Genomic DNA, 57671 nt, shown 5'->3' with positions numbered 1-57671 from the left:
TTAAGAGATGAAATAAAAGTTGTTGAATTGTTGTAGTTGATCTGGACAAGATCTTGTTTATTTAAACAGAGATACTTATGATTTTGGTGGAAAACCAACGAGTTTGGACGGAAATATCATTAAGAATAATGTATATTATGTCACATTAATGCATAGAAAAATTTTGGAGAAAAAATGAGCATTATTAAAGAGTTTAAAGAATTTGCCGTGAAAGGCAATGTAATGGATCTGGCGGTCGGTGTGATCATTGGTGGGGCGTTTGGTAAAATCATTGATTCAATGGTGAAAGATGTCATCATGCCAATTATCAGTTGGATCTTAGGCGGTGATGTAGATTATTCAAACTGGTTTGTTGTATTGGGCGATAATCCAAATAACCTTACAACGCTTGCTGCCGCTCAAGAAGCGGGTTTAAATGTTTTGGCTTACGGTAATTTCTTGACGATTCTCATCAACTTTATCCTGCTTGCATGGGTGGTATTCTGGTTAGTGAAATTGATGAATAAAATGCGTCGTAAGCAAGAGGAGGAAGCTCCAGCACCTGAAGCTACTCCAGAAGATATCGAATTACTTCGTGAAATTCGTGACGAATTAAAACGTAAAGGTTAATGCTTTTACAATGAAAACGGCGCTAAATGCGCCGTTTTTTATATCTCATCATTTTTTTTAAATCCCCCTTTGTCAAAGGGAGGCTGGGAGGTATTGATTCTTAGCTCTCCCTTGCGAAGCGATGGTTCTCATCTCCTAAAAGGAGAGGAAAATCCAAGAAGTTTAAAAATCCATACGAAATTTAATTTCGAGTAAATGCCAGCCGAATTGACTCTTAATTGGTCCATGTAATTCACGTTCAGCCAAACTAAAAACTGCCTTATCGATAGGACCAACCAATTGTCCTTTCTTAACCTCACCTAATTCCCCTCCTTTTTTTCCTGAGGGACAAGTTGAGTGTTGCTTAGCAATTTTAGCAAAATCAGCACCGTCTTTAAGCTTTTGTTTAAGTTGGATACACAGGTCTTTATCTTTGACTAAAATATGCCGAACAATTGCTGATTTCATTTGGATTTTACCTTTGATACAGGATTCTTTGAGGCTTGAGGTCGCTTAAGCGGTTGACACTCAGGGCAAAAGACAGAAGCACGTTGCCCGAGTTTAATATTTTCTAAAGTTGTTTCACAGTTGATGCACATTTCACCAGCGCGCCCATAAGCCAATAGCGTTTGTTGAAAGTAGCCATTTTCGCCCATGGCATTGGTGTAATCACGTAAAGTAGATCCGCCTAAATCAATTGCTTGTTTAAGGATTCGTTTTATTTCAATGACAAATTTTTCAATTTGTGGCCGTGTAAGACTAGAAGCGGGTTGTGCAGGATGAATGCCCAAATTAAACAGACTTTCAGTTGCGTAAATATTTCCAACACCCACAACAATGTGGTTATCCATAATTGCAACTTTGACTGCAACACTCTTATTTTTAAATTTCTGCTCTAGATAGTCAGTATTAAAAGATTCACTTAAAGGTTCAGGTCCAAGCGTATCTAAAAGTTTGGATTGAGCATGATCATCTAGCCATAAAATGCAACCAAAACGACGAGGATCGTGGTAGCGTAATTGGATATCATCGAATTGTATGATGAAATGATCATGCTTTCTCAATGCATCACGTGAATCACTCAAACGAAAGCTGCCTGACATTCCCAAGTGCCATAACATGGTCGCATTTTCAAATTGTGCCAAAATATATTTGGATCGACGTGTTAGCCCTATCAGTCGTTGACCGACCAATTGATTTACATCATTTGGTATAGGCCATCTCAGACTTGAATTATTGACTTGAACAGAAAGTACTTTTTGATTCAGCAAAGGGAGCAAGCTGGTTTTCGTGGTTTCAACTTCAGGTAATTCAGGCATGGAAACTCTGTTAAATGGGCGAGTAGAAAAATATTGGGTTAAATGAGGATATTGCAAGCAGCATCGAGTGAACTACAAGATATTACGCTTGAACAGAATATGATACACAATCCATCTAGTGCCTTCATGGTTAAGTTTTAAAATGTTTTTTAAAGCATTCAATGATGAAATGAACTTAGATGATTTATCGCGTAAATGCGTTGTACACTGCTACAAATAAATCAATTTAAAATCAGGGAGATTCAGTGTGGCAAAATTATTTGAGCCAATTCAATTCGGAAATTTATCACTCAAAAATAGAATTATTATTGCTCCCATGTGTCAGTATTCTGCGAATGAAGCAGGGGAGCATAGTTTTTGGCATGAACAACAATGGGCGAGTTATGCATTGTCGGGTGCTGGATTATATATTATTGAAGCAACTGCGGTACAAGCTGTAGGTCGTATCAGTTTTGCAGATTTAGGGTTGTGGAATGATTTACAACGTGCACAATTAAAAGCATTGATTGATAAGGTAAAATCGATTGCTCCAACGCCAATCGCCATTCAGTTAGCGCACGCGGGACGTAAAGCTTCAACTGATAAACCATGGTTGGGACGTGGTCAATTCTCATCGAATCATGAACATGGCTGGCAAACGGTATCTGCAAGTGATTTACCATTTAATCCAGATGATCAGGCTCCTCATGAATTAAGTATCGAGGAAATCAAAAAAATTATCGATGACTTTGCAACTGCAGCAGTCAGATCTGTAGATGCAGGTTTTGATCTCATCGAAGTCCACGCGGCTCATGGTTATCTATTACATCAATTTATGTCCCCTTTATCTAATCGAAGAACAGATGAATATGGTGGAAGTTTTGAGAATCGCATTCGTCTAACTTTAGAGGTTTTTCAGGCGATCAAAAATGCTGTTCCAGACAACTATCCAATCGGTGTTCGTTTGTCTGCAACAGACTGGATGGAGCAAGAAAAGGCATGGAATATTGATGACTCAATTGGGTTATCAAAGGCATTAGAAAAACTTGGTGCAGTTTATATCCATGCATCATCAGGGGGATTACATATCGATCAAAATATTCAGATTGGTCCTAATTACCAAGTTCCATTTGCGGAAGCAATCAAGAAACACGTAGACATTCCAGTGATTGCTGTTGGGCTGATCACTGAACCTCAACAGGCGGAAGATGTCTTACAACAAGGCAAAGCTGATGCAATCGGGCTCGCAAGGGCAATACTATTTAATCCAAGATGGCCATGGCATGCTGCTGCTCAATTAAAAGCAGAGGTTGAAATTAGTCCGCAATATTTACGATGCCAACCGCATGATGTGAAATCATTATTTAAGCCATATGCTGATAGATAAAATAGGCATAAAGGTATACTTAAAAAGTCATCCTGGGTAATTACGGCTGTTGTATGATAATTTGACTAACTCATACAATAGCTAGGGATGCTAAGTCATGGTTTTATCGGTCATTATTCCGATTTTTTTACTGCTTTTTTCGGGATATGCCTCGGTTAAACTGAATTTACTTAGCAAGGAACAAGTCTCTATTGTTGGTACATTCGTCATTCGAGTCGCTTTACCTGCTCTATTTTTACAAGCGCTTTCATCAAAAGATCTTGATGCGATATGGCAACCTGAACTTTTCTACAGTTATATTGTGGTGACTGCCTTTGTATTTGCAATCGCTTTATGGATTTTGGTAAAGCATTTTAAAAACAATTTAAGTGATGCTGCCATTCTCTCAATTGGAGCGTCAATGTCTAATACTGGACTACTTGGTACGGCCATTTTAAGTCTATTGATTGGTCATATCGCGCTTGCCTTTACTTCTTTAATCGTAATTATCGAAAGTGTTTTTCTTGTTCCAGCAGCTTTATTTATTGCGGGATTGCAAGCTCAAAATCAGCAAGCACTACTCAATACATTAAAAAATAACTTTATAATCCTATGTAAAAATCCATTGTTTATTGGTGTGGTAATCGGAATTGTGTGCGCGGTTTTTCAGGTTAAACTGCCGCATTATATAGATCAAGTTTTCTTAATGATTGGTCAGACGGCATCTCCTTTGGCGTTATTTGTGATTGGCGGAAGCATCGCAGGTTTAACCCTAAAATATGTCAATCAGCAGAGTCTTTATATTGTTCTATCGTCCAACTTTATTTTTCCAATACTCATGTATTTGACTCTACGATTTATTGCTCAAGCACCAATGGATATCGTGTATGTAGGGACATTGATTGCAGCTTTACCTACACCTGCATTATTTGGAATGTTGGGACAAGCATATGGGCTCAATGATCGTGCAATTACACCTTTATTGATGAGTACAGTCATTGGATTTATTGTGACTGCTGGATTAATTATTTTATGGTGGTAATTGAGTAAAACCTAAAATGTAATCATAAATATCCTTTTCATATAAGAAAACCCTATCTCGTGATAGGGTTTTTGTATTTGAGCAGCGGTTTAAAATTTAAATTAATGCTTATGATTTAGCTTTCGTATTTGCTGCAGGTTTTTTTGCATTCTCAGCAATCAGTTTGTTCACGATCGCTAGATTTTCTTTGGCTTGAGGAATATTTTCATCTGCTAAAGCACTAAATATTTTTTTTGCCTCAGGTAGGTTTTGCGGAACGATATTTCCGTTTACGAACATGTTACCAATGGCCATAAGCGCAGGGATGTATCCTTTTTTACCTAAATCTTGAATGCTCGCTAAACCTTTTTTCACAGGCGCTTCAGTTTTGGTTTTGAAGCCTAATGAAATATCGTATAAAGCACGAGCATGAATGGCTGGATAACTTCCTTTCTTAATTAAAGGATCAAGTTTTTGCAAAGCGAGCTTATCAGATTGTTCTTTACCTTCAGAGAACAGTAGAACAGCAGATTCAACAATCGCATCTTCAAAACCTTGAGCTGCAGCTTTATCTAAGTATTCACGAGATTTTTTTTCATTTTTGGTCAGCCCCAAGCCGCCAGTGGCATAGTTTTGCGCCAATACATAATTGGCTAAAGGATAGCCTGCAGTGCCAGCTTGTTCATAAAGTTGTACTGCTTTTTTGTTGTCTTGTTTGGTTCCTTGACCAGCTTGAGTGAGATATGCCAAGTTATAAGTCGCTTGAGGATTCCCTGCTTTTGATAAGCGTTCAAGTTCTTGGTAGGCCGCATTGTAATTCTTTGCTTGAATCAGTTCCTGTACTTTGCTGAATGCAGGATCGACTGGTGCGGCAGCGAAGCTAAATGAGGTGGCAACAGCGAGTAAAGCACCACATAATATTTTTTTCATAATTGTTTTATACCTATCTTAAAAGCAACCCTATTTATTTGATGTTAATAGAGTTTTACACCATTTCATCATAGTCCGAATTATGTGAATGTAAATATAGAATATGTATACATCCTTCAAATTTAGCTTCGCTTTGTGAATAAAGTGTGTGTATTGCAGTATAAGCATATAAACGACACTGGATTTATGTTGTTCAGCCTTGAATATATGGATTTAACCAAAATTTTAATCCACTAGTAGTTCTTCGATGGTTTTGCTTAAATACGCATTGTGCAATGAGGTGTTCAACGATGTTTATAAAAGGCATTAAACGTAATTACGATAAAGTTTTTCAAGATGATTCAATCCCAGATGAACAAAAGATAGATGCGCTCTTATTGAAACTTGGCGAGCAGTATTTGGTGAGTCAGGAGAATCGAGTGTATGTATTCCAAAAAGGTGATTTAACCGTAAAGTTTGATGCTAAACACGCGAGAGCATTTCATTTTAAAGATTATGTGGTGAAGGATATGAATAAATTATTTCATGGCTTTTAGAAAAAAACCTCCTAGCGATATAGGAGGTTTTTTATGAGTCATCTCTCAATCGATTGACAGTTAAAATCTATTCCATCTAACGCCTTGGTCTTATTTTCATATCTTTATCAATAAAAAAACTCTATTATAAAACGATACGAAACGTATCGTTTTATTTGTGAGGATTTCATGACAGTCGATGACAAAAGTGCACGACGCCGATCATGTATTTTAGCTTCAGTCAAACAGGCTTTGAATGAAGTGGAATATCTCCAACTGACAGTAGAAGACATAGCTTCACGTGCTGGGGTGGGAAAGTCGACTATTTATCGATGGTGGTCACATAAATCTGAATTGGTTCTAGACACGTTTAAGGAGCTCACACTCTCAATTTTTGAGTTTGAGCCAGAACTCGACCTTGAACAAAATCTTAATCAACAATTGCTTCGTTTGGCTAAGGCTTTAGATCATCCAGTGGGACGTGCGATGTTGGTGGTTATGGCGAATCATCGTGAATTGGCTGCAACATTCTTCAAGCAATATTTGTTACCTAAACGAGTTCAACTGCATCAACTGATCCAACAGGCGATTGAGGTGGGGGAGCTGATAGAACATGATCACTATGATTTGGTACTTGATCGACTGTATGGTCCTATTCATTACCAAATTATTTTCTTTAATCATTTGCCTGATGAGCACTATATCCGTCAATTGGTCAAACTGAGTTTAGATCCATTACGCCCTCAAGCCCAAACATTAATGCGACAAGAGTAGATTTTCATGAGTGTAACCACCGAGCGACTTTGGAATCGTTCATTTATCTTGTGTGTATTAAATAATTTATTTGTTTTTATTTACTACTTTGCCATGTTGGCTGTCCTTCCGATTTACATTGTGAAGGACTTAGCGGGATCAGTTGAAGAAGCAGGATTAGCGTTAACGCTTTTTCTCGCCTCATCAATAGCAGTACGACCATTTTCAGGTATGATCATTCAAAAAATGGGTAAGCGACTCACTATGCGTGGATCGAGCACGTTTTTTGCGGTCTTTGCATTTGCTTATTTATTCATTGATAACATGTGGTCATTGTTGCTTATACGATTTTTACATGGGATATGGTTTAGTGTGTTGACCACTGTGGCTGTTCCAGTCGCGAATGACTTCATTCCTGAGCATCGTAAAGGTGAAGGCATGGGTTATTATGTGATGTCCACTAACCTAGGTGTGGTATTTGGACCGTTAATTGCGCTTACCATGATTCAATTTTATAGCTTCCAAATTTTATTCGGTGCTCTCGCGGTGCTCATCAGTTTAGGTCTAATTTTTAGCTGGCTATTAAATATTCCAGCGAATCAGATACCTCAGCAACATAAAATGAATAAAAAAGGTTTTAAGCTAGACGATTTTCTTGAGCCTAAAGTTTTTGCTGTAAGTGGTGTTGCTTTACTTACAGCTTTTGCTTACTCGAGTATTACCAGTTTTATTACGGTTTATAGTGAGAGCAAACAACTGCTGGCGTACACCAGTGTATTTTTTATATTGTTTGCGGCGTCGATGTTAATTGTAAGACCTTGGGTCGGTAAAATTTATGACCGTCAAGGTCCGAGTGCTGTTATTGTTCCTTCTTTTATATTTTTTGCGATTGGGCTTATGGTCGTAACATTGGTCAATGATCAATGGATGTTGTGGTTATCTGCAATTTTTATTGGAATTGGATATGGTTCAGTATTTCCTTGTTTGCAAACGCTCACCATTCAAACCGTAGATAAGCATCGGATGGGGCATGCAATATCAACATTCTTTATTTGTTTTGATATTGGTCTAGCGATTGGTTCAGTTGTGATGGGATTAGTTATCGCACAATGGAGCTTTGAATTTATGTACTGGTGTTGTGCGGTATTGGTAATATTAAACCTGATTATTTACCGGAAATATGTTCCAAATCCTCAGCCTAATAGTTAATAAAAAACCTCCTAAATGGAGGTTTTTTTGAATAAATGTAAATTTACCATGAGCCAGAAGCACCACCACCGCCTGAGCTACCGCCTGAATCTCGTGATGAAGATGAGTTGGTACTAGATGAAGAACTATGGCTTGAAGAAGAGCTTGATGAATCCGATGAGTTATTGGTATTAGTCGTGGATTCCTCACTCTTAAACCAGTCAGCATAGAACCTTGGATAGAGGGATTTATTTTGTCTCACAATCAAAATTGTTAGAAGCCACAAGAAGAACAATGGCACACTTAAGTAAAAAAATACAACAAAGACAGATCCGATTGATAACTTATCCACCTTTTTTGCAAAAGTCGCAGCGAAAGCAAAACAAATAGCCAATAATAGAATTTTTTCTTTAATTGAAATAATTTTCCACTTACTGTGTAGGTCATATTTATGGTGAATATACGATAATGTCACCAACAGTAAGAGCGTACTGAAGAAAAGAACGAGAATATTTAATGCAGTTAAAAACCAACAAATTAATAAATGGATGGGCAAAATACCGATCAAAAGTTTTTTATAACCCTTAAAATATTCTTTACCTCTTAATAGATAGTCATAAATAGGTGATAAATAAATGATTAACATAGCACACACTAAAAAATTCCATAGCGCAAAAATCCAGTAATTAGTCACGAATTTAGAAGGTTTACCCACATTGATTATATTGTTTTCTGTTTTCGAATCGACTAAGGGCTCAAATTCAATTTTATTTGATGATGAATTTTCTAAGGATAAATTGGCTATAAGTTTTCTTTGAAGATGTGAAAATCCACTAAAATAATTATGATTTTTAAAGTTAGGTGCTAACGTATTTCTAATTAGGTGTGCTGCCTCTATATCAGTGAAGTCACCCTCTAAACCATAACCAACTTCGAAGCGCATTTTACGATCGTCTTTTGCAACTAAGAGTAATAAACCATTATCGAGTTTTTCGTTGCCAATTTTAAGTGTATTAAAAACATCCAGTGCATATTGCTCAATAGATTCACCATTAGTGTTTGGAATCATTAGAATTTTAAAATCTACATTACTTTCTTGATAAAGCTGTTCATTTTGCTCTATAAGTTCAATGATTTCAGATGTAATCAGCGTATTTGTTGTATCTTCCACATTTTCTTTTTTAAGCTGCTCTAATAATCGAGCATCAATTCCAGCATAGTTTAGTGTTGGGGCAATTAGACTAAGCACACAAATAAAAAAATAAAAATGTTAAAGCGTAAAGGAAAAGAGTAATACATTATTTGTTATGTCTATTTTTACTTTGCTGACATTTTAAGGGAGTGCATAAAAAAGCCAGAATGATTGATATTCTGGCTTGTAATTTGAGAATGAACTTTACTGTGGTCTAGCCACATCACCATTTAAATACTCAGGCAAATCTAAAACAGTCACGTCTAACTCTGCTAATGCTTCAGGACGTGCTACCACCAAAGCGATATAACCGTTTTGGAAAGGCGCACTATTGACGACTTGTACACTTTTATCGAGTTGTTCAGCTTCTGCAGGTACAGCACCTGTACCCTGAATTAAATGTAACCACGCTTTCGGTTTAGCTTTAAACCATAAACGTGCAATCACTTCCTGACCCAAGTAACAACCCTTGTCATAGTGAACGCCTTCACGTTGATGTAAACGGAGTTCTTGGGGTTGGAACACGTGTTCTATGGCTTGATCAATGTAAGCTTGACCCTGTTGAATGGCCTGAACTTGCCAAGCGGCAATATCTGTTACTTCTGCTGAGAACGTTGTGGTGTCACCTTGAAGCGTAGGATAGACCTGACTAGCTTCTTCAAGTTTCATTTTGGAAAAAGCACCGAATTTTTTAATGTGTTTGGAAAATTCTTCAGCTTGATCTTGAGTGGTTACAATGACAAAGCTTTCAGGATTCAGCTTTGTTAACCATAAACCAAAGTGAATTCGACCTTTTAAATCACAAATTGCTGTGTAGCGCGTGATATTTTCCTCAAGGCGTTCAACATGCAACGTCACTTGACCTTGTAAAAATTTTTGAGCATCCACGCCATTAAGCGTAAATGAGGAGAAAGATAAATTGTTCATTTTCTATGCTCGAATCTGAATCTAATACTAAAGAATTATCCCAATTTTCCACTATTTTTCAAAAAAAAGCACATAACTGCTAATTTAACTGCATTATTTGAAACAAAATATTTCAAAAACCCTATTTTTTGTACCTAAGTACATGAAATATATAAGATTTGGGAAATGGACTTTCAGCAGTGTACTATGCCATCACAAATGATGAAGTCTCATCAACAACAAAATGTTTAGAAAGTTTAGAAAAAAGATGCTCAAGGCAAGGCAGGAACGCGATGAATAACAACTACCGTAAACCACTGCAAGGTACCCAGCTCGAATATTATGATGTGCGTCAAGCCGTTGAGGATATTCAGCCAGGCGCATACGCAAAACTCCCATATACTTCTAAAGTGCTTGCAGAGCAATTGGTACGCCGTTGCGACCCTGCAATTTTAGAGCAGTCTCTTAAAGAGTTAATCTTTAACAAACAAGACCATGATTTCCCTTGGTATCCAGCACGTGTGGTCTGCCACGATATTTTGGGTCAAACAGCATTGGTGGACCTTGCAGGTTTGCGTGATGCGATTGCCGATCAAGGTGGAGACCCATCTAAAGTCAATCCCGTTGTACCAACTCAGCTGATTGTCGATCACTCACTCGCAGTCGAGTACGGTGGTTTTGATCCTGATGCATTTGAGAAAAACCGTGCAGTAGAAGATCGCCGTAATGAAGACCGTTTCCATTTTATTGAATGGACCAAAACTGCCTTTGAAAATGTAGATGTAATCCCTGCGGGTAATGGCATCATGCATCAAATCAACTTGGAGAAAATGTCTCCAGTGATTCAAAACCGTGGTGGCGTGGCTTTCCCTGACACGTGTGTGGGCACAGATTCACATACACCGCATACGGATGCTTTAGGTGTCATTTCAATTGGTGTCGGTGGCTTAGAAGCTGAAAACGTGATGCTCGGCCGTGCATCGTGGATGCGTCTGCCAGACATTATTGGCGTAGAGCTCGTTGGTCAGCGTAAGCCGGGCATTACGGCAACTGATATCGTATTGGCTTTAACAGAGTTCTTGCGTAAAGAGCGTGTGGTTGGCGCATATTTAGAGTTCTTTGGTGAAGGTGCAGACACAATGTCGATTGGTGACCGTGCAACCATCTCCAATATGACCCCTGAATACGGTGCAACGGCTGCGATGTTCTATATCGACCAAAACACCATTGATTATCTAACACTGACAGGTCGTGAGCCTGAGCAAGTGAAGCTTGTAGAAACCTATGCCAAAGAAATTGGTCTGTGGGCAAGTGATATGACTAAAGCCGAGTACCCACGTGTACTCCGTTTTGATTTATCAACCGTAACTCGTAATATTGCAGGTCCATCAAACCCACATGCGCGTGTATCAACAAGCGATTTAAAAGCCAAAGGTATTGCAGGTAATTTAGAAGCAGCTCGTGCGCAAGAAGCAGAAGGCTTAATGCCTGATGGTGCAATCATCATCGCAGCGATTACATCATGTACCAATACATCAAACCCACGTAATACGGTTGCAGCTGGCTTGCTTGCTCGTAAAGCGAATGAACTCGGCTTAGTGCGTAAGCCGTGGGTGAAATCATCTTTTGCACCGGGTTCTAAAGCCGCAGCATTGTATTTAGAAGAAGCAGGTGTACTCGGTGATTTAGAAAAACTCGGTTTTGGTATCGTGGCGTATGCATGTACCACATGTAACGGGATGTCAGGTGCGTTAGATCCAAAAATTCAGCAAGAAATTATTGACCGTGACCTCTACGCAACGGCTGTTTTATCAGGTAACCGTAACTTTGATGGTCGTATCCATCCTTATGCAAAACAAGCATTCTTGGCATCTCCACCTTTAGTTGTGGCGTATGCGATTGCAGGGACGATTCGTTTTGATATCGAAATGGATGCTTTAGGACATGACAAAGACGGCAACCCGATTTATTTAAAAGACATTTGGCCATCGGATGAAGAAATTGATGCACTGGTGAAAGTTGCAGTAAAACCTGAGCAATTTAAGAAAGTGTATATCCCAATGTTTGATTTGGGTGAGAAGGTTCAAGCTGCAAGCCCATTATATGACTGGCGTCCGCAAAGTACCTATATCCGTCGTCCGCCATATTGGGAAGGCGCACTTGCAGCACCACGTACTTTAGCCAATATGCGTCCGCTTGCGATTTTAGGCGATAACATCACCACGGATCATTTATCACCATCGAATGCGATTATGATGGATTCGGCAGCAGGTGAATATCTACATAAAATGGGCGTGCCAGAAGAAGACTTTAACTCATATGCAACGCACCGTGGTGACCATTTAACCGCGCAACGTGCGACCTTTGCCAATCCGAAATTGTATAACGAAATGGTGGTACGTTCGGACGGTACGATTAAGCAAGGGTCTAAAGCACGTGTAGAGCCTGAAGGCGAAGTGATGCGTATGTGGGAAGCGATTGAAACCTACATGAACCGTAAACAGCCTTTAATTATTATTGCAGGTAAAGACTACGGTCAAGGCTCGAGTCGTGACTGGGCTGCGAAAGGTGTTCGCCTTGCAGGGGTTGAAGCGATTGTGGCAGAAGGTTTCGAGCGTATTCACCGTACCAACTTGGTCGGTATGGGTGTGTTACCGCTTGAGTTTAAGGCAGGAACTGACCGTAAAACTTTAGGTTTGGATGGTACTGAGCTGTATAGCGTGATTGGTAATATTTCACCACGTTCGACTTTGACTTTAGTTATTGAGCGCTCAACGGCGGATGGTAAAAATCAAACGATTGAAGTGCCTGTAACGTGTCGTTTGGATACCGAAGAAGAAGTATCTGTATATGAAGCGGGTGGGGTGTTACAACGCTTTGCACAGGATTTCTTGGAAGGGAATGTGGCTTAATTTTAGGCTGAAAGTTGTTGATATTGTTTAAAAAAGACCTTACTGTGAAGTAGGGTCTTTTAAATAAATTATTATGAAAAAATCAAATCGTGTTTTACAAGATCATAAGAAAGTAGGAACTAAACTAATTCCACCTCTTAAACAATTACAAAATATGAAGGAAGTTAGCTTTGCTGATAATGGGTTGCCAAATTTGATATGGATTTCTGCGCTTTTTCAGAATCTGAAAAGCAAAGATGCTATAAATTTAGGATGTGAATTTATCAAAAAAATTCATGAAATTGAAAATCTTCCTAATCATAACTTTGTCAATTTAAGTAATTTTCTTCTTCTTGATGATGAGTGCAAACATAGAATTAATATTACTTTAGATAAAAGGCTTAAGGCTGACCTTTTTGAAGGAGTTAAGCATATCAACTTTCTATTTGAAAATTTTCCATTGAGTTTTCTCTTTAAAGATTTTGAAAACACGATGGATAGAGTAATAGCTATTGAAAAATTAAAATTGGATGTTAGAGAGCTACTGGATAGACGAACATATCATGCTACCAAAGTGCAAGTTACAGCTATATTTTTAATGATGGTAGCTAGAAAGTTAGATGTTCCTGAAAGTATCATTAGTAATGAAGATTTCGATTCGATTTTTTTAAATCCTACTGGCGAAAAGGCTAGGAGAGTGGCATCTTTTGCTCGAGCATCGTTAAATGGCAATATTGGTGTAGACCATAATGTAAACAGTATTTGGAGCAAAAATTTTTGGTATAAATCTTTCTTTTTGGATGGGTGTAAAAAAATTGGATAATGAAAATTTCTCAAAATTCTTAGAAAATCTAGAATCATATCTAATAGAGTCATGTAATTACTTACTAGATAAATTACCTGAAAATCCTAATAATCATGAAGTTAAGAGCGTTGTAGGTGGTTTGGTATCTAGACAAGTTACATTATCTATTCAAATGGTAAATTCTCCGAATATGTTAAATGGTCACGCGGCTCCATTATTTCTCAGGGCAATGACTGATTTACAAATATCATTGGCTTGGATATTAATAGATTTAGAAGATAGAGTAAAAAAATATGTCATCTACGGCTTAGGTGAAGAAAAGCTAATCCTAGAACACTACAAAAAAGAATTAGAAGACAATACTTTAGATTTAAACTACAAAGATGAAGTCCAGAAAATAATACAATTTAAAGAAGAATGGATAAGAGCTCAAAAACCAGAATATTTAGTGGAAGTAAATTTAGGTAATTGGGCTCAGCTAGATTATAGAAGAATGGCTCAAGAAGCAGGAAAAGAATCTCTTTATAAGTTTCCTTATAAAATATTTAGTCAAAATGCTCATAATATGTGGAATTTTATTTCGCTATATAATTGTACCAGTTGTGAAAATCCATTACATCGTTACCATTTAGTTCCGAGCTTAAAAGAGGCACAAATAGATATAGATTTTCTTTACAGAGCATTTAAATATACTGATCAAGTATACGAATTGATCATTCAGAGTTTCAATATATATTCACCTTATAACAACCCTTTAAATTTTTTTGAGCAAAAAATTTTAGAAAATTAATGAAAATCACTTCTTCGCCCAATCGCCATCATCATTTGTCGAAATGGACAATAAAAAGTCATTCACACTCCGTTATAGTGATCTCACCATTTCTAAAAATATACGGAGAACAAAAATGGTTACAGCTGGCTCTAAACCGGGAACAGGTTTCTATTTTTGCGTTCAATGTGGGCATCGTGCTTACTTAGAAATTGGTACTGATCGTTTACCACCGTGTACCAAATGCTTAAGCAATCAATTTAAAAAATAATTCGCTCAAGCAAACACACTAAAACAGACACCACTGTTTTAAACAAAAGCCCTATTACACCATAGGGCTTTTTTGTTACCTTAAGAAAATTAAAAACATATAAATAAAAAGGTTTGCTATGGAAACAATACTCGGTTTATGTCTTGGTATAGGATTGAGTGCTGCATGTGGCTTCCGCGTATTTGTTCCCTTATTGGTGATGAGTATTGCCTCCCTCATGGGATGGTTTGAACCGATGAAAGGCTTTGAATGGCTTGCGATGCCATCGGTTTGTATTGCATTGGGTGTTGCCACCATTTTTGAAATCGGGGCGTATTACATTCCTTGGATTGATAACTTACTGGATACTATTGCGACGCCTGCGGCATTGGTGGCGGGTACACTGACCACGATGGCGGTCAGCTCTGGCGAAATGTCGCAATTTGCAAGTTGGGCTGCTGCAATCATCGTCGGTGGTGGAACAGCAGGAGCAGTGCAACTTGGGACAGTTGCAGCACGGGGTGTCTCGACCGCAACCACGGGTGGCGTGGCAAATCCTGTGGTTTCTACAGGTGAGTGGGTCAGCGCATTGGTGATTTCCGTATTGTCATTCTTTATACCAGTATTGGTAGTAATCGTTTTACTAATTGGTGTGGTTTGGACAGTACGTTGGTTCAAAAAGAAAAAGCAGCGTCAAGCTGATGCTCAGTAAATTTATAAAAGAAGTATTAAAAATCTCGGATAAAGAATGAAAAATATATTGGCATTATTTCAAGTTTTAATTGGGCTTTACTTTTTGGGTGATCTGATTAGACAGAATCCAAAGATTGATGGTTTTTTACAAAATACTGAAAAAAATTTTTCAAATTGGAATCACAAGCTCAAAGATTCAAATGCAAAATCAGGCTTATTTTTGTTGAAGAAGATTCATGGTTACTTATCTATAATTTTTATCATTATATTTCTCGTTATCCAAAAATTATGGCCTTCACAAATTTATTTGCTTCATCTTCTGTCCGCTGCATTTGTTGCTTGTATATTTGTTTGGTTGTCTTTGACCTGGACAATTGATCATAAAAACATGATCCTTTCGATGGCAAAGCAAGTTGCTTTTTTAAGTGTAACGCCTTTTATTGCAGGAATAATGGACTATCTTTTTTCATTAAATTTTACAGCAATATTTGTTCAGATATACAACACGCTCGCACAGACACTGCATTTGGAACCGAGCGGGATGCATCATCCAATTATTATGGGGCTTGTAGGTAGTCTTATTTTGACAAGCTTATTTGTCATCTATTACATAATAATGTGGGTGATTTCGCTACCAACACTACTGATTTTTCTATTATTTATGCTGAGTGCTCAGAGAATTGCCAGATTAATTAACAGTATTGCGCCTAAACAGCCTTTAATGGGTTTAGCTGTAATATTGTTTATCATTCTGACGTTTGTTCAAGCAAATATCTAAATTATTCAGTGGATGAATTGAATTTACAGACTTCTGAATAAACTATATCTTTGATTTTTAAGTGAGATTGTTTAAATATTTAAAAACCACGATCAATTTTACAGCTATTTTAGCTCAGCATTGGTCTAAAGCTTGCTTTAGATTTATAGCACTTAAGCTCATTGAAGACTGAAATAAACTTATAGGATCACCCTGTGAATACAGTACAAGAAAAATCCCGCGCAAAACTTCCTTTTAAAGTCCACATGATGGCAGGCTGGCCGTTGTTACTACTGATTATTGGTGGTGCTGTGGGTGGTTCACTCGGTGCAATTGCTTATACAATTAACCTCAAAATTTATAAATCTGAATTATCTCAACTACAAAAAGTAATAGCTAATCTTATGTGTGGCATGTTTGCCATGATGTTGTGGTGGAGCATTGCATCTTGGATTCAAGCCAGTCTCTAAAATGGAAGGTCAACTTGAATTTTAATTGCAATATTTAGCTAAAAATCGCTAAAAAAAGTGTATCAATGAACCTATTTGGGAAAAAATATTATATTTATAAGGTGATATGAAATATTTTTTTATTCGATGCTAAAATTCGTTAATCTTAGGAAATTAATCCCGACGCAGTCTCGCTATTATATATCTCAAGGGTGTGACGGGATCGAAAAGAGTAGATTGCTACCAGTTGCGTACGGCGTGCGTGTAGTACTTACCCAAAAGGTCTTGATTCGGCTTAGGACGCTATAAATCAGAAGTTTATAGGCAATAGGGTTATAACTTACAAAGTTATAATAGTTGAAGTAAACAACATGTTTTCCCTGACACCCTCAAAATTCTCTTAAAAAATTATAATTCTCAATTCTCAATTCTCAATTCTCAATTCTCAATTCTCAATTCTCAAATCGCTCATCTTATAAATTGACACTGTGTTGATCAGTTGCTATTTTTCCGCATCCCAAAGAAATGCTTTGTTCACATGCCTTTAGACGATAATTTTGTATATATGCCACCTCAAGGTCCACTTAACATCGTCTATGAAGATGATGATTTGGTGGTCATTGATAAACCAGCAGGATTATTGTCTGTGCCAGGACGCTTGCCTGAACATCATGACAGTGCCTATTTAAGAGTGATAGCTCAATATCCAAATGCAAAAATTACCCATCGTTTAGATATGGCAACCTCTGGAATTTTGATGTTTGCAAAACATCGTGATGCTGAAGTGGCTGTGAGCAAAATGTTCCAAGCGCGCACCGTGAAAAAAAATTATGTGGCACTGGTGCAAGGTAAAATTCCACAACAGGGACAAGTAGACTTGCCTTTAATTACGGACTGGGAAAACAGACCGAGACAAATCGTTCATTTTGAACTTGGAAAATCAGCCTTAACACTGTTTGAATTGGTCGCTTATGATGCGCATTTAGATGCTAGTCGTGTCTTGTTGACGCCAATTACGGGGCGTTCACATCAATTACGCGTACATATGCAAGCCATAGGTCATCCGATCACAGGTGATAAACTCTATCATCCAAACCCTAAACTCAGTGATTTAGGGCGTATGGCTTTGCATGCGAGTTATTTAGAGTTTCAACAACCGTTGAGTGGTATTGAAATTAAAATTGTGAGTGAAGTTCCATTTTGAATGAAACGCTTCAAGCAAAATACGTATTGTGAGTGCCTAACTAAAATTTAACAATTACGATCATATAAAGTTAAGAACAATTTCTAATGAATTCTTCTCCAAAATGAAATAAATATAGGCTACTCTAGGATATTGTATACGCAATAACCACAATAAGGATGAACGTATGAGCCGTGATTTAGAACAATTTCCAAATGATGATAATGGCGATGTACTGTGGCAAATGTTCCAGGATGGAGATGATTTAAGCGAGCCGCATGAGATTGAGTACTCAATTGCTTTTAGCTCTAAAGACAAAGCTGAAAAATGTGCCTTGTTCTTGCTTCAGGAAGAACAAAAGATCAGTTTATTTATTGATGAAGAGTCTGAATCCGCAGAATGGATTATCACGATTTATGTGTATATGGAGCCAGAGTACTCAGATATTGTGGATTTAGAAGAGTGGTTTACCAAAATAGCCAATGACTATGACGGTGAGTATGATGGATGGGGATGTATGGCATATGTATATGATGATGAAGATATAGAAGATGAGTTTCAAAGCTAAAAAAGGCTAGAGCCAATAAAAGAACCTAAGTGATTGAACTTAGGTTTTTTTTATTTAAACCTTATAAAATTTAAGGTTTTTTTCTATTCGCTAGATGAAAGTGGTATATTGAGCAAAATTTTTTTAATTTTTTGGATTTTTTTATGTCTTTGCCAAATTGCCCAAAATGTTCCTCTGAATATACTTATGAAGATGGGGACCTCTTGATCTGCCCAGAATGTTCACATGAATGGAAAGAAGGAGAGACACTCGAAGAAGTGGTTCAGATCAAAGATGCAAATGGCAATCTTCTTGCAGATGGTGATACCGTAACGGTTATCAAAGATTTAAAAATTAAAGGTTCATCATCCGTAATCAAAGTCGGTACTAAAGCAAAAAGTATTCGTTTATTGCCAGATGCAACGGATGGTCATGATATTGATTGTAAAGTAGATGGTTTTGGCGCAATGAAACTTAAGTCCGAATATGTAAAGAAAGCATAAGCTTTTATAATGGCTTCAGTGAAACTGGGGCCAATTTTTTATGCGAAAATAACTCGTCATTGGTTTTCTGATCATAATGATAAGTTTTAATAAATAATGGTTGTTTTTTATCAATTTAAATTGAATTTTAGATACAAATTAGAATAAAAATTTCTTTGCTTGGCACAAAATAACATTACACTTTTTCTTTAAAAGTGTTAACTTCATCACACTAATAACAATAAGGTCACATCATGTCTATTCAGATTGAGGGTAATGTTGTTGCTGCTCATGAAGTATTAGCGCAATTAAAAGAATGGGATTCAGCATTAGTGGGTAATAATGTTGATGCGTTAATCGAAAAATGTGCACAAAATGTAAGTATGTTTGATGTCAGCACTCAACTTGAAGGGGCTGAAGCTTATCGAAAAGAATGGCAAAAATTTAGCCCATATTTCTTTGATGGGATGCAAATCACTCGCCGTGATGTAAAAGTGCATGCGAGTGATCATTTGGTTGTATTACACTGTCACTCTAAAGTGGAACATAAAGCCTTAAAAGGTCAGCTGCAAATGCCTTGGTGTCGTACAACATTATGTCTACAAAAAACCAATGAACAATGGGTGATGGTACACCAACATATTTCTATGCCTGTAGACTTAGCAACGGGAAAGGCTATCATCTTGAAGGATAAATCAAAATTAAGGCTTGTGGTTTAGCTTATCTTGAGCATTTAGATGGGCTTAAACAGTGTTATCTTTCATGAATGAGTTAAATTCTGGAGACGTGTCATGGGATTTTATGATTTTTATCGTTTGAGTTCTCATGCGGTGATCACCAACCCAGAGGGACAAGTCTTATTACTGAAAGCAAACTATTCCAATTACAGTTGGGGGTTGCCAGGTGGTGGTTTAGATCAAGGTGAAACCATACATCAAGCTTTGCTCAGAGAGTGTAAAGAAGAAATAGGTTGTGATGTAAGCATCCAATATTTATCCGGGGTCTACTATCACGCACAGGTAAACTCACATACCTTTATCTTTAGATGCGTGATTGAAAATAATGCCCAAATTCAACTCTCTGAGGAACATACGGAATATGCATGGTTTAGTCCAGAGCAACTGTCTGAGGTTCAACGCACTCGCGTTCAAGACTGTCTGAATTTTCAAGGTGAAGTTCGGAGTTATTCATTCTAGAATTTAGAAATTAGACAGTTGGCGTAATGTTTTGAAAATGATTGAGCTTAGCAATGATTTCATCTACTTGTTTCAGACGTTTCACTTCATCCCATAACAGTTTTGCTTCAGGATAATGTTTAGACATCATACCTAGCCATTGTTTATAACGTCCGACCATATTCATTTCTTTTTTATAAGAACCATTTAAGAAGCGAATTTGGAGTGTAATTAAATCGCTCCATTGTAATATCGCTTCGTCTTTATTTTGTCGGATGCATTGTGTGACATCGGGTGTTGTCACTGCTGCACGACCAATCATTAGATCTTCACAACCTGACTCTAGTAAACACTGGCGCGCATCTTGGTTATTCCAGATTTCACCATTGGCTATCACATTAATTCTAAGCGCATGACGAATGGGTTGAAGTTGATCCCAAAAGGCGGGTGGGGTATAGCCATCTGCTTTTGTTCGTGCATGAACGGTCACCCAAGCGGCACCAGCATCTTCTATAGCATGTGCATTTTCCAGGGTGAAATTACGATCCATATAACCTAAACGCATTTTTGCTGAAACTGGTATTTCAGCAGGCACTGCATCACGTACAGCTTTAACCAGTTGATACACTGTTTCAGGTTCATCCAATAATACAGAACCACCTCGATGCCTGTTTACTGTTTTAGCTGGACATCCAAAATTCATATCAATTGCAGGTGCACCTAACTCCACCGCTCGAACGGCATTTGCAGCCAACATGGTTGGATTATTCCCTAAAAATTGAACATGAACGGGTGTTCCTGCTGCTGTTTTGCCATCGTTGAATAATTCGGGACAGTAAGAATGATAGATGTGATCTGGAAGGACAGAATCAGTGACACGGATAAACTCAGTTACACACCAGTCGAAGCTGCCGACATGTGTGAGAACATCACGCATGATGGGATCAGTTAAACCTTCCATGGGTGCTAAAACGAGTTTCACATGGTCACCTGAATATGGGAAAAACGGTGTTATACGGTGTTTTGTATAGCTTGTCTAGTCAGAAATTTCACACAAAAAAAAGCCCAAACTTATGTTTGGGCTATTCGCTTCCAATTATTGATATTTAGCCCATTGTAGGTCTGCATTTTTAATGGCGATGAAATCATTTGCATCCACATCGTCAACTTTATTTAAATTTTTATATTCATTTTTGGGAATATAAATATTTGTACCAGCACCCATTGTATTGTGTTGTTGAACACTAGTATACGGTGGGACACCTTGAGAGCTGATATTACCAAAGATTCCATTTTTTTCACCGATACCACATGCTGCACTACCTTCAACATTACTTCTTGCTAATACGTCACCATAAATTTGTGCACATGCACCAATACGCACAACTTGATTAGACATCAAGGCAACTAAACCAAGTTCTAACTTTGTTATTTCTTTATTATCAATAGTCACTGTATCAAGTGTACCGTTAGGTAATCTATTGGTGTTTTTATACATCGTATTCGCATCTTGGCACAAATTCACTGGCGTCAAGAATTTGTTCGATAAAGTTGCAGGTGTTGTTGCAGGTGGACTAACACTAAACTTAGTATTAGACGTAGTGCCTAAGTTACGTGAACAAATTAAGGCATCTGTTGCATTTGGATTTCGCGTAATATTACGAGGCGAATAAATGCGAGGAGACATCGCAATCGCATCAATATCACCTTCAGCAAGGAATGTATTGGTGAATACAGAATCAGTACTATCCGCCGCAAGATTCGCTTTACCAGAAATAATTAATTTACCTTCGAAATACAGAATACCTGGAGCAAAACTTGCGTTATCGAATGTAGATGTATCCATTGAACGAATATACCAAGTGTCTGGTAATGTATAATCGTAATCTTTAGGCCAACCAAATATAGTTCGGTCTTTACCATCAAGACCATTAAAATCTAAACTGACACGTGGAAGATATCCAATAATTTGACTTGTACAATAACCGCTTTTATGGTCAGTACGTAGACCTAAACTATTGGTCATGATCTGTTCTTCATGAATAGTTTCACAAATAGCACCCACATAATCTTTGCTATTCAAGGTGTATTTCCCTAAATAGAAACCTCGTGAGCCTGAGTTTGAGTTCTCAGGGTCAATTTTCATGATTTGAGTTTTATTTCCTGAAGCATCTACAGCAAACTGTTTGTGAATATTATTAGTAGCATCATACTCATACATGTAAGTGATTTTAGAGCTCTCATTGCGAAGATGATTTAAATATACGCGAGCAGCGCCATATTCACGTACGAAAATATAGTTTGCATCATTTCGATATTGACGAACATCGACTCTGGTTTCAAACGTCATATTTTGAATTGCTTCTTGAATACTGGCTATGGTTTCAGAAACATCGTATTTAGGAATATCTGGAAAAGTACTGAGCTGAGGGATGCTTGTGAGTTTTTCATAAATTTTTCCACTAATTGCATTCTTAAATCCTTCAACTACACCATTCTGGTTTGAAGCACTAAAGTTGGCAAGATAGACATCACCTTTTACATCTTCAGTAATAAGACCATCTAGTAAGCGTAATGGACCGTTAGAATACACATTTCCACCAATCCAACTTGTACTTAAGCGGACTCCCGCCTTGTACGCGCCAACCCCTTGTTGCGACTGATTGTGAGCATAGGCCGATTGTTCAATTTTAGAGAGGGTATCAAGATCGATAAACTCTTTAGCTCTTACACTGCCTTTAACGTCACTACTAGAAATATTAACTTTCCCGCCTGAGGTAATATCACCCGTAACAACACTAGTTCCGATCATTGTTACGTTGCCACCTGCCATAACATTTCCGTTGACTTTACTAGAAACGGAAATATTGACATTCCCTTGGTGTGTGGTGATAGAAGACACTTCGACATTCGTGCGTAGTGTTACATCTTTATTGGTATGTAAGTTTGCAGCATAGCCTCCTTCTGTAAGACTAATATTTCCGTCAGTGGAAATATTTTGAGCCTTAGAACCAAGAGAAAGTGTGACATCACCAATTGCTTTAATATTTTCTGCTTTGACATTGGTTAACAGTTTAACCCACTCACCAGATGAAATATTGCCAAAATTTCCGCCGTTAATAATATGAACATAGCCCTCAGCATTGATGTTAATTACAGCCCCATTTCTTGTACCACAGGCATCAATTAAACAATCAATATAGACATTTCCACCTTTACCATCTTTGTCTTTCTTAACGTTAATAGTTAAGTTTTTGATATTTTGGATTTTGAAACCAGCTTGTAAGGACAGGCTACCACCATCGACATTCAGTTCGACATATTCATCTGGTTTAGTTGGATCTTCGCCGGAAATAGTAGTGCCAGACATAAATGTTTGACCAGTGAAATTAATAACACTCTTGTACTTAATCAGGTCTGCTGCAAGATCATAGATTGCTTGTATCGTAGTAGCTGATTGAGCTGACCCACTTTTCGACAGAATATTTGCGATGACAATACATTTGGTTCCAGTAGAACCATCTGGGTTATTGGTTAAACCATTGCAACCTTTTACATCTTTTACTTCAACCGTGACATAACGTTGGTTGGTATCATCATTTAAAAGCTGAATTTCACCTGTATTTAATAAGCTTTGGCGAAAGTCATTAATATCGGTATCCTTATATTTTTTTAATAAATATTCACGAAAGGCGCTAACACCTGACCATCCCATGAGTTGTACGTTGGTTTGTGCATGCGCAGCAACATTTGCTTCTTTGTTGGAGATCAGTGATTTTGCAACAGTCGATGTTATGATCATCACTGTAAGCCCGATGAGCAAGACCAAAAGAATAGTGGCCATGCCTTGCTGCTTTCTTAAACTATTCATCTTTAATCTCGCTCTTAAAGGTTAACAATGTTATTAAGACAAACGGTATTACTCACTGTTTGACCAATGTTTGAATTTTGCATTTCATCTGCGTATTGACGATTAGCAGTAATCGTCAGTTGGCGCGTACCTTTGGAGTTGTTTTTATCAATTCCAAAAGGTGTACAATTTCCCGGTGTTAATACAAAGTTAAAAACGGTGCCTGTTTCTAAGGTCTTAAAGGAAACAATATGCTGTTTTTCGTCAGGTTGGCTAAAAGTTTCTATATTTAATACTGCTTCAGACCCACAGTTATTCTTTTTAAGAAAGATTAAGCGATATGTATCACCTTCTTTTTCTTGAGTTAATGCTTCACAGTTGTAATTAATCGTTGTATTTGCAGACATTAAGCTTGTTACAGGATCTGGATTCATTCGCCAGAAAACAGCAGGTAAATTTTGAGTGTCCACTCCTACAGCAATATCTGATGTTTTTCCTGAACCATAGCCTGCATTTTGAACGAGCTTCTGTGCAACTGATAATGCTGTTCGTATTTGAGCATCGTATTCCGAATCACGAGAAGAACTAATACCAATTTGAGTCGTCTGTTTAAAAAGCATGAGCATCATTAGCATGCATAACATTGCAATGACTAATCCAACCATCAACTCAACGAGCGTAAATCCTTTTTGACTCATGATTTATCTCCCGACTCGATAACAATCTAAGCCTTCCATACTGTCTTCAGCGCAGGTCTTGGCATTAGATTGATTTGTACTAGCAGCTAACACAGGCCATGTAATTTTTGTACCTGCGACACCGCTCGTTTCACTAATATTTTCAGAATTCAAATTGCAATAAATGTAGTAGGTATTACCATTTAATGTGAACGATTTACTTTCGGTAGATTGGTTATTGAATGAAGCACAAACATCAGTTGAGTCAGTTGATATAGTGATGGTTTGTAAGCGATTTTGCAGTTCGTTTATCACTATATTGTCAATGTTCATATATCGTTGCGTGTTCAACATTTTGCTGATTGCTAAACCGCTACCAAAAACAATAATCGAGAATATAAGTAAACCAACAAGAGACTCCAACAATGTGAAACCACGTTGATTAGTTGATTTGAATGTTTGCTGATTCATTATTCTTCTCAACTGTAACGGTTAAATTTAAATTTGAATTGCACGTTGCTGATGCTGAACTTGCAGCAACCAACATCCCATTCGAGTTAAAAGATAGACAATAAAACTCTGTATTGTTTACTTTGAAAAATACATTCGATGCATAGGGGATTTTTTGAAGGATATAGTTTTGGTCAGGCGAGTTGCCGTCACTTGTTGAACACGCATCAGTACTGTCTTTAGCAACACGAATGACTCTAATTTCTTGATGGGTTTTATCTATACAAACAGATGCTGCTGCAAGTGAAGACTCTTGATTATTCGTGTTTCGAATTGCTGCAGAACGAGCTTGATAAGTCGCATTTTTAATACCTGCTAGCGCTCCATCAACATGACTTTGATCTACCCAAGCTCTGGTTAAAGAAGTACCTACAAATAACAAAATAGCCAGTACAACGATCGTAATCATTAGTTCGATCAGCGTGAAACCAAGTTGTTTTCTATAACCAGTATTTTGCATATTATTTCACCCAGTCAGTATATGAACCACAACCGGACACGGTACGAGTTCCATCATTTTTGAGTGTTAATGTACAACCTAAAACTCTTGCTTCAGTTCCTATTGCCTGAACCGCATAATTCACACCATCTGATGAAGTGTACGTAAAATTAAATGAATCAGAACTTGGATTCCAAGTTGTAAATTTAGTTTTTACTGCATTGGTATTTGATAAGGTTTCTTTAGGGTAGTTTAGTGTTCTTTGATATGCATTTTCAGCACCTAATGAAAGTGCGATTAAATTCGATTGAGCTTCTTTGATTTTTGCTTTGGTGACGTAGTTTTGATAACTAGGTACTGCAATTGCGGCCAAGATTGCAACAATAATGATGACGATCATTAATTCGATTAAGGTAAAACCTTTTTGCAATTTCATACATACCCCAAAATAATCATCAAAAATATCCATTTACTAACTGTAACATTAGTTACTAACCTAAATAATAACAACTTATAGGAGATTAATGGGGGGTATTAAGCGATGAACAGATTATTAATATTAATTAATTAAATAATTCAAATAATATTAACTATTATTTATTAAATCATCATAAAAGTTTAATGTGGTTTTTTATTTTAAGTAATTGATTTTAATCGCTATTTAAATATAAAAAATTTATTTATACTTAAAATTTATTTACCTATATTTTAAATGTATTTAAAGTATATAAAATTTAATAATGATGTGATATCTATTCAATTATTATTATTTATTGTGATTTAAATCACACAATGGTTATTTTCCTAAAATCATTTCTAATACAAATTTTGATCCAATAAAGCCTATTGCAAGTAAAATAAAACCAATAATGGTAAAGCGTCTCGCTTTTTGACCGCGCCAACCAAAACGATAATGTCCAAATAAAAGTGCGCCGTAAACAAACCAAGAGACAATACTAAACGCTGTTTTATGTGCCAAATGTTGTGCAAAAAAATCATCAATCGTAAAAAAGCCGAAGATAAGTGCAGTACTTAATAAAATGAAACCTGTAACAAGCATATCGAATAACAGAGATTCCATTGCTTGATAGGAGGGTAATAGATTTACCCAAACACGATGTTTCTGTTTATTTTTTAACTCACGATCTTGTAACCACAACAAAACTGCGTGAATTGTTGCCATTAATAGCACTGCATAAGCTGAGAGTGACAAAATAATATGGACATCAAGTCCAAGCGTATTCTGTTTAAGTGTAAGTATAGGCTGGCTCAAGGAATAGCCTAAAATTAAACCCAATGCAGCTACTGGTATTCCAATCAGATTTAGGGCAAGTACAGGTCGATAAGTGCTATAAAGCAGGCTCAATAACAGCATGAGTGCTGAAGTAAATGAAAGGAGATTAAAAACATTATAGTTAATGCCGAAAGGCGTTTTCATATCTATCAATAAGACGACAGCATGCAAGATCAAGCCTAATCCAGCTACGAGACTGATAAACCAATGATTAGGGACACGTTTAGTCATTAAATGGGTAAATAAATACCAAAAGGCAGTGGTATAGGCGATCAATGCTAAAATTGTGTAAACCAAAGGGAGGCTAATCATGTCAAACCTTTTTATGGATGCTGAATATTCATCTAATAAGATATAAATTCCAAACGAACTACAGTATCCTATAGCATCTTATGCATAAATTTTCTATTTTAAGAAAGATTTTTTTGCAACAACCATTTTAAGCGGATTTTGCAATGTTTGATACCTTAACAGAACGACTCACGCAGAGTTTAAGAAATGTTACTGGCTCTGGGCAACTGACCGAAGACAATATTAAAGATACGTTACGTGAAGTGCGTATGGCACTTCTTGAAGCCGATGTTGCACTTCCTGTAACTCGTGAATTTATCGCGAAAGTTAAGGAAGAGGCATTAGGTCAAGAGGTGATGTCACAGTTATCTCCAGGCCAAGCATTCGTCAAAATTGTTCATGATGAACTCACCAAAATGATGGGTGAGGCAAATGAAAGTCTTGATCTTGCTGCAAAGCCTCCCGTTGTTGTTTTATTGGCTGGTTTACAAGGTGCAGGTAAAACGACGACTGCTGCAAAATTAGCTCGTTTTTTACAAGAGCGTCAAAAGAAAAAAGTCGCAATGGTTTCTGCCGACGTCTATCGTCCTGCAGCGATTAAGCAGCTCCAGACTGTAGCAGGTGAAGTCGGCGCGATTTTCTTTGAATCAAGTGCTGATGAAAAGCCAATTACGATTGCAAACCGAGCAATTGAACAAGCCAAAATTCAATTTGCGGATGTATTGATTGTCGATACTGCAGGTCGTTTACATATCGATGACGATATGATGGGCGAAATTAAAGAATTGCATGCAGCGATTAATCCTACAGAAACACTGTTCGTTGTAGATGCAATGACCGGTCAGGATGCTGCAAATACAGCAAAAGCATTCAATGATGCATTGCCTTTAACCGGTGTGATTCTTACAAAAACTGATGGTGATGCGCGTGGTGGTGCGGCACTTTCTGTTCGTGCAATTACTGGTAAGCCTATTAAATTCTTGGGGATGGGGGAGAAACTCGATGCCCTTGAACCATTCCATCCTGAGCGTGTAGCACAACGTATCTTAGGTATGGGTGATGTGCTTTCTTTGGTCGAAGAGCTTGAACGTAAAGTCGACAAAGAAAAAGCTGAAAAAATGGCGAAAAAACTGCAAAAAGGCGGCAGCTTCAACTTTGAAGATATGCTGATGCAGTTTGAACAAATGAATAAAATGGGCGGTATGATGGGCTTCTTAGACAAGTTGCCTGGCATGAGTAACTCAGGAATTCAGGATGCGATTGCTCAAGCAAATCCTGAAAAGCAAGTGAAGAAAATGGAAGCGATTATTCAATCGATGACCATCAAAGAGCGTCGCAATCCTGACTTGATGAATCCAAGCCGTAAAAAACGTATCGCAGCAGGTTGTGGTATGGATGTTGCTGAAGTCAATAAGCTGATCAAACAACATGCCCAAATGGCAAAAATGATGAAAAAATTTGCGAATCCATCGGGTATGGCGAAAATGATGAAATCATTAAGCGGTATGCAAAAGAAATTTGGTGGCGGCGGTGGCGTTGGTCCGTTATTTGGTGGAAAAGATCCAAAATAATTCCCAAAATTTAAAAAGGCGCTGTGGCGCCTTTTTTCATGCTACATAATTTTGCAAACTTACTATTTAGTTTAAAAAATAATCAATTCATGATGTTGAGAATACAGTCAAGAGTGCAAGAAAATGACACAGGTTTATGTTGTGCATGGATATACGGCAAGCCCTGAAGAAAATTGGTTTCCATGGATACAGCAACAAGCTGATCAGTATGGTATTCCATTAAAAGTATTGAGATTAGATCCTTCTGAGACGCCACAATTAGGAACGTGGGAACAACAAATGAAAGAGCAAATAGCTCAAATTGATGATCAAACAATTTTTGTTGCTCACAGTCTCGGGTGTATTGCAACTTTACATTACTTAAGCCAAGTGCTTTTAAACCAAAAAATCAAAAAATTAATTCTAGTTGCTGGTTTCAATGGACGTTTAGGGCGGCTTGAGAAAGTCAATCCATTTATTGATGCTGCTGATATAGATTTTGAACTCATTCGTGGCCAAGTTCATGATCGCGTGGTCATTTATTCTGAAGGTGATGAGCGCGTTCTGCCTAAATTTAGTTTCCAGCAAGCTGAAAGTATTGACGCACATGTCGTTGCTGCTGAACATCAAGGCCATTTTATTGATTCAGAAGGTTGTACGGCATTGCCTGAGGTCTGGGCTGAGATTATTCGAGATTAATTCAGAAGCTATAAGCTCTCACTGACGTGTTTAACGTGATGTCACCCACATATTGATTTCTGCTCTAAAGACAAGCGCTTGGTTTTGATCATGGACTTCGATACACGCTACAAATCTATTTGGTATGGATTGACCCGTTTGAATTGGCGTCAGAGGATAAGCAACTGCTGTTAAATCGGTCGTTGCTTTTTTAATATAGTTGACTTGCATACCATCGGGTATCCATCGATGGCTTGGTGGAAGAGTGACTTCTGTCATTAGACCACCAGTAAGCTCTGCCAAATTACACAATGCGATCGCATGTACAGTATCGAGGTGATTTAAAACCCTTTTTTCTTTAGACATCTGGACCTGACAAAAATCTGGTCTCAATTCAATAATTTTCGTGCGAATCGACTTGAAATAAGGTGCTTTGAGTTGGATCACTTGATTGAAAAGTATTTTCCCAAAGGGCAGTTTCTTCGCGATATTCCAAACGTTTAACGTCCTGTTATTCATGTTGTTCAGCCTGTTTTTTTGTATTTTGGATGTGTGTACTGACACTGAGTGAATAATTTTTTGTTTTAAGAGACACTCAGTTCAGCAGACCTGATGACCAAGTTATGTTTTTTGTTGCGTGACAGCAAGATAGCGTTGTAAGCCTTTTAATAATAAATCGGTTTCAATTTTCGGGTCATAAGATTGTAAATATTGAGCAAAAAGTGCTGCATCTCCACCTGTAAGGATTAATTTTCTTGGAGATGTTGTTAAAACTTTTTCGATCATACTGACCAATCCCAATAAAATACCATGATGAACAGCATCCATTGTATTTTGCCCAGGACTTAACTCATCAAATGCAGCATCAGGGATTTTGATCCCTTTGGTATTTTGAATAAGTGAGTCTCGTTGTAGATAGAGATTAGGTACGATATATCCCCCTAAATGTGTAAATCCATCTGCTAAATCAATTGTTAAGGCCGTTCCACAACTGATCACGCAATATTTCTCTTGAGGATCGGTGACGACTGCTAGAACTTGTAGCCAACGATCGATACCCAATTGATTCGGTTCTGTATATCCACATTGGAGTCCTGCATATTCTTGATGAACTTTAGCAACGACAATTGGGATATCCAGCAGTTTTAAAATTTTGAGTATACGATCGTTATTTTTCTTGTCTTGAACAGATGAGATACCGACTTCTGATAGGTTTTGAGATTTAAAGTGTTGGATGAGACCCAACATTAAGTCCGCAGGAGATTGTAGATGAAGCTCCGCCACATGCTCCAAGATTTGCTCACCTTCCGTGATCCAATATTTTAAACGCGTATTGCCTATATCTAACCAAAGACGTTTCATCATGTATTCGCTGACCTATCTTTTCTTTATTTTTTTAAGCGTAAACGCCCTTGATACAAACCGATTAAACCTTGTTCAGTCAAAATATTAATTCGACCATCATCTCCAATACCTTTAAAGATACCTTGTACTGTTTTATTCACTTGCTCAAACTCTACAGTCTGATTCATAAAAGCAGCATAGTGATTGAAACGTCCCGAGAGGTTATAACTTCCATGCTCAAACCATTGTCCAGCTTGCATGATTGCGAGATAAAGCTCTGAAATAATCTTAATTCGATTTGGATGAGCTAAACCCAATTGCATGATTGATGTGGTTTGCTGTTCGATTGCTGCATCAGAAACAGGCAATAAATTAACACCAACGCCAACAATCGCCTGATGTGGGGTTACAGGCTCTACCAAAATGCCACCCCATTTACCTTGCACACTATAAAGGTCATTTGGCCATTTGATTCGTAAATGATCCAATGACTTAAATGAAGGAATTTGCAAAATATTAAGTGCAATTTCAAGGGATAGTCGACCATCTAAGGGTGTTTTGGTTTCTAGCAATGTGCTTAAATAAATATTCCCGACTGGGGAAACCCATTGTCGTTGATGTTGTCCACGTCCCTGAGTTTGAGTCTCACTGCATACAAGAATCCCCTGTACACCTTTTTTGATGAGTGCACGTACTTCATCATTGGTTGAAGTGGTGCTCTGTTTTAACAGTAAAACTTCTGGAAGTTGTTGAGCTTCAGTTAAAAGCTGACTGAGGTGGCGAGTCTCTAAATCCATGTTGAATCTGAGAAGAGTAAAAGATTTATGGAGTTAATCATATATTTAGCTATTGGTGCAATCGCTGGTTTTACTGCAGGGTTGTTTGGCGTGGGCGGTGGATTAATCATCGTACCCATTTTATTTATTGTATTTACCCAAATGGGTTATGACCCAACTGTCATTATGCACATGGCGCTTGGAACATCATTAGCTACGATTGTGGTCACATCGATTAGCTCGGTTATGGCACATCATAAAAAAGGTGCAGTGTTATGGTCAGTATTTAAAAATTTAGCGCCAGGTTTGGTACTGGGTTCATTTTTTGGTGCTGGATTGGCCAGTATTATCTCTGGACCAGTGCTGCAATTGATTATCGGTTGTTTCGCAATTTGGGTTGCATACCGTATGTTCCGTGGAGCTAATGTGGTGGTCGATCAATCCAAGCAACTACCTTCTGTACCTGCTCAATTGGCTGCGGGAAGTGGAATTGGGGTGGCTTCAGCAATTTTTGGGATCGGTGGAGGAAGTTTAACCGTACCTTATTTGAATCATCATGGAGTGGTGATGCAAAAAGCTGTTGCGACATCTGCTGCATGTGGACTGCCGATTGCTTTAGCAGGTGCATTTGGATTTATGTTCTACGGACAAAAAGCACCTGCTGAAATCGAAAATGCCATTGGATATGTTCATGTTTATGCATTCATTGGCATTAGTGTAATGAGTTTTATCACCGCAAAAGTAGGAGCAAAAGTTGCACATAAACTGTCAGCAGCGATGTTGAAAAAATGTTTTGCAGCTTTGCTTACAACTGTAGGGATTTATTTTATTTATCAAGGCGTATTTTGAGAAAAATATGCCAAATCATTCTCGAAAATAATGATGTGTATTGACCTAAAAATTTGATAAATTGTCAGACAAAGACATAGTCAGTATGATGCTATTGGTATAAAAACAATAAAATAGCATCATGCTTGATGAAGTATGAGTAAAAAAAATAAATAGGAATATTATGCAATTGGAAGAAGTGGACAGCCTTTCAGAGCAAATAGCCAGACATATAAGTGAACAGATTATTAGTGGCGAATTGGTCGAAGGTGAACGTATACAAGAATTGCGTATCGCTAAAGAATTAGACGTGAGTCGAGGTTCGGTACGCGAAGCTTTGTTATTACTTGAACGCACGCATTTAATTGAAATTTATCCAAGACGTGGCGCAATTGTGTCAGAAATGTCTGCTCAACAAGTGCGAGCTTTATTTGATACGAGTGCACTTATGTTAGGGCAGATCGTCCAGCGTATAAGTGAAACTTGGCGTAATCATGAAGCTGAGGCACTTCAGCAACTTTTGCAATATTTAATTGAACAAGTTAAACAAAGTAACACTGAAAAATTTTACGATGGTGTATTTCAATTTTTAGCCAAGCAACAAGATATGGTAGCTAACCCATACTTAATGAAGTTTTATCGCGAACTGTTGCCATCTATACGTCGTAGTTATTTTTTAACCTTAAATACTTCGCGTAGAGAGCTCCGAGAAGCACTTGAATTAATTAAGCTTGTGATCGATGCAATTTTGATCCGAAAATCACAACAAGCTACTTTATTTATGGAAGATTTTTGCCGACACTTGCGCAATCTAGTGTTAGAGTCACTGACACGAATGAAACAAATTGAACTAGCTTGGGCGCGGAGATCGCGCAGATAATCAGGACACTATGCGATTAAGCAGCTTAAAACTCTCTGGCTTTAAATCTTTTGCGGATAGCAGCACCTTACAATTTAAAGCCAACCGTACCGCAGTCGTGGGACCAAATGGTTGTGGTAAATCCAACGTCATCGATGCAATCCGATGGGTGATGGGAGAGTCAAGCGCACGCCAGTTACGTGGTGGAAGTATGCAGGATGTCATTTTTACTGGGACAGCAAAGCGTAAACCAGTGGGAATGGCCAGTGTAGAATTACGCTTCGAAAACACCTATGGCAAACTAGGTGGAGCATACAACGCTTATAGTGAGTTGGCGGTACGTCGCCAAGTCAATCGCGATGGTAAATCTGAATATTTTCTCAATGGCACAAAATGCCGCCGCCGTGATATTACAGATATTTTTTTAGGAACAGGCTTAGGTCCTCGTTCGTATGCGATTATTGAACAAGGCATGATTAATCGTTTGGTCGATGCAAAACCAGATGAAATGCGTGTTTATATCGAAGAGGCTGCTGGAGTATCACGTTATCAAGCACGTCGTCGTGAGACGATGCAACATTTAGAACATACTCATCAAAATTTAAGTCGTCTAAATGACATTGCTGTTGAATTAAAATCACAATTAAAGACACTAAAGCGTCAAGCAGAAGCTGCACTTCAATATAAAGCCTTAGAGACTGAAATTCGAACTTTGAAAGTTGAGATACTTTCATTTCAATGCCATCAAAGTGAACGAATTCAACAAGAATATACAACTGAAATGACTGAATTGGGTGAGCAATTTAAGCTTGTTCGTTCTGAACTCACCACTGTTGAGCATGATTTAACAGCAACAAATGAGTTATTTCAGCGATTAATGCAACAATCCACACCACTTCAGCAAGAATGGCAACAAGCTGAAAAAAAACTGGCTGAATTACAAGCCAATTTGGATCAAAAACAGCAATTGTTTGCTCAAAATACTTTAACTTTAAAGCAGCTTGAAGAGCAAAAAATACAAACCAAAGAGCGGATGCAACTGATTGATATTCAGTTGGAAGATTTGATCCTCCAGCAAGAACATCAAGCAACAACATTGAGTGATACTGAATCAAATGCACAGCTTGATTTACAACAATTCAATGAGCTGAAGGCAAAGCAACTTGAAGCGCAAAAATCATTTTCTGAAATAAAAGCATTGGTTGAAAAGCAACAACAGCAACGTGCACAAATGTTGGCGCAGAGTGATCAATTGGCTAAAAATGTGCTTCGAATTGAGCAGCAAAAGCAAACTTTGCTCGAACAAAAATCTCAAAATCAAGCACAGTATGAACAGGATGATATTGACAATCTCCTGCATGAAAAACATGATGTACAGATTGAAATCGTTCGTCTAGAAGAAAGAATTGAGCAATTAGAAACTCAATTGAAACGTGATCAAATCTCATTGACTGAGCAAAAAAGTAAATGCACAGATTTGAATTCACACATCCAGATTTTGAAATCTGAACAAAAACAATTACAACAGCTTGTGGTGAAAGTCAGTCGACATGCATCGAAGAGCAATGACCCTTTAATGCAAATTTTGAAGCTAAAAGATCAGGCGAAACCATTTACAGCATTGGTCGAAAAATTTCTGTCAAAGTGGCTGCATGCGAATACGTTAAAGAGTGAAGATTTATTTCAGACCGAATCAGCCCGTCAATTAAAAGTTATTCAGCAAGATGTATCTGGGACTGTACTTGGTTTACCCACATTAGCGAGCTGGATTGATTTCCCCCAAAACTCATTATGGTTAAACCTTGCGATAGCTCAAGATTTTGAGCAGGCGCTTCAATTACAGCCTCAATTAAAACAAGGTGAGTCTATTTTAAGTTTGGATGGCTATCATATTGGTCCTGACTGGATGATTGGTCTGTACTTTGATGAGTCGAGTCAAGATGCTCAAGGAGCACTTAGCCACCGAATTCGATTAGATGAAATTGATTCAGAGTTGACACAAATGGTGAAAGCGCATGAGTCAATGACGCTCGAACTCGCTGAGATGCAATTAAAGCTTGAACAAAAAAATAGTGAATGTACGGAGTTACAAAAAGCGTTAAAAAATCATCAAGCTCTTGCTCACCAATTTGAAGTGAAGATTGCAAAACAGCAAATGGCTCAGCAGGCTTTTGAATCGCAAAATCTACACATCGAGTCGCAAATTGCTCAACTTGATGCGCAGCTTGAAGAAGATGCGATGCAAAAAGATGATCTCGAAATCGATTTACATGCATTGATGCTCAAGATTGAGCACAATCTTCCACACTACAAAACTTTAGAGTTTCAAGTTGAAGAATTGAATAATCAGGTTGAGCATCTTCAGGACTTAGTTTACAAAAAACAACAAGAGTTAGAAAAAAACCGCCGTACTCATACGCAAAATCAGCAACAAATTGAGCTGTTGGAAAAAGATGCAAGTTTTCTAAAAACTCAATATAAGCAGATCATCACTCAAATTACACAAGCTAAAAATTTCGTGGATCCGATTCAATTAGAATTACCCACTTTGCAAAGCCAATATGAGGTTCAAAAGCAGCAGACTGAAAAGTTACAAAAGACTTGGTCCTCATGGCAAGTCGAACTTAATGAAATACAGTCTAAGCAACAAAAATTGACGGAGCTACGATTAAATCATCAGCAAAGTGATGAGCACTTTAGAACCCAGTTAGAAGAGAAGCGTTTAGCATGGCAAGTGGCTAAATCTGATTTACAACATTATGCTGAACAATTAAAAGAGCTTAATGCAGAATTATTAGAAAATGTGAAAATTGATTTGAGTCAGCACCAACAGCAGTTAGAGCAGGCACAGCGTCAGTTTGACAAAATAGGCGCTGTGAACTTAGCAGCTTCAGAAGAGTATGAAGAAGTATCAAAGCGCTATGAAGATTTAAGCCATCAAATTGAAGATCTTGAAAAAACAGTCGCACAATTAAAAGATGCGATGAAAAGCATTGATCAAGAAACTAAAAAGCTATTCATGACTACCTTTGATCAAGTAAATACGGAATTGCAAAACTTATTCCCAAAGGTGTTTAATGGTGGTGAAGCAAGTTTAAGTTTAGAAGATGATTGGCAATCTGGTGTAAAGCTAATGGCTCGACCACCAGGAAAGCGAAATAGTTCTTTAGCATTGTTATCAGGCGGTGAAAAAGCACTAACAGCACTAGCATTAGTTTTTGCTATATTTCGACTGAATCCAGCACCATTTTGTGTATTGGATGAGGTTGATGCACCGTTAGATGATGCAAATGTTGGACGTTTTTGTAATTTAGTAAAAGAGCTTTCTGAACAGGTCCAATTCATTTACATTACACACAATAAAGTTGCGATGACGATGGCTACTGACTTACTTGGTGTAACAATGCCTGAGCCAGGAACATCGAAGTTAGTCACTGTTGATCTAGAAGAAGCGAAAGAATACGGTTTAGCTGCGGAGTCTTAATATGGAAATCAGTACCATTATCGGAATTGTGATCGCAATCGTGATCTGTTGCATAGGGTTGTTTATGATCCTGCGCAAGCCGAGTGATGCAGCACCGTCATTAGATGCTGAATTACATATAAATGAACAATGTAATCAACCCGTCATTCCTCGTCATGTTCGTAGTCTTTTACAGGCGCAAGCCGCACCATTGGCTTCTTCTGAGCGTGTAGAACCAAGTTTGAAAGACATTGAAGCGAGTGATGTGGCTCGAGTGGATCAAACAGCTGATCAGCATGCTACAAAGACGCCTGAAAATATTCAAAAAACTGTAGAAGTGGTAGATACAGTGCAACTGAATACTTCGGTAGACCTTGCAGAGAAAGAAAGTAAATCTCTGCTCGACTCCAGTAAAAACTCGGACAGCACTGAGACTGACCCACTAGAAAAAAATACAGAAACAGTCGAGAGTAAAGCTCAGTCGACTGATGGTGTAACAGACACTCAAAGTGCAGATCTTATTTCGAAAGATTCAATCGTAGAAACTGTAGAAACTACAATTGAAGACTCGAAAAAAGTTGAGCCAAGTTTTGTATTAAATCCGAATATTCAAACTGCTGAAATCAAAGAATTTGAAGAAGAAAGCAGCATCTTGGATGTGCATTTACATGAACAGCAACGTTTTGATGATGAAAGTGCTTTAGCAAATGCCGAATACATTATTAGTTTGAATATGTATCCGAACCCTCGAAAAGCACTTTCTGGTGATAAAGCTTTGAAAGTGTTAATGAAATATGGATTGCGCTTTGGCGAAATGAACTGTTTCCATCGTTATGAAACTCCTGATGCAGTCAGCCCATTGCTGTTTTCCGTACTCAGAATCACAGATCAGGGTCCTGCAGGTTTTGATTTAGAAACATTATCTGGTGAACAAGTCCAAGGTTTAGCATTCTTCTTAGCATTACCGCATCATAATGTTCAAAAAGGCTATGACAGTATGGTGAGTATTGCAGGGCTTATTGCACGTGAAACAGATGGTACCGTCTATGATGAAAATAATCTTGAATTTACACCGCAGTTAAAAGAACACTGGCGCCATAAAGCGATCGACTATAGATCAGGTCAAGCTGTTTAATCACCTAGGTGACTTACTGAATTTGTGTAAAGTCATTTATACTGTTTAGGTTGAAATTATTGGGCGGAATTTTCCGCCCTTTTATATGGTGAAAATATGGATCAGAACGCTGTCGTTGCGCAAATGCGCCAACTCATTCAATTACTGGCTCGGCATAACCATGCTTATTATGTGATGGATCAGCCGACAATTGAAGACAGTGAATATGATCAATTGTTTTATCAACTAAAAAACTTAGAAGAACAATATCCTGATTTAGTACAGACGGATACACCGACCAATAAAGTCGGTGATAAACCTTTATCTAAGTTTGAAAATATTACACATACAGTGCCAATGCTGTCCTTAGGTAATGTGTTTAATCAGGATGAACTTTTTGCCTTTGCACGCAGAATTGAAGAGCGTTTACCTAACCAGAAAATCCAATACGACGTCGAACTTAAATTTGATGGGCTTGCGATCTCGCTATGGTATGAACATGGTGTGTTGATTCGAGCGGTTACACGTGGGGATGGTGAAACAGGAGAAGTCATAACCCAAAATGTAAAAACAATTCGTAATTTGCCTAAAGTACTCATGATGTCTCAAGGTGTACCACCAGCGTTGTTAGAAGTTCGTGGCGAAGTACTAATGCCTAAAGCTGGATTTGTAAAGTTAAATGCTGAAAATGAGGCCAAAGGTGAGAAAACTTTTGCTAACCCAAGAAATGCGGCAGCAGGGAGTTTGCGTCAACTTGATCCGACCATAGCAGCATCACGACCACTTGCATTCTATGCTTATGGAATTGCGCAATGCATGCCACATCATGGTCTGAGCACGATGTCAGAGAGCTTAAATTGGCTTGAACAGTTGGGCTTTGCTGTTGGGGAAAAACATTTTGTTTGTGACAGTATTGAAGAGGTTCAAGCGGCTTATGAATCTGTAAATCAGGAGCGTCCAAACCTGTCAGTTGAAATTGACGGGATGGTGATCAAAGTCAATGATTTGAAGCAACAACAACAATTAGGCTTTTTAAGTCGTGAACCTCGATGGGCAACAGCATATAAGTTCCCTGCAGTGGCTGCGCTAACCACAGTTGAAAATATTGATTGGCAGGTAGGGCGTACAGGTACTTTAACGCCTGTAGCGCGATTAAATCCTGTATCGGTTGGCGGAGTCACAGTATCAAACGTGACTTTACATAATATTGGTGAAATACATCGCTTGGACGTGCGCGTTGGAGATACGGTGAGTGTCTATCGTAGCGGAGATGTTATTCCTAAAGTTGAAAAGGTTTGGCCAGAATTTCGACCTCTAGAAACCACTGAAATTCAATTGCCAGAACAATGTCCTGTATGTGCTTCTCCAGTTGTGATGCCCGAAGGCGAAGCTTTAGCACGATGTTCAGGGGGGCTTTATTGTGCGGCACAGCGTATAGAGGCGATCCGTCATTTTGTATCACGTAAAGCAATGGACATCGAAGGTTTGGGTGATCGTTGGGTTGAGTCTTTATTACATCTTGAACTCCTCAAAGATGTTGCAGACATTTACCACTTGCACGAGCATCGTGAAAAGCTGCTGACTATTGAAAAAATGGGCGAGAAATCTGTACAAAATCTCATAGACTCAATAGAAAGTAGTAAAAAAACAACATTAGCGGCATTTATTTACGCACTAGGCATTCGAGGAGTAGGCGAGACTACGGCTCGAATGTTAGCCAATACCTTCCAGACTTTAGATGCGCTGAAATCTGCTGATTTAGAAGCATTAAAGAAAACCCCTGATGTAGGTGATATTACTGCAGAATGGATATTAGACTTTTTCAAAGCTGAACATAATATTGAAGTATTAAATCGATTAATTGAGGCTGGAATTCATTGGGATGCACCGATAGCACCGACTCGACAACCTTTAAATGGTGAGAGCTGGGTGGTGACTGGTACTTTAAGCAGTATGGGGCGAGATGAAGCGACTCAACTCTTACAGGCATTAGGTGCACGTGTGAGTGGTAGTGTATCCAGTAAAACGAAATGCTTGGTTGCTGGTGAAAAGGCAGGTTCCAAACTTGAAAAAGCAGAAAAATTAGGTATTCCGGTGATGAATGAAGCTGAGTTTATTGCATTTATGATCCAGCATGGTCAGCTCACTGAACCTGAGTCTTAAGTGTATCTTGCACATAACAAAGGGCATCAATAGATGCCCTTTTTTCTCGAGTAATTAGATATTAACCACGTTTTTTGATAATGCCATCGTCAAGTAGCTGTTGAAAATGTTCTACGATACTTGTCTCAACGTCACGATATTGCATGCCTAATTCTTGCTTACTACGCTCAGCATTGAAGTAAATGGGGTAACCCACATTCAAGTCAACGAATTTTCGCGTATAGCCAAACAGAGGAGCGAGTAATTTGAATAAAAACTTGGGAGCAATCATTCGTGGGAAAGGATAGCGTCCACCATAATGTTGTCGTAATGTTTTACCCATTTCGAGTAGGGTCATCGTTTTAGCATTAATAATATATCGTCCATGTGCTTTAGGGTGAAGTGCTGCTTGGATATGCGCATGAGCGACATCTCGAACATCGACTAAACCATTCCACATTGGAGGAACACCAAATAATGTCATGCCATTTCCAAATTGTTGAATGACTTCAACACTTCCAGATTGTGTAGAAGGTGTGAGTGATGGTCCAACAACCAATGAGGGATTGATACACACTAAATTCCATCGAGATTGTGCCTTTTGCATATCCCATGCTTTGCGTTCTGCTGCGACTTTAGAGTAAAAATAAGGTTGGTGTTCGGCACTACTGGTGGTATTCCAATGGCTTTCTTCAAACTGGTTCTGCTCAGTTTTCAAAATATCCACTGCATCGCCATAAGTTGAAGCAATACTAGATGTGACAACGACACGTTTTACTGTATCTGTACGATTGACACTGTTCAGTACATTGGTCGTACCTTTTAGTGCAGGGTCAATCAAGTCTGTGATTGGATCTTTAAAGTTAGTCACTAAAAAAGGTGACGCCATATGGATCACAATTTCACAGTCTTTCATTGCTTCATCAAACGAACCTTCTTCTAAGAGATTTGCTTGAAATAACTTTAAAGCGCCTGAAGTTTGAGATGCGATTTGTTCTAAATGTTGAAAACTTGAACTTTTAGTTAAGTCTCGTACAGTGGCGTGAACGGTGTATCCTTGTTCTAATAATTGTTTAATTACCCAACCAGCAATATAGCCAGTTGCACCTGTCACCAAAATCGGGGCAGTAGTCGTCATCATTGTTATTGCCTGATGGTCAAATAGATTCATTCTAAAATTAAAAAAAGGATTTGTCCTTGATCATTTTCAACATCAACTCAAATGTAATGATAGTCACTTCGATTGGTTACAAAATTAAATAGAGCTAAAATTTGTTTAAAACTGCTCTCGAATTTTTTTAACTGTATGCAAGGGGTTATTTTTTAAGTAAAAAATAAGTGATTCAAACTGCAAATGCGTATGTTTCTCATTTTAATTATATAAAAATCATAAACTTACACATTATATTTTTTGCAAAATAAGCTCTGATTGTTCATAATGTTGCTATTAAAGAATGGAGTGATTGAAATGCGTGGCAATCCAGAAGTCGTAGATTACTTAAATATGTTGATCGGTGGTGAACTGGCTGCTCGTGATCAATATCTCATTCATTCACGTATGTATGAAGATTGGGGTCTCACTAAGATTTTTGAGCGTATCGATCATGAAATGCAAGAAGAAGCACAACATGCTGATGCTATTATTCGCCGTGTCTTATTCCTAGAAGGCACACCGAATATGAATCGTGATGATATTGAAGTAGGTGAAGACGTCGTTTCATGTTTAAAAGCAGATTTAAAGCTTGAGTACGAAGTGCGTGAAAAATTAGCGCAAGGTGTAAAGCTTTGCGAGGAAAAAGGCGATTACGTGACACGTGATATGTTGCGTCAACAAATGTCGGATACCGAAGAAGATCATACCTATTGGTTAGAAAAACAGCTTCGCTTAATTGAACTGATCGGTTTACAAAACTATATTCAGTCTCAAATGTAAGTTAAAACCCAGCAAGGCTGGGTTTTTTTATACCTGAGTTTTGTCTGAATTGAATCATTTTTAATAATTATCTAAAAATCAAAGTGAAATTGAATGATTTGCTCAATGAGTTATTGTGCTTGGCTTTATATACTGACCGAAAACGATCAGCTAAGGATTGGCAATCATGAGTAAAATCTTATTAATTACCGGTTGGGGACTCGGAACAAAACCACTTGAAAACTTAAAAACTACTTTGGATATGGCAGGATTTCAAATCGATCTGATTAATATCTTTAATGCACTCGATCCTGTGGAATTATCTAAACATGTAGAGTTAGCTAAAAAAGTCGATGTCATTATAGGGTGGTCTTTAGGCGGGCAATTAGCAACGTTGCTCACCCAAAAGGTTTTCGAGCTTTCAGGTCAGGCAAAAACGTTAATTACTTTAGCATCGAATCCTTGCTTTGTTGCCAATGAACGCTGGTCTACAGGTATGCCGCTTTCTACTTTTCAAAGTTTTAGAGAATCTTTTGAAAATGACCCCATGACCACTTTAAAGCGATTTTGTTATCTGGTCTCACAGGGCAGCCAAACTGCTAAACAAGATTGGCAATCTTTGCAAAATTCAATTACGAGTGAAGAGCTAGATTTAAAAAAGCAGGGCTTGGATTTACTATATCATCTTAATACTGTCGAGATATTGAAAAATTATGTCGGAAAACAATTACATGTATTTGCTGATGATGATGGATTAGTTAGTAACAAAGTTCTAGATAATATCCGAAAGATAGATGCAAAGTTTTTTAAATTCGAAATTATCCCAGGTTCTCACTGCTTTTCAATTTTTAGAGCTACACAACTAAGTGACAAAATCGTTCAATATCTAAGAAAGAATGAGAAATCCTGATGAATATTGTCTAATCAGGCAATTCATAACAAAAATAATTCGCGTTATGCTCTGTCTAGATTAATAAGGACACTCTTCCAGGATGGTTGACGAATTCGATTTATCACACTTATGGCACCCTTATACTTCGATGTTAAACCCACTGCCGACATATAAAGTGAAAAAGGCTACAGGGGTGATGATTGAACTTGAAGATGGTCGTCAACTCATTGATGGTATGTCATCTTGGTGGTGTGCCATTCACGGGTATAACCATCCTCAACTTAATCAAGCTGTGTCGGATCAATTGCAGCACATGTCACACATTATGTTTGGTGGGCTTACTCATGATCCTGCGATTGAATTAGGGAAAACGTTATTAAAAATTACCCCACCTCAATTAGATAAAATATTCTATGCGGACTCAGGTTCTGTCGCCGTTGAAGTCGCATTGAAAATGGCAGTTCAATATTGGACCGCACAAGATAAGAAAGATAAAACCAGTTTTATCACGACGCGTTCTGGTTATCATGGTGATACATGGAATGCAATGTCAGTTTGTGATCCCGTCACAGGGATGCATCAGGTCTTTGGTTCTAGCTTGCCTTCTCGTTATTTTGTTCCTGCACCGCAGACTCGATTTGATGAAGATTGGAATCCAGCAGATACTCTTGTATTGGCAGAAACTTTAAAAAACCATCATGCCACTATCGCTGCCATGATTATTGAGCCGATTGTGCAAGGTGCTGGAGGCATGCGTTTCTATCATCCTGAATATTTACGCGAAGCCAAGAGGCTATGCGATCAATATCAGGTGTTAATGATATTTGATGAAATTGCCACGGGGTTTGGACGAACAGGTAAATTATTTGCTTGGGAACACGCTCAAGTTGAACCAGACATCATGTGTATTGGTAAGGCGCTGACCGGTGGGTATATGACTTTATCTGCAACACTGACCACGCGACATGTCGCTGAAGTGATCAGCTCTGGTGAAGCTGGCGTATTTATGCATGGACCTACATTTATGGCGAATCCCTTGGCTTGTGCTGTCGCCTTAAAGAGTACTGAGCTTTTATTGTCACAAGATTGGCAGTCCAATATTCAAAGAATAGAGCAAATTCTAAAACATTATTTACATAGATTAGATGATCAAGCGCATATTCAAGATGTTCGTGTGCTCGGTGCTATCGGTGTTGTTGAACTTAAACAAAATGTTGATATGAAAACGCTGCAACAGCGTTTCGTAGAACGAGGCGTGTGGATTCGTCCTTTTGGAAAATTAGTTTATGTCATGCCGCCTTTTGTGATTTCAGATGTCGAACTCACTGAATTACTAACGCAGTTGGTGAGTGTTGTGATGGAGCTTGCAGAGGAAATGAGATGAATCTGTTGGATCACTACGCAGAGCAGTTAGACTCATTAAAACAAACTGGAAATTTTCGGCAGTTTAAATCCATCGTTCAGTATGGAAAATGGGTTGAGTTTCAGCAACAGAGAATGTTGAATCTTTCGAGTAATGATTATTTAGGGATTGCGTCAGATCTACAAATAAGAGAAGCATTTTTTGATTACTGTTCAGCAGATTCAAAAAGAATGAGCTCTTCATCTTCAAGGTTACTCACAGGAAATTATCCTGAATATGAGCAATTTGAATATGACATGAGTCAATCATTCAATCAAAGGGCAGTTCTGTTATTCAACAGTGGCTATCACATGAATATTGGTATTCTGCCTGCGATTGCTGATAGTCAAACTTTAATTCTTTCGGATAAATTGATTCACGCCAGCATGATTGATGGGATTCGCTTAAGTAAAGCGAAGCTGATACGTTATCGACATAATGATCTGCTTCATTTAAAGCAATTGATCGAGCAATATCATGATGATCCCTTGTATCAAAGAATCATTGTGGTAACTGAATCAATTTTTAGTATGGATGGTGATGAAACTGATTTAACTGCGTTGGTGAGTCTGAAATATCAGTTCAGTAAAATCATGTTATATGTAGATGAAGCACATGCTATTGGTGTTCGGGGGAAGCAAGGACTCGGTTGCGCTGAACAATATGCTGTCATAGATGATATCGATTTCTTGGTCGGAACATTTGGGAAAGCACTCGCATCTGTTGGTGGATACATTGTGTGTCATCCAATCTTAAAAGATTATTTAATCAACAAAATGCGCTCTTTGATTTTTAGTACCGCACAACCACCCATCAACATGGCTTGGACGCATTTTATTTGGAATAAAATGAAAAAAATGCAGGAGCAACGTGCTCATTTAAGTGATTTGAGTCTGCAACTGCGTCAATATATTCTTGAGCAAGGTTACGAATGTCCTTCAAGCTCGCAGATTATTCCTTTAATTTTAGGTGATTCTCAGCGTGCACTTGAGCGCGTACAACAATTACAACAATCTGGTTTTTATATTTTGCCGGTTCGGCCACCAACGGTTCCACAAGGAAGTTCACGCCTGAGAATTTGTATGAATTCTCAGCTGAATCAAGATGAATTGGAGCGGTTGAAAGAACAATTATGAATGACTCTATGTTGAACAAATTTATTCAAAAAGAAATGATTGCTACTCGATTTGCAAAATCGCATTGGACTTATGCAGATCAGGCACGTATTCAACAAAATGTAGCGAAGCATTTAAGCGAGCTGATGCGTCTTTATGTTTCATCTTCTGAGCTTGCTAAAGTATTTGAAATTGGATGTGGAACTGGAAATCTAACTCAAGAGATGTTTCATCATTTTAAAATGGATCAAGTCATTTTGAATGATTTATATGCTGATGTTGAGCATACCATCAGTCATCATCAGCCTGTCGAGTGGCGTATTGGTGATGTCGAAAAAATTGAGTTACCCAAAGACCTTGATTTATGTGCCTCAAGCTCTGCATTACAGTGGATGTCTGAGTTTGAAAGATTGATACAGAAAATTTATTCGGCTTTAAAGCCCAATGGTTATTTTTGCTTTTCAACTTATGGGCCTCAGAACTTAAAAGAAATTAAATCCTTAACTGGACAAGGATTAAAATATTTTGATCAAAGCCAAATTAAAAGCTTACTAGAGCAGAACGGATTTGAAGTGATGCACTGTGAACAACAATTGGCTCAATTACACTTCGCGCACCCAAAATTGGTCCTAAAACATTTACAGGCCACAGGTGTGACGGCAACCTCACAGGGGTTTCGTTGGACGAAGCAAAGTTTGAATCAGTTTTATCTAGGTTACCGACAATTTATTGCGACTGATGAGCAAGAGAATCTTGTCTATCCTTTAACGTATCACCCTATATTTTTTATCGCACGGAGTAAGTCATGAGTGCTCAAATCTACTTTGTGAGCGGTATTGATACTGGAATTGGAAAAACATACGTCACTGGTTATTTGGCAAAAATTTGGCGTGAACAAGGGCGGAATGTCATTACTCAGAAATTAATTCAAACGGGTAATGTGGATGTTTCTGAAGATATTGAAAAACATCGTGAAATTATGGGATGTGGTTGGTTAGAGGAAGATACTCAAAAACTCACTATGCCTGAAATTTTCAGTTATCCTGCATCGCCTCACTTAGCGACACGTATAGATGGGCGAAGTATTGATTTCGCTAAAATTGAACAAGCGACTCAACAGTTGTCCTCTTCATATGAAGTTGTTTTGCTTGAAGGGGCGGGTGGCTTGATGGTCCCTCTAACAACACAATATTTAACCATTGATTATTTAGTGGATAAAAAATATCCCATAATTTTGGTGAGTTCGGGGCGTTTGGGAAGCATCAACCATACTTTGTTGAGCTTAGAGGCACTGAAGCATCGTGGGCTTGAGTTATATGCTCTAGCATATAATTTGAATGCTGAATCTGACGCTGAGCTTATTTCACGTGATACATCTGCCTACTTAAAAAAGTATTTATCGCAACATTTTCCATCTGCTAAATGGATTGATATTCCTTTTATTGAATAAATGAAAAAACCGCTCTATTGAGCGGTTTTTTTAGGGATTTAAAAAATTAGAACTTCTTAAAGCCTTTGTTAATACCAAAAGGTTTGCGTTGACCAAATTTATTTTCATTACGTGGTTTGTAATCAACAGAATTGCCGTTTACTTCACCTTTGTTTTCAGGACGCTTATTGCGGAAATCCTGATTTTCAGTGCGAGGGGCACGATTGTTGAATCGATTCTCAAAGCCTTCTTGACGTGGCGCACGTGCATTGAAACGGTTTTCTGAGCCTTCTTGACGCGGTGCGCGATTGTTAAATCGATTATCACTGCGGCTTTGATCAGCACCACCTTGACGGAAGTCACGGCGTGGTTCTTGATGCTCGCCTTCGTCACGGCGTTGTTGGCGTAAATAACCACCACGACGTGCTGCAAGTGGTTTCTCTTGCATACGTTCATTGCGGCGTTTCGCCATACCGTAAAGACCAGTACCTTGACGTGGTTTGAGCTCAACAGACTTAGTTAAGTTATCAATGTCATTTTTATCAAGTTCAATCCAACGACCTGTACGTAATTCTCGTGGCAGAATGACTGTACCATAACGTGTACGTAATAGACGGCTGACTTTCAAGCCTTGTGATTCAAAGATGCGGCGTACTTCACGGTTACGTCCTTCTTTTACAACCACTTGATACCAACGGTTAATCCCTTCACCACCAATTTCAGAGAATGACTCAAATTTTGCTGGACCATCATCGAGCATGACACCATCTGTCATGTTCTTTTTCAGTTGAGGGGTCACTTCACCCATCACACGTACAGCGTATTCGCGTTCAATTTCACTAGATGGATGCATTAAGCGGTTTGCAAGCTCGCCATCGTTTGTGAAAAGTAATAATCCTGTTGAGTTGATATCTAAACGACCAACCATGACCCAACGATCACCCGGAATTGATGGTAATTGATCAAATACAGTTGGGCGATTTTCAGGGTCGTTACGTGAACAGATTTCACCTTCAGGTTTGTAGTAAATCAATACACGACGACGGATTTCATCTTCAATTTGGAACTGTACTTTACGACCATCGATACGAAGCTCATCGGTTGGTTCGATACGTTCACCTACTTGAGCAACTTGACCGTTGACACTAACACGACCGGCAGCAATGACTTCTTCCATATAGCGGCGAGAGCCCAAACCTACACGTGCCAATACCTTTTGCAATTTTTCACTCATAACAGCATAACCTTAGAAATAATCATCAACAGTTCACCTATTTACGACTTGGGTGCGTGAGCATCCAATGCCATAAAAGCTTCCTTGGCATCCTGTAGGGGAGGCAGTTGATTTAAATCACTTAAACCAAAAGCATTTAAAAATTGTGGCGTTGTAACCAACAACGCGGGTCTTCCTGGAAGTTCCCGGAAACCAGACTCTTTAATCCAGTTCCAATCGAATAACGTTCTGAGTTGCTGACTGTTATTCGTGACTCCTCGAATTTGCTCAATATCGGCTCGGGTAACGGGCTGATGATAAGCAATCACTGCTAGAGTTTCTAACAATGATGGTGATAATTTAGTTGGACGTTCTGGCCAAGTTTGTGCAATCACTTGTCGATACTTAGCACGAACTTGAAAGCGAAAACCTTGAGCTGTTTCAGTCAGCTCAATTGAACGACCGTGTTGTAACACTGCAAGCTGTTGCAAATATGCGCGCAGTTGTTGTTTGGAAAATTGGTTTTGAAATGCCTCTTTCAAGCGTGCAATAGAAACAGGCGCTTCACTGGCAAAAATAATAGCTTCGAGCTGCATGAGCACTTCGTGGTGTAACTCATCAACTTGAAAGGAGTTTGATTGATCAATGGTCATATCATCAGCCCTTGAATTGCCAGCGGGGCTTCAATACCTGATGCAATAATTTGAACTTTTTGCTGACGTGTTAGCTCTAATATTGCCATAAACGTCACCACTAACCCCATACGGCCTTGACTTGGTTTTAAAAGTTGATCAAATTTCAAAACTTCACCTGATTTTGTCATCTGTTCAATATAGGCAATACGTTCTTCAAGCAAAACAGGTTCTTGAGTAATCTGGTGTGTAACAGGCTCTGGGCGATTAAAAATACAAAACATAGCATCGCGCAGAAGAGAGGCTTCATAACCTTCATTTACTGTATTAATTTGTCCAAGGCTAACGTTGGGTAGAAAAGTATCACGGTCCAAAATAGGCATTTGACCGAGACGCTCAGCAGCTTGCTTGATCCTTAAATATGTCTCTAAACGATCTATTAATTCTTGTTTTGGATCTTTTTCAATTTGAATTGATTTAGGTTTAGGCAGCAGTAAGCGTGATTTTAAATCTGCTAATAAAGCCGCCATCACCATATAATCTGCGGTCAACTCAATATTGAGTGACTTCATACTGTCAATATATGACAAATATTGCGTTGCAATCGGAGCTATATCGAGCTGAAGTAGATCGAAACCGTTTTTTTGGATGAGGTAAATTAAAAAGTCGAGTGGTCCTTCGAAATGTTCTAATAGAATTTCGAATGCTGCAGGCGGTATATATAAATCTTCAGGAATCGTATCTTGCCACTCATCTAAAACACGGATGTGTGGAAGTGCGTCCATGGGATTATGGATAGCTTGAGTCATTACAATTATTAGCCACGCGAATTTTCAAAAGCATGTTGGGCGATTCAGGAGATCACATATCGAAATCAGTAAAAGGACAGTGATTCGAATAGCATAAAAACAATATGGGTATTCTAAATTAAATCGAGTGCTGAATATATCTTTATCCGCAGTTTTACGATAAAAAATTTGAAATAAATAGGTAGTATTTTTTAAGGTTATATAGATGTATTTAGTGTTTTAACTTATAAATGTAAACTGGTATTCATTGTTAGCGTGTATTCGATGAGAAGTAAAACAGTATGAATAATTTTCAAAAAGTAGAACAAAATGTATATGAACAAAGTGTAGGTATAAAAGTTCACTCAAATACTCACCCTATAGACTCATTCAAAGCGTTGAGTGGAACGTATGTAAATTTATATCCCTTAAATTTAATTCAAAATATTGAAGAGCTTGCAAGAGATCTATTCCCACTCAAGATTACAGATGAGTTTATTTCACGCTTTACCTATTTGCCTTACGATGCGCCAACTTCGATTGAAGATTTGTCATATAAACTCTCATCGCAATTTGGTACACAAGGGAATATTTATTATGTTATTCGCATAGCGAACAAACCAATGGGGTGGATCGCATTGATGAATATCGGGTTGGATGATGGAGTGGTTGAAATTGGGAATGTATACTTCTCAGCAGATTTAAAACGGTCTAGAGCTGCCACAGAAGTATTATTTTTACTGTTGAATGAGTGTTTTACTTTAGGATTTAGGCGTATAGAGTGGAAGTGTCATGAGTTGAACTTACCTTCCAAAAAAGCCGCGCTACGATTCGGTTTTCAATATGAAGGAATGTTTAGACAACATAAAGTGGTCAAGGGAAGAAACCGAAACACGCTTTGGTTTTCAATGTTGGATGAAGAGTGGCTGACTTTAAAAGAAAGTTATTTAGCTTGGCTTGAACCAAGCAACTTTACGCAAGAGGGTCAACAAATAAAGACCCTCCAAGTATTTTATAAAGAAAAATCAGCGTAAATTAAATAAAGCGAGATGAATGGTGAGGCATTTTACTCAAAAGCACTCACATCACCCACGCCACGGCGGATAATTTCAGGTTGACTTCCTGAGAGATCAACAATACTTGTTGTGGTTAATGTACCAAGTCCACTATCAATAAAAACATCAATTCTTTTACTTAATTGTTGTTCTATTTCATATGGATCATCCAAAGGCTCAGTTTGACCTGGAAGAATCAGGGTGCTGGTGAGTAAAGGCTCACCCAGCTCTTTAAGAAGCATTTGACAGACTGGGTTGCTCGGTACACGTAAACCAATGGTTTTCTTTTTGGGGTGCATCAAGCGACGAGGGACTTCACTTGTCGCTTGCAAAATAAAGGTGGTAATCGCAGGTGTATTATTTTTAAGCAGACGATAAGTTGCATTATCCACTTTTGCATACGTTGCAATATCTGAGAGATCCGCACATAAGATCGCATATTGATGCTTAGCACCAAGATCACGGATTTGAGCAATTCGTTCCATTGCTTGCTTATTACCAATTTGGCATCCGATGGCATAGGCCGCATCTGTTGGATAAACCACGACATCGCCTGCACGTATTCTTTCTACTGCTTGAGTAATAAGTCGAGATTGTGGATTGTCAGGATGTACTCTTAAATGAAGCATTTTATTTTCTCCTGATTATTTTTTCGTATTATTGCGTGCATAGACATTCACTTCAATGTCATGAATATATATTTACTAGACTTAATCTAGCGATGCACGAGAAAATTCATCCAAATGTAATGTTTTGCCACTTCTGAGACACTTACAGATGCACTGAATAAAGTGTTGAGCATCTCTTGGAAGCTGAGCGTCACCTGAAAAATAGCGCTGTACTTGAGCATAAACATTGTCTTTAAAAGACTGTCCATCACCACCTTCACCCGTTAAATTGTCCAGAGAAACGCGGAATTTTCGACCAAAGGCTGTGGCAAACATCCATTCTATTGCTTGAGGTTTAATTTCGACTTGTTCAAATAGAGCTTGTTGTTCAGCGGTTCGACCATCTGGTGCATACCAGTAGCCAAGATCAGGAAGAGTACGACGATGATCTCCTGCGATTGTCCAATGACTTATTTCATGTAAAGCACTATTGAAAAATCCATGTGCGAATTGGATGCGAGCGGGTTGTTGGTCTGAGGCAGGGAAGTATTCAGGTTCAAAGTCGCCTTTGACTAATGTGACATTTAAGTGGGAAAACCAATGATTAAAGTGTAAGATAAGCCAGTCTACCTGTTGAGCTTCTGTTTGCAGATTTACCCAAGGTGCGAGTTGCACGCGGTCTAAGTGATCGGTCAAATTTGAGGTCGAAGGATAGTGTAACTGTAATGAAGTTGTGACTTCAGGTTGCGGCTGCAACTGATGCATGACTTGATTAACCCAAATGATCTGTCTGAATAAGTGCAAAATTGTATCTTAATCTTTGACAGAGTACTTATGAATTTGTAGAATTGCCGCCTTAATTATGTCAGCAAATACCTTTCCGGCACAGATTGAGCCGTTTAAATGGGCTGAACAGGGCTTCACATGGTCAGGTACACTGCCATTGTCGCGCTTTGTTCGTATATCCCGTGAAGCTGTTGGGTCAATTGATAATCAATTGATCAATATAGACTGTAAGCTATCAATGGATGCGTATCATCGTATCGTTTGGCTTGATGGTAGTGTTGAAACGAAGGTTCCAATGGAATGCCAACGTTGTTTGGATACTGTTGAATTACCTCTCGAATTGGACTTTCATCTGGCTTTAGTCGATGATGAGTCACTGATAGAGCGCTTGGATGAGGATGCTGATTTCATCGTCTTAGGTGAGAGTGAAGCAACGACAAAAGGTTCATTTGATGCACCTGCAACCGCTGATTTACTTTCTCTCATAGAAGATGAATTGTTATTGTTGATTCCTTTGTCACCAAGACATGAGTCTTGTGAGCATAAGCATCAACCTGCCCAAGAAGAAGTTGTTGAAGAAAAACGAGATAATCCGTTTGGTGTTTTGGCAGCTTTGAAGGGTAAACTTAACTAATTTTTGTGTTATACTCTTAGGTATAAGACAATCGAATTTGTTCTGATCCATTTTTTCGATCTTTGTAAGGAGCCATCATGGCCGTTCAGCAAAACCGTAAAAGTCGCTCTCGCCGTGACATGCGCCGTTCACATGACGCTTTAACCGAGAATGCATTAACAGTAGACCAAACGACTGGTGAAACTCACCGTCGTCACCACGTAACTAAAGATGGTGTCTACCGTGGTCGCCAATTATTCGCTAAAGCAGCTGATGCTGAATAATTGGTGATGTATTAAGCGTCAAGCTTAGTAGAAAAAATGGGAGCGTAAGCTCCCTTTTTTTATTTCTATTTTTTGTTGTATTTGGCAATTACCAAAGCTTTTTTTTAATGATAAATTTCGCTCCATCAAATCAGTTAAGACTTGAGTTTGATGTTCAAGATGATCGAAATGAATCAAAATTGAATAGTCAAGCTCTGAATAAAGGATTTTTATATGTCTGCTAAACGCCTCGAGCAAGCCGTTCTTGCGACCAAAACTGCATTTGTTTTTCCTGGACAGGGTTCTCAAAAAGCAGGAATGTTAGCGGAGCTTGCAGAACAGTTTAGTAGTGTGCAAGAAACGTTTGCTGAAGCTTCTGAAGCACTCGGCTTTGATTTATGGCACATTGCGCAAAGTGGTGAAGGGTTAAACCAAACTGAATTTACACAACCAGTACTGCTCACAGCAAGCATTGCTTTATGGCGTGTATGGTTAGAGCTTGGTGGTGTCGTTCCTAAATATTTAGCGGGACATTCACTGGGTGAATACAGTGCATTGGTTGCTGCAGAATCTTTAAGCTTAAAAGATGCAGTTAAATTGGTGAACTTACGCGGTAAGTTGATGCAAGATGCTGTCCCTCAGGGTCAAGGTGCTATGGCTGCGATTCTTGGTCTTGATGATGCTAAGGTTGTAGAACTGTGTGCTCAAGTCACCGCTCAAGGTGAGGGTTCGGTGGAGGCTGCAAACTATAATGCACAGGGTCAAGTTGTGGTGGCAGGTGATACTGCACGAGTTGAAGCGTTAATGGCTTTGGTAAAAGAGCAAGGTGCAAAAGCAATTGCGTTACCAGTATCAGTACCATCACATTGTTCATTAATGAAGCCAGCGGCAGCAGAGTTTGCCAAAGCTTTAGCAGATGTTGATATTCAATTACCTCGCATTCCAGTGATTCAAAATGTCAATGCACAAGTGGCTGACAGTGTTGATGAATTGCGTACAGCGTTGACATCACAACTTTATGAGTCTGTCCAATGGACTAAAACACTTCAAGTATTGGCTGATCAAGATGTGAGCTATGTTGTTGAATGTGGTCCTGGGAATGTATTAACAAATTTAGCAAAACGTCTAGCACATGTTGAAAAAGCATTGCCTTTAGATACTAAATCTCGTTTAGAAGATGCTTTAAATACTGTATTAGTTGCAGAAGGGAAAATTGCATGACGCAGGAACGTAAAGTCGCGTTAGTGACAGGTGCAAGCCGTGGTATTGGTGCTGCGATTGCACAACAGCTGATCGAAGATGGCTTTTTTGTTGTAGGTACGGCTACATCTGATTCTGGTGCTGAAAAATTATCTACACAATTTGCTGAACATGGTGCAGGAAAAGTACTCGATGTTCGTGATGGAGCTGCAATTGATGCACTCATTACAGATATTGAACAAAGTTTTGGTCCTGTACTTGTTCTTGTGAATAATGCAGGTATCACAAAAGATAATCTACTGCTTCGTATGTCTGAAGATGATTGGGATGATATCCAAAATATTCATCTTAAAGCAGTGTTCCGTCTCTCTAAACGTGTATTGAAAGGTATGACGAAAGCGAGATTTGGACGAATTATCAATATTAGTTCTGTCGTTGCGCATTTTGCAAATCCAGGTCAAGCAAATTATTCAGCTGCGAAGGCTGGGATTGAAGCTTTTAGCCGGAGTTTGGCTAAAGAAATGGGCAGTCGTCAAATTACTGTCAATAGTATCGCGCCTGGATTTATTGCAACTGAGATGACTGAACAGTTAAGTGATGAAATTCAGAAAAAAATGAGTGATCAAGTGGCATTGAACCGTTTTGGTCAGCCTCAAGATATCGCAAATGCAGTAAGTTTCCTTGCTTCTGATAAAGCAAGTTACATTACTGGTACGGTATTACACGTGAATGGCGGTTTATACATGGCGTAATGCGATGTATAAACTTTCAAATATATCAAGATTCAATTAAACTATAGGCATTATACGCCGCCACAAGCAATGAGGAGAATTCCTGTGAGCGATATCGAACAACGTATCAAACAAGCAGTAGCTGAACAACTTGGCTTAAAAGCTGAAGAGATTAAAAACGAAGCATCTTTCATGGATGACTTAGGTGCTGACTCTCTAGATCTAGTTGAGCTTGTAATGTCTTTCGAAAATGATTTCGACATTACTATTCCTGATGAAGACTCTAACGAAATTACAACTGTTCAATCTGCTATCGATTATGTAACTAAGAAATTAGCTTAATCATCAGATTCAGTTCTTTTCGAACTTAAAAGCTACCTTTATGGTGGCTTTTTTTTATTAAGGATTAAATTGCAATATTACATTAAGTTACCTTAAGTTTAAGAAAGATAACGGCGTTAGGTATAGTTCTTCTGTATAAAAATTAAGGGATCTAAATTATTTGATCACCAAACTGAAATAACAATAGGAGAATAACAATGGGTCTTTTTGATTTTGTGAAAGGTATTGGGAAAAAAAATACCGCACCGGCTGAGCAACAAACTACACCAGCAACGCCAGCAGAGCCATCTGCTCAAGAAGTTGCGAATAAATTATTGGGGCATATTAAATCACTTGGCTTACCAGTAACAGGACTGTCTGTGACTTATAATGCAAGCAGTGATTTAGCGACTGTAAAAGGACAAGTGCAAACTCAAGCAGATCGTGAAAAGATCATCTTGGCTGTGGGAAATATTGATCATGTTGCTCAAGTCGATGACCAACTTACTGTTTCATCTCCAGAGCCTGAAAGTAAATTCTATACAGTAAAATCAGGGGATAATCTTTCAAAAATTTCTAAAGAGTTTTATGGTGATGCAAATCAGTACAACAAAATTTTTGAAGCAAACCGACCATTACTTAAAAATGCAGATGATATTTTCCCGGGACAGGTTCTAAGAATTCCAAACTAAAATATCAATGAATCTAAAAGACCGAGATTTAAATCTCGGTTTTTGATTTTAAAGTAACTTAATAACTTAAAACTGATTTTTAAATTATCAATATAAAACAATATTTTAACGGCTGGAAAATTTCTATAAATATATTTTAACTTCCACATTGCAATGGTGTTTTTGGCCATTTTTTAAGTTATTTCGAAGTAATAAGAATAAAAAAATTGAAATAAACTCATTAATTCTAACCTTATGTTTTATATAGGAAAAATAGATTAGTAAAAATAAGTGTTTGAAAATAAATAAAATTTAATTTGTTTCAAGAGATAAAATATTGTTTCATTGGGTTTTATTATGTAACTTTAATTAATTAATAGTGTAATTTTGTTTCTGGTATTTTTTTGCAATATTTAAAAATTTTGTGTCTAATTTATATAAAAATATAAATATTGATATTTTTTTCACAATTAATTTATAAATAGTGATTTTTTTCAAAAATTAATATTTTCAATAAAAACATTGCTTTAAGAATCTCGAATGGGGTGTAAAAAATTTTTTTTAACTATGAATTTTTGTTGATTTTCAACTGACTTTTTATGACGTTTACATTGATTCTCAATCTGATAAAAAAATAGAGGGTTAAAGAATATCTTAATAATACTGGGTGACGTCATGAAAAATTTAGAAATACTATCAAAAAACGATGGGGCGGTTTTAGAAAAGACTACTGCTAATAAAATCGTATTAAACCAGAACTCAATTGTGAAAATTGATGCATCAATCGAAGAGGTCTTAAATTTTCAGAAAGAAGGAAATTCTTTAGTTATTAATTTTAAAAATGGCGAACAATTAGTTGTAGAAAGTTATTTTGACGATCCCTTAAATAGTCATAATATTTTATTTAATGACAATGGTCAGCTTTATTGGGTTGAGTTCACAGATGCTGCCAATGAAATAGCTTCGACTATTAAATATTATCCAATTGATGATATTTCAGCACTTATCGCTGGAAACTCAAGTACAGCTTTGACAGGGTTAACTCCATGGTTAATTGCAGGGGGATTAGCTGCTGGAGTAGTTGCTATTGCAGATAATATGAGTGATTCTGATAAAAAATCTAATTCTGTATCGCCGGAACCAGAACCACCAATTAACGATGAATTAGAAGAAGCAAAACAGCTCGTTAATGATGCAGAGAAAGCTTATCAAGATCTTAAAGATTTGATTGAAGATAAATTAAATGATGGGTTAATTACTCCCGAGGAAAAAGCTGAATTAGAGGAAGCATTACAAGATGCGAAGGATGCTAAAGATGCTGCTCAAGATAAAGTCGATAACTTGGTAGATGGCGAGGCAAAATCTGATTTACAAGATCGACTAGATGATTTGGTTGATGAAGAGTTGCCAGCAATTAATGATCAAAATGGTGATGGTGTACCAGATGATCTCGAGCAAGCTTTACTAGATGCTGAAGAAGCTGTAGCCAATGCTGAACAAGCGTACGAAGCATTAAAAGATTTAATTTTAGAGAAGAATGAAAACGGCCTGATTACACCTGCTGAAAGAGCGGAATTAGATCAAGCTAAAGAGGCTTTCGAGAGTGCCAAAGCCTTAGCAGAAACTAAAACAAATTTATTACCAGAATCAGTTCAATCTCAAAAAGATGCTTTGCAGGAACGTCTTGAAGATTTAGTGGATATCATCCTACCTGAAATTAATGATGAAAATGATGATGGTATCGTAGATGATATCGCTGAAGCACTCATTGAAGCAGAGTTGGCTGTTGCGGAGGCTGAAGCAAAGTATGCAGCTGCTGAAAATGCTTTAACTGTTGCAAATCGTGATGGATTAATTAATCCAACAGAGCTTAATGCTTTACAGAATGCTTTAGAGCAGGCACAAATTGCTAAGTCAACTGCTCAAAGTAAAGTAAATGCTCTACCTGAATCTGTTCAGGAACAGAAAGATGCCTTTCAAAATCGATTAGATGATCTGACTGACATAAGTTTGCCTGAAGTAAATGACGCAGATGGTGATGGCATTGTAGATGGCTTACCAGAAGCGATTCAGGAAGCGCAGTCAGCTGTAGAAGAAGCTGAAGCTAAATATGCTGAAGCTCTTAATAATTTAGCTTTGGCTCAAAAAGATGGCTTAATTAACCCGCTTGAACTCAGTATTCTTGAACAGAAAGTACAGGCTGCACTTGATGCAAAAGAAGTTGCTCAAGATAAGGTAAATGTATTGCCAAATGGAGCGATTAAAGATGGTTTACAAGATCGTCTAGATGCTCTTGTAAATATTGACTTACCTGAAGTCAATGATGCAGATGGTGATGGCGTACCAGACGGCGAAGATATTACACTTGAAGAAGCAACAGAGGCAGTAGAGGCGGCTGAAGCAGCATATGCAGAGGCAGAGCAAGCACTAGCAGATGCCGAATCAGATGGTTTAATCACCCCAACAG

Annotated in this window: 60 protein-coding genes; 39 read left to right on the top strand and 21 right to left on the bottom strand. The window is 38.1% G+C overall.

Annotated features, from left to right (window positions below; genetic code table 11):
• The first annotated feature begins 174 nt into the window (after window positions 1-174).
• Window positions 175-609: a large conductance mechanosensitive channel protein MscL gene (gene mscL, locus AC1M9J_RS10505; RefSeq protein ID WP_035270698.1), complete on the top strand. Its 435-nt coding sequence runs from the start codon at window positions 175-177 to the stop codon at window positions 607-609.
• A 162-nt stretch (window positions 610-771) separates the two neighbouring features.
• Here the strand turns inward: mscL and AC1M9J_RS10500 are convergent, their stop codons facing one another.
• Together AC1M9J_RS10500 and mutM are read right to left on the bottom strand one after the other, a co-directional pair.
• Entirely contained in the window at window positions 772-1056 is a 285-nt protein-coding gene (locus tag AC1M9J_RS10500) for a peptidylprolyl isomerase (protein ID WP_180028291.1), read from the bottom strand.
• A complete protein-coding gene (gene mutM, locus AC1M9J_RS10495) occupies window positions 1053-1907 on the bottom strand; it encodes a bifunctional DNA-formamidopyrimidine glycosylase/DNA-(apurinic or apyrimidinic site) lyase (RefSeq protein ID WP_481952284.1) in 855 nt (284 codons plus the stop codon). The genes AC1M9J_RS10500 and mutM overlap by 4 nt, the downstream gene beginning before the upstream one ends.
• A 247-nt stretch (window positions 1908-2154) precedes the next feature.
• Between mutM and AC1M9J_RS10490 the strand changes: the two genes are divergently transcribed.
• Complete coding sequence (locus tag AC1M9J_RS10490) at window positions 2155-3273, top strand: NADH:flavin oxidoreductase/NADH oxidase (RefSeq protein ID WP_092767514.1); 1119 nt, start codon at window positions 2155-2157, stop codon at window positions 3271-3273.
• Between the two features lie 97 nt (window positions 3274-3370).
• Window positions 3371-4294, top strand: a complete 924-nt coding sequence (locus AC1M9J_RS10485; RefSeq protein WP_481591724.1) for an AEC family transporter — start codon at window positions 3371-3373, stop codon at window positions 4292-4294.
• Between the two features lie 108 nt (window positions 4295-4402).
• Here the strand turns inward: AC1M9J_RS10485 and AC1M9J_RS10480 are convergent, their stop codons facing one another.
• Window positions 4403-5203: a tetratricopeptide repeat protein gene (locus AC1M9J_RS10480; protein ID WP_092767509.1), complete on the bottom strand. Its 801-nt coding sequence runs from the start codon at window positions 5201-5203 to the stop codon at window positions 4403-4405.
• 290 nt (window positions 5204-5493) lie between these two features.
• On the opposite strand from AC1M9J_RS10480, the gene AC1M9J_RS10475 reads away from it, so the two are divergent.
• The 3 genes from AC1M9J_RS10475 to AC1M9J_RS10465 all read left to right on the top strand — a co-directional run bounded on the left by AC1M9J_RS10475 (window position 5494) and on the right by AC1M9J_RS10465 (window position 7680).
• Window positions 5494-5739 (top strand): hypothetical protein, encoded by a 246-nt coding sequence (locus AC1M9J_RS10475; RefSeq protein ID WP_092767507.1) that lies wholly within the window; start codon window positions 5494-5496, stop codon window positions 5737-5739.
• 168 nt (window positions 5740-5907) lie between these two features.
• A complete protein-coding gene (locus AC1M9J_RS10470; RefSeq protein ID WP_481952283.1) occupies window positions 5908-6492 on the top strand; it encodes a TetR/AcrR family transcriptional regulator in 585 nt (194 codons plus the stop codon).
• Window positions 6493-6498: 6 nt separating this feature from the next.
• Window positions 6499-7680 carry an MFS transporter gene (locus AC1M9J_RS10465; protein WP_481952282.1) on the top strand — a complete coding sequence of 394 codons (1182 nt, stop codon included), beginning with the start codon at window positions 6499-6501 and terminating at the stop codon, window positions 7678-7680.
• Window positions 7681-7723: 43 nt separating this feature from the next.
• Here AC1M9J_RS10465 and AC1M9J_RS10460 read toward each other — a convergent pair whose 3' ends face one another.
• Together AC1M9J_RS10460 and ygfZ are read right to left on the bottom strand one after the other, a co-directional pair.
• On the bottom strand, window positions 7724-8908 hold the full coding sequence (locus AC1M9J_RS10460) for a TPM domain-containing protein (protein ID WP_481952281.1): 1185 nt from the start codon (window positions 8906-8908) through the stop codon (window positions 7724-7726).
• Between the two features lie 147 nt (window positions 8909-9055).
• The gene (gene ygfZ, locus AC1M9J_RS10455; protein WP_481952280.1) at window positions 9056-9778 is read right to left on the bottom strand and encodes a CAF17-like 4Fe-4S cluster assembly/insertion protein YgfZ; all 723 of its coding nucleotides are present in this window, start codon (window positions 9776-9778) and stop codon (window positions 9056-9058) included.
• A 272-nt stretch (window positions 9779-10050) separates the two neighbouring features.
• Here ygfZ and acnD point away from each other — a divergent pair, with 272 nt between their 5' ends.
• The 12 genes from acnD to AC1M9J_RS10395 all read left to right on the top strand — a co-directional run bounded on the left by acnD (window position 10051) and on the right by AC1M9J_RS10395 (window position 19779).
• Window positions 10051-12669: a Fe/S-dependent 2-methylisocitrate dehydratase AcnD gene (acnD, locus tag AC1M9J_RS10450; RefSeq protein WP_481952279.1), complete on the top strand. Its 2619-nt coding sequence runs from the start codon at window positions 10051-10053 to the stop codon at window positions 12667-12669.
• Window positions 12670-12742: 73 nt separating this feature from the next.
• Window positions 12743-13471 (top strand): hypothetical protein, encoded by a 729-nt coding sequence (locus tag AC1M9J_RS10445; protein WP_481952278.1) that lies wholly within the window; start codon window positions 12743-12745, stop codon window positions 13469-13471.
• A complete protein-coding gene (locus AC1M9J_RS10440) occupies window positions 13464-14243 on the top strand; it encodes a DUF5677 domain-containing protein (RefSeq protein WP_481952277.1) in 780 nt (259 codons plus the stop codon). The genes AC1M9J_RS10445 and AC1M9J_RS10440 overlap by 8 nt, the downstream gene beginning before the upstream one ends.
• 43 nt (window positions 14244-14286) lie before the next feature.
• Window positions 14287-14493: a zinc ribbon-containing protein gene (locus AC1M9J_RS10435; protein ID WP_481610976.1), complete on the top strand. Its 207-nt coding sequence runs from the start codon at window positions 14287-14289 to the stop codon at window positions 14491-14493.
• A 118-nt stretch (window positions 14494-14611) separates the two neighbouring features.
• Entirely contained in the window at window positions 14612-15184 is a 573-nt protein-coding gene (locus AC1M9J_RS10430) for a DUF4126 domain-containing protein (protein ID WP_481593565.1), read from the top strand.
• Window positions 15185-15220: 36 nt separating this feature from the next.
• Window positions 15221-15943, top strand: coding sequence for a hypothetical protein (locus AC1M9J_RS10425; RefSeq protein WP_481593566.1), 723 nt, complete (start codon window positions 15221-15223; stop codon window positions 15941-15943).
• Window positions 15944-16188: 245 nt separating this feature from the next.
• A complete protein-coding gene (locus tag AC1M9J_RS10420) occupies window positions 16189-16392 on the top strand; it encodes a hypothetical protein (protein ID WP_180028325.1) in 204 nt (67 codons plus the stop codon).
• A gap of 517 nt (window positions 16393-16909) precedes the next feature.
• Window positions 16910-17575, top strand: a complete 666-nt coding sequence (locus AC1M9J_RS10415; protein WP_481952276.1) for an RluA family pseudouridine synthase — start codon at window positions 16910-16912, stop codon at window positions 17573-17575.
• A gap of 166 nt (window positions 17576-17741) precedes the next feature.
• Entirely contained in the window at window positions 17742-18122 is a 381-nt protein-coding gene (locus tag AC1M9J_RS10410; RefSeq protein WP_035269856.1) for a ribonuclease E inhibitor RraB, read from the top strand.
• 143 nt (window positions 18123-18265) lie between these two features.
• Window positions 18266-18604, top strand: a complete 339-nt coding sequence (locus tag AC1M9J_RS10405) for a zinc ribbon domain-containing protein YjdM (RefSeq protein WP_035269853.1) — start codon at window positions 18266-18268, stop codon at window positions 18602-18604.
• Window positions 18605-18837: 233 nt separating this feature from the next.
• Window positions 18838-19302 carry a YybH family protein gene (locus tag AC1M9J_RS10400; protein ID WP_179998993.1) on the top strand — a complete coding sequence of 155 codons (465 nt, stop codon included), beginning with the start codon at window positions 18838-18840 and terminating at the stop codon, window positions 19300-19302.
• A 72-nt stretch (window positions 19303-19374) separates the two neighbouring features.
• A complete protein-coding gene (locus AC1M9J_RS10395; protein WP_481609089.1) occupies window positions 19375-19779 on the top strand; it encodes an NUDIX hydrolase in 405 nt (134 codons plus the stop codon).
• Between the two features lie 10 nt (window positions 19780-19789).
• On the opposite strand, the gene AC1M9J_RS10390 is transcribed toward AC1M9J_RS10395, so the two are convergent.
• The 7 genes from AC1M9J_RS10390 to AC1M9J_RS10360 form a co-directional block, all read right to left on the bottom strand.
• Window positions 19790-20740: a tRNA-dihydrouridine synthase gene (locus AC1M9J_RS10390; RefSeq protein WP_481609090.1), complete on the bottom strand. Its 951-nt coding sequence runs from the start codon at window positions 20738-20740 to the stop codon at window positions 19790-19792.
• Between the two features lie 114 nt (window positions 20741-20854).
• Window positions 20855-23602: a bactofilin family protein gene (locus tag AC1M9J_RS10385; protein ID WP_481609091.1), complete on the bottom strand. Its 2748-nt coding sequence runs from the start codon at window positions 23600-23602 to the stop codon at window positions 20855-20857.
• Window positions 23603-23643: 41 nt separating this feature from the next.
• Window positions 23644-24306: a PilW family protein gene (locus AC1M9J_RS10380; RefSeq protein WP_092767483.1), complete on the bottom strand. Its 663-nt coding sequence runs from the start codon at window positions 24304-24306 to the stop codon at window positions 23644-23646.
• Between the two features lie 3 nt (window positions 24307-24309).
• A complete protein-coding gene (locus AC1M9J_RS10375) occupies window positions 24310-24756 on the bottom strand; it encodes a PulJ/GspJ family protein (RefSeq protein WP_092767481.1) in 447 nt (148 codons plus the stop codon).
• Window positions 24728-25255 carry a pilus assembly FimT family protein gene (locus AC1M9J_RS10370; protein ID WP_481952275.1) on the bottom strand — a complete coding sequence of 176 codons (528 nt, stop codon included), beginning with the start codon at window positions 25253-25255 and terminating at the stop codon, window positions 24728-24730. Before AC1M9J_RS10370 ends, AC1M9J_RS10375 begins: the two co-directional genes overlap by 29 nt.
• A gap of 1 nt (window position 25256) precedes the next feature.
• Complete coding sequence (locus tag AC1M9J_RS10365; RefSeq protein ID WP_481587214.1) at window positions 25257-25670, bottom strand: type IV pilin protein; 414 nt, start codon at window positions 25668-25670, stop codon at window positions 25257-25259.
• Between the two features lie 360 nt (window positions 25671-26030).
• The gene (locus AC1M9J_RS10360) at window positions 26031-26840 is read right to left on the bottom strand and encodes a cytochrome C assembly family protein (protein ID WP_179999001.1); all 810 of its coding nucleotides are present in this window, start codon (window positions 26838-26840) and stop codon (window positions 26031-26033) included.
• 143 nt (window positions 26841-26983) lie between these two features.
• Here AC1M9J_RS10360 and ffh point away from each other — a divergent pair, with 143 nt between their 5' ends.
• The gene (gene ffh, locus AC1M9J_RS10355; protein ID WP_035269264.1) at window positions 26984-28390 is read left to right on the top strand and encodes a signal recognition particle protein; all 1407 of its coding nucleotides are present in this window, start codon (window positions 26984-26986) and stop codon (window positions 28388-28390) included.
• Between the two features lie 123 nt (window positions 28391-28513).
• Entirely contained in the window at window positions 28514-29068 is a 555-nt protein-coding gene (locus AC1M9J_RS10350) for an RBBP9/YdeN family alpha/beta hydrolase (RefSeq protein ID WP_481952274.1), read from the top strand.
• A 30-nt stretch (window positions 29069-29098) separates the two neighbouring features.
• Here AC1M9J_RS10350 and AC1M9J_RS10345 read toward each other — a convergent pair whose 3' ends face one another.
• The 3 genes from AC1M9J_RS10345 to AC1M9J_RS10335 all read right to left on the bottom strand — a co-directional run bounded on the left by AC1M9J_RS10345 (window position 29099) and on the right by AC1M9J_RS10335 (window position 31188).
• On the bottom strand, window positions 29099-29566 hold the full coding sequence (locus AC1M9J_RS10345; RefSeq protein ID WP_481952273.1) for a hotdog fold domain-containing protein: 468 nt from the start codon (window positions 29564-29566) through the stop codon (window positions 29099-29101).
• A gap of 102 nt (window positions 29567-29668) precedes the next feature.
• Window positions 29669-30409, bottom strand: a complete 741-nt coding sequence (locus AC1M9J_RS10340) for a type III pantothenate kinase (protein WP_035269271.1) — start codon at window positions 30407-30409, stop codon at window positions 29669-29671.
• Window positions 30410-30435: 26 nt separating this feature from the next.
• Window positions 30436-31188, bottom strand: coding sequence for a biotin--[acetyl-CoA-carboxylase] ligase (locus AC1M9J_RS10335; RefSeq protein WP_481952272.1), 753 nt, complete (start codon window positions 31186-31188; stop codon window positions 30436-30438).
• Window positions 31189-31215: 27 nt separating this feature from the next.
• On the opposite strand from AC1M9J_RS10335, the gene AC1M9J_RS10330 reads away from it, so the two are divergent.
• From AC1M9J_RS10330 to ligA, 5 genes are all read left to right on the top strand, one after another.
• Window positions 31216-32016 carry a sulfite exporter TauE/SafE family protein gene (locus tag AC1M9J_RS10330; protein WP_481612194.1) on the top strand — a complete coding sequence of 267 codons (801 nt, stop codon included), beginning with the start codon at window positions 31216-31218 and terminating at the stop codon, window positions 32014-32016.
• Window positions 32017-32179: 163 nt separating this feature from the next.
• Window positions 32180-32875, top strand: coding sequence for a GntR family transcriptional regulator (locus AC1M9J_RS10325; protein ID WP_481952271.1), 696 nt, complete (start codon window positions 32180-32182; stop codon window positions 32873-32875).
• Between the two features lie 10 nt (window positions 32876-32885).
• Window positions 32886-36338: a chromosome segregation protein SMC gene (smc, locus tag AC1M9J_RS10320; protein ID WP_481952270.1), complete on the top strand. Its 3453-nt coding sequence runs from the start codon at window positions 32886-32888 to the stop codon at window positions 36336-36338.
• A 1-nt stretch (window position 36339) separates the two neighbouring features.
• On the top strand, window positions 36340-37452 hold the full coding sequence (locus tag AC1M9J_RS10315; RefSeq protein WP_481952269.1) for a cell division protein ZipA C-terminal FtsZ-binding domain-containing protein: 1113 nt from the start codon (window positions 36340-36342) through the stop codon (window positions 37450-37452).
• A 96-nt stretch (window positions 37453-37548) separates the two neighbouring features.
• Complete coding sequence (gene ligA / locus AC1M9J_RS10310; protein WP_035269246.1) at window positions 37549-39594, top strand: NAD-dependent DNA ligase LigA; 2046 nt, start codon at window positions 37549-37551, stop codon at window positions 39592-39594.
• A 61-nt stretch (window positions 39595-39655) separates the two neighbouring features.
• Here the strand turns inward: ligA and AC1M9J_RS10305 are convergent, their stop codons facing one another.
• Entirely contained in the window at window positions 39656-40720 is a 1065-nt protein-coding gene (locus AC1M9J_RS10305; RefSeq protein WP_481587240.1) for an SDR family oxidoreductase, read from the bottom strand.
• 321 nt (window positions 40721-41041) lie between these two features.
• On the opposite strand from AC1M9J_RS10305, the gene ftn reads away from it, so the two are divergent.
• From ftn to bioD, 6 genes are all read left to right on the top strand, one after another.
• Window positions 41042-41506 (top strand): heteropolymeric bacterioferritin subunit Ftn, encoded by a 465-nt coding sequence (ftn, locus tag AC1M9J_RS10300; protein ID WP_481587223.1) that lies wholly within the window; start codon window positions 41042-41044, stop codon window positions 41504-41506.
• 163 nt (window positions 41507-41669) lie between these two features.
• A complete protein-coding gene (locus AC1M9J_RS10295) occupies window positions 41670-42395 on the top strand; it encodes an alpha/beta hydrolase family protein (protein ID WP_481597917.1) in 726 nt (241 codons plus the stop codon).
• Between the two features lie 82 nt (window positions 42396-42477).
• Window positions 42478-43761 (top strand): adenosylmethionine--8-amino-7-oxononanoate transaminase, encoded by a 1284-nt coding sequence (gene bioA, locus AC1M9J_RS10290; RefSeq protein ID WP_481609095.1) that lies wholly within the window; start codon window positions 42478-42480, stop codon window positions 43759-43761.
• Window positions 43758-44915 (top strand): 8-amino-7-oxononanoate synthase, encoded by a 1158-nt coding sequence (locus tag AC1M9J_RS10285; protein WP_481952268.1) that lies wholly within the window; start codon window positions 43758-43760, stop codon window positions 44913-44915. The genes bioA and AC1M9J_RS10285 overlap by 4 nt, the downstream gene beginning before the upstream one ends.
• Before the next feature lie 8 nt (window positions 44916-44923).
• Window positions 44924-45703, top strand: coding sequence for a malonyl-ACP O-methyltransferase BioC (bioC, locus tag AC1M9J_RS10280; RefSeq protein ID WP_481587227.1), 780 nt, complete (start codon window positions 44924-44926; stop codon window positions 45701-45703).
• The gene (gene bioD, locus AC1M9J_RS10275) at window positions 45700-46344 is read left to right on the top strand and encodes a dethiobiotin synthase (RefSeq protein ID WP_481952267.1); all 645 of its coding nucleotides are present in this window, start codon (window positions 45700-45702) and stop codon (window positions 46342-46344) included. Before bioC ends, bioD begins: the two co-directional genes overlap by 4 nt.
• A gap of 46 nt (window positions 46345-46390) precedes the next feature.
• On the opposite strand, the gene rluB is transcribed toward bioD, so the two are convergent.
• Genes rluB through AC1M9J_RS10260 form a run of 3 tightly spaced genes read right to left on the bottom strand, consistent with a single transcriptional unit; the run spans window position 46391 to window position 48977 of the window.
• Window positions 46391-47557 (bottom strand): 23S rRNA pseudouridine(2605) synthase RluB, encoded by a 1167-nt coding sequence (gene rluB / locus AC1M9J_RS10270; RefSeq protein ID WP_081403293.1) that lies wholly within the window; start codon window positions 47555-47557, stop codon window positions 46391-46393.
• Window positions 47558-47598: 41 nt separating this feature from the next.
• Window positions 47599-48189, bottom strand: coding sequence for an SMC-Scp complex subunit ScpB (scpB, locus tag AC1M9J_RS10265; RefSeq protein ID WP_035269219.1), 591 nt, complete (start codon window positions 48187-48189; stop codon window positions 47599-47601).
• On the bottom strand, window positions 48186-48977 hold the full coding sequence (locus AC1M9J_RS10260; protein WP_481597909.1) for a segregation and condensation protein A: 792 nt from the start codon (window positions 48975-48977) through the stop codon (window positions 48186-48188). Before AC1M9J_RS10260 ends, scpB begins: the two co-directional genes overlap by 4 nt.
• Window positions 48978-49258: 281 nt before the next feature.
• On the opposite strand from AC1M9J_RS10260, the gene AC1M9J_RS10255 reads away from it, so the two are divergent.
• Complete coding sequence (locus tag AC1M9J_RS10255; RefSeq protein WP_481952266.1) at window positions 49259-49990, top strand: GNAT family N-acetyltransferase; 732 nt, start codon at window positions 49259-49261, stop codon at window positions 49988-49990.
• 32 nt (window positions 49991-50022) lie between these two features.
• Here AC1M9J_RS10255 and AC1M9J_RS10250 read toward each other — a convergent pair whose 3' ends face one another.
• Both AC1M9J_RS10250 and AC1M9J_RS10245 read right to left on the bottom strand, forming a co-directional pair.
• Window positions 50023-50640, bottom strand: a complete 618-nt coding sequence (locus AC1M9J_RS10250; RefSeq protein WP_035269212.1) for an L-threonylcarbamoyladenylate synthase — start codon at window positions 50638-50640, stop codon at window positions 50023-50025.
• An 81-nt stretch (window positions 50641-50721) separates the two neighbouring features.
• Entirely contained in the window at window positions 50722-51384 is a 663-nt protein-coding gene (locus AC1M9J_RS10245; protein ID WP_180028321.1) for an elongation factor P hydroxylase, read from the bottom strand.
• A 97-nt stretch (window positions 51385-51481) separates the two neighbouring features.
• On the opposite strand from AC1M9J_RS10245, the gene AC1M9J_RS10240 reads away from it, so the two are divergent.
• The 7 genes from AC1M9J_RS10240 to AC1M9J_RS10210 all read left to right on the top strand — a co-directional run.
• Window positions 51482-52039 carry a YceD family protein gene (locus AC1M9J_RS10240; RefSeq protein WP_179999015.1) on the top strand — a complete coding sequence of 186 codons (558 nt, stop codon included), beginning with the start codon at window positions 51482-51484 and terminating at the stop codon, window positions 52037-52039.
• Between the two features lie 77 nt (window positions 52040-52116).
• Entirely contained in the window at window positions 52117-52302 is a 186-nt protein-coding gene (gene rpmF / locus AC1M9J_RS10235) for a 50S ribosomal protein L32 (protein WP_035269206.1), read from the top strand.
• Between the two features lie 213 nt (window positions 52303-52515).
• Window positions 52516-53502 (top strand): ACP S-malonyltransferase, encoded by a 987-nt coding sequence (gene fabD, locus AC1M9J_RS10230; RefSeq protein WP_481952265.1) that lies wholly within the window; start codon window positions 52516-52518, stop codon window positions 53500-53502.
• Window positions 53499-54233, top strand: coding sequence for a 3-oxoacyl-ACP reductase FabG (gene fabG / locus AC1M9J_RS10225; protein ID WP_481589204.1), 735 nt, complete (start codon window positions 53499-53501; stop codon window positions 54231-54233). Before fabD ends, fabG begins: the two co-directional genes overlap by 4 nt.
• Before the next feature lie 84 nt (window positions 54234-54317).
• Window positions 54318-54554, top strand: a complete 237-nt coding sequence (gene acpP, locus AC1M9J_RS10220; RefSeq protein WP_035269198.1) for an acyl carrier protein — start codon at window positions 54318-54320, stop codon at window positions 54552-54554.
• Window positions 54555-54751: 197 nt separating this feature from the next.
• The gene (lysM, locus tag AC1M9J_RS10215; protein WP_481952264.1) at window positions 54752-55225 is read left to right on the top strand and encodes a peptidoglycan-binding protein LysM; all 474 of its coding nucleotides are present in this window, start codon (window positions 54752-54754) and stop codon (window positions 55223-55225) included.
• Window positions 55226-55879: 654 nt separating this feature from the next.
• On the top strand, window positions 55880-57671 hold a 1792-nt coding region (locus tag AC1M9J_RS10210; RefSeq protein ID WP_481952263.1), incomplete at its 3' end, for a GA-like domain-containing protein.

This window comes from Acinetobacter sp. ANC_7588, from assembly GCF_056783995.1.
The sequence above is the reverse complement of the archived record's forward strand: the minus strand, read 5'-3'. Positions and strand labels throughout refer to the sequence as shown.

What these genes read in the sequence shown, in the direction of transcription:
- mscL (WP_035270698.1), top strand. Translation starts at nt 175, where the DNA reads ATGAGCATTATTAAAGAGTTTAAAGAATTTGCCGTGAAAGGCAATGTA.
- AC1M9J_RS10500 (WP_180028291.1), bottom strand. Translation starts at nt 1,056, where the DNA reads ATGAAATCAGCAATTGTTCGGCATATTTTAGTCAAAGATAAAGACCTG.
- mutM (WP_481952284.1), bottom strand. Translation starts at nt 1,907, where the DNA reads ATGCCTGAATTACCTGAAGTTGAAACCACGAAAACCAGCTTGCTCCCT.
- AC1M9J_RS10485 (WP_481591724.1), top strand. Translation starts at nt 3,371, where the DNA reads ATGGTTTTATCGGTCATTATTCCGATTTTTTTACTGCTTTTTTCGGGA.
- AC1M9J_RS10480 (WP_092767509.1), bottom strand. Translation starts at nt 5,203, where the DNA reads ATGAAAAAAATATTATGTGGTGCTTTACTCGCTGTTGCCACCTCATTT.
- AC1M9J_RS10475 (WP_092767507.1), top strand. Translation starts at nt 5,494, where the DNA reads ATGTTTATAAAAGGCATTAAACGTAATTACGATAAAGTTTTTCAAGAT.
- AC1M9J_RS10470 (WP_481952283.1), top strand. Translation starts at nt 5,908, where the DNA reads ATGACAGTCGATGACAAAAGTGCACGACGCCGATCATGTATTTTAGCT.
- AC1M9J_RS10465 (WP_481952282.1), top strand. Translation starts at nt 6,499, where the DNA reads ATGAGTGTAACCACCGAGCGACTTTGGAATCGTTCATTTATCTTGTGT.
- ygfZ (WP_481952280.1), bottom strand. Translation starts at nt 9,778, where the DNA reads ATGAACAATTTATCTTTCTCCTCATTTACGCTTAATGGCGTGGATGCT.
- acnD (WP_481952279.1), top strand. Translation starts at nt 10,051, where the DNA reads ATGAATAACAACTACCGTAAACCACTGCAAGGTACCCAGCTCGAATAT.
- AC1M9J_RS10445 (WP_481952278.1), top strand. Translation starts at nt 12,743, where the DNA reads ATGAAAAAATCAAATCGTGTTTTACAAGATCATAAGAAAGTAGGAACT.
- AC1M9J_RS10435 (WP_481610976.1), top strand. Translation starts at nt 14,287, where the DNA reads ATGGACAATAAAAAGTCATTCACACTCCGTTATAGTGATCTCACCATT.
- AC1M9J_RS10430 (WP_481593565.1), top strand. Translation starts at nt 14,612, where the DNA reads ATGGAAACAATACTCGGTTTATGTCTTGGTATAGGATTGAGTGCTGCA.
- AC1M9J_RS10425 (WP_481593566.1), top strand. Translation starts at nt 15,221, where the DNA reads ATGAAAAATATATTGGCATTATTTCAAGTTTTAATTGGGCTTTACTTT.
- AC1M9J_RS10420 (WP_180028325.1), top strand. Translation starts at nt 16,189, where the DNA reads ATGATGGCAGGCTGGCCGTTGTTACTACTGATTATTGGTGGTGCTGTG.
- AC1M9J_RS10415 (WP_481952276.1), top strand. Translation starts at nt 16,910, where the DNA reads ATGCCTTTAGACGATAATTTTGTATATATGCCACCTCAAGGTCCACTT.
- AC1M9J_RS10410 (WP_035269856.1), top strand. Translation starts at nt 17,742, where the DNA reads ATGAGCCGTGATTTAGAACAATTTCCAAATGATGATAATGGCGATGTA.
- AC1M9J_RS10405 (WP_035269853.1), top strand. Translation starts at nt 18,266, where the DNA reads ATGTCTTTGCCAAATTGCCCAAAATGTTCCTCTGAATATACTTATGAA.
- AC1M9J_RS10400 (WP_179998993.1), top strand. Translation starts at nt 18,838, where the DNA reads ATGTCTATTCAGATTGAGGGTAATGTTGTTGCTGCTCATGAAGTATTA.
- AC1M9J_RS10395 (WP_481609089.1), top strand. Translation starts at nt 19,375, where the DNA reads ATGGGATTTTATGATTTTTATCGTTTGAGTTCTCATGCGGTGATCACC.
- AC1M9J_RS10385 (WP_481609091.1), bottom strand. Translation starts at nt 23,602, where the DNA reads ATGGCCACTATTCTTTTGGTCTTGCTCATCGGGCTTACAGTGATGATC.
- AC1M9J_RS10380 (WP_092767483.1), bottom strand. Translation starts at nt 24,306, where the DNA reads ATGAGTCAAAAAGGATTTACGCTCGTTGAGTTGATGGTTGGATTAGTC.
- AC1M9J_RS10375 (WP_092767481.1), bottom strand. Translation starts at nt 24,756, where the DNA reads ATGAATCAGCAAACATTCAAATCAACTAATCAACGTGGTTTCACATTG.
- AC1M9J_RS10370 (WP_481952275.1), bottom strand. Translation starts at nt 25,255, where the DNA reads ATGCAAAATACTGGTTATAGAAAACAACTTGGTTTCACGCTGATCGAA.
- AC1M9J_RS10365 (WP_481587214.1), bottom strand. Translation starts at nt 25,670, where the DNA reads ATGAAATTGCAAAAAGGTTTTACCTTAATCGAATTAATGATCGTCATC.
- AC1M9J_RS10360 (WP_179999001.1), bottom strand. Translation starts at nt 26,840, where the DNA reads ATGATTAGCCTCCCTTTGGTTTACACAATTTTAGCATTGATCGCCTAT.
- ffh (WP_035269264.1), top strand. Translation starts at nt 26,984, where the DNA reads ATGTTTGATACCTTAACAGAACGACTCACGCAGAGTTTAAGAAATGTT.
- AC1M9J_RS10350 (WP_481952274.1), top strand. Translation starts at nt 28,514, where the DNA reads ATGACACAGGTTTATGTTGTGCATGGATATACGGCAAGCCCTGAAGAA.
- AC1M9J_RS10345 (WP_481952273.1), bottom strand. Translation starts at nt 29,566, where the DNA reads ATGAATAACAGGACGTTAAACGTTTGGAATATCGCGAAGAAACTGCCC.
- AC1M9J_RS10340 (WP_035269271.1), bottom strand. Translation starts at nt 30,409, where the DNA reads ATGAAACGTCTTTGGTTAGATATAGGCAATACGCGTTTAAAATATTGG.
- AC1M9J_RS10335 (WP_481952272.1), bottom strand. Translation starts at nt 31,188, where the DNA reads ATGGATTTAGAGACTCGCCACCTCAGTCAGCTTTTAACTGAAGCTCAA.
- AC1M9J_RS10330 (WP_481612194.1), top strand. Translation starts at nt 31,216, where the DNA reads ATGGAGTTAATCATATATTTAGCTATTGGTGCAATCGCTGGTTTTACT.
- AC1M9J_RS10325 (WP_481952271.1), top strand. Translation starts at nt 32,180, where the DNA reads ATGCAATTGGAAGAAGTGGACAGCCTTTCAGAGCAAATAGCCAGACAT.
- smc (WP_481952270.1), top strand. Translation starts at nt 32,886, where the DNA reads ATGCGATTAAGCAGCTTAAAACTCTCTGGCTTTAAATCTTTTGCGGAT.
- AC1M9J_RS10315 (WP_481952269.1), top strand. Translation starts at nt 36,340, where the DNA reads ATGGAAATCAGTACCATTATCGGAATTGTGATCGCAATCGTGATCTGT.
- ligA (WP_035269246.1), top strand. Translation starts at nt 37,549, where the DNA reads ATGGATCAGAACGCTGTCGTTGCGCAAATGCGCCAACTCATTCAATTA.
- ftn (WP_481587223.1), top strand. Translation starts at nt 41,042, where the DNA reads ATGCGTGGCAATCCAGAAGTCGTAGATTACTTAAATATGTTGATCGGT.
- bioA (WP_481609095.1), top strand. Translation starts at nt 42,478, where the DNA reads ATGGTTGACGAATTCGATTTATCACACTTATGGCACCCTTATACTTCG.
- AC1M9J_RS10285 (WP_481952268.1), top strand. Translation starts at nt 43,758, where the DNA reads ATGAATCTGTTGGATCACTACGCAGAGCAGTTAGACTCATTAAAACAA.
- bioC (WP_481587227.1), top strand. Translation starts at nt 44,924, where the DNA reads ATGTTGAACAAATTTATTCAAAAAGAAATGATTGCTACTCGATTTGCA.
- bioD (WP_481952267.1), top strand. Translation starts at nt 45,700, where the DNA reads ATGAGTGCTCAAATCTACTTTGTGAGCGGTATTGATACTGGAATTGGA.
- rluB (WP_081403293.1), bottom strand. Translation starts at nt 47,557, where the DNA reads ATGAGTGAAAAATTGCAAAAGGTATTGGCACGTGTAGGTTTGGGCTCT.
- scpB (WP_035269219.1), bottom strand. Translation starts at nt 48,189, where the DNA reads ATGACCATTGATCAATCAAACTCCTTTCAAGTTGATGAGTTACACCAC.
- AC1M9J_RS10260 (WP_481597909.1), bottom strand. Translation starts at nt 48,977, where the DNA reads ATGACTCAAGCTATCCATAATCCCATGGACGCACTTCCACACATCCGT.
- AC1M9J_RS10255 (WP_481952266.1), top strand. Translation starts at nt 49,259, where the DNA reads ATGAATAATTTTCAAAAAGTAGAACAAAATGTATATGAACAAAGTGTA.
- AC1M9J_RS10250 (WP_035269212.1), bottom strand. Translation starts at nt 50,640, where the DNA reads ATGCTTCATTTAAGAGTACATCCTGACAATCCACAATCTCGACTTATT.
- AC1M9J_RS10245 (WP_180028321.1), bottom strand. Translation starts at nt 51,384, where the DNA reads ATGCATCAGTTGCAGCCGCAACCTGAAGTCACAACTTCATTACAGTTA.
- AC1M9J_RS10240 (WP_179999015.1), top strand. Translation starts at nt 51,482, where the DNA reads ATGTCAGCAAATACCTTTCCGGCACAGATTGAGCCGTTTAAATGGGCT.
- rpmF (WP_035269206.1), top strand. Translation starts at nt 52,117, where the DNA reads ATGGCCGTTCAGCAAAACCGTAAAAGTCGCTCTCGCCGTGACATGCGC.
- fabD (WP_481952265.1), top strand. Translation starts at nt 52,516, where the DNA reads ATGTCTGCTAAACGCCTCGAGCAAGCCGTTCTTGCGACCAAAACTGCA.
- fabG (WP_481589204.1), top strand. Translation starts at nt 53,499, where the DNA reads ATGACGCAGGAACGTAAAGTCGCGTTAGTGACAGGTGCAAGCCGTGGT.
- lysM (WP_481952264.1), top strand. Translation starts at nt 54,752, where the DNA reads ATGGGTCTTTTTGATTTTGTGAAAGGTATTGGGAAAAAAAATACCGCA.